Here is a 57,671-nt window from a genome sequence, read left to right as displayed (position 1 = left end):
AAGTGCACCGTGATCTGCTCGGGAAAAGCGGCCAACGCCGCCTGGCAGACCGATGGCGGCTGCACCCAGCCGCCGTTCGGGAACCACCAGCCGCCGTTGGCGACTGGCTGGCCGAGCAGACGGGAGGCTGCGTCGCGGTCGATGAATTGGAGCAGCTCGGGCGGCCAGCCGAGTTGTTCGACGGCGCGCCGCTGCTGTGCTTCATGCACCGCTTCGCGGGCCAGATGCAGCACGCCGCACGGTGACCAGCGAGCCGCGGGCAGATCGGCGAGCAGCGCCCGGCTGGCGAGAAAGCCGGCCCGGGTCAGCCGCGACAGGCGGTTGTCGTCGGCGCTGGGCAGCGGGCGCAACATGCCGGCCAGGTTGCTCGAGGCACCCTGGCCGGGGGCGGCCGCCTGTTCGAGGACGGTGACCTGCCAGCCAGCGGCGGCCAGCCGGTGGGCCGTGGTCGAACCGGCAATGCCGGCGCCGATGACGATGGCGCGGCGCTCGGACGGCTCGGGAAAACGGTCGGGGCGGCGCGAACGAAGGTGGCCGGCCAGCATCTGGCGCTTGCCGGCGAAACCGGGTCGTTTTTCGACGGTGAACTCGGCATCCTTCAGCGCCTGGCGGACGTGGCCGGCCACCGTCCAGGTCGCCAGCGTGGCGCCGGGGGCGGCCAGCCGGCTCAGCGCCTTGCAGAAGTGGGGCGACCACAGTTCGGGGTTCTTGACCGGCGAAAAGCCGTCGAGGAAAAAGGCATCGACCGAGGCGTCGACCGCCCGAATCTGCGTCGCCGCATCGCCGAAGACCAGGGTCAGGATGACCTGGCCGCCATTCAGGTAGAGGCGGTGCAGGCCCGGCGTCAGCGCCGGCCAGTGTCGTTGCAACTCGGCTGCCAGTTCGGCGAATTCCGGCCAGGCGGTTTGCGCACTGATGAGGTCGGCCAGCGCAAACGGGTGCTTCTCGAAGGAAATGAAATGCAGGCGCTGGCAGCGCTGCGGGTCGGCCCGCCAGGCCTGCCAGGCGGCGAGAAAACTCAGGCCGAGGCCGAAGCCGGTTTCGAGAATGACAAAGCGATGGCGGCCCTGCCAGCGTTGCGGCAGATCGTTGCCGGCCAGGAAAACATGCCGGGCCTGGGCCGGGCCGCCAAGTGCCGAGTGATAAACGTCGTCGTAAGTGGCCGAGTAGGGCGTGTCGTAGGCGACGAGTTCGAGGCGGGCGGGCTGCAGTTTTTCCACTAATGGAGCAGGGTTTTGCCGGTGGGCGGCTGTTGGCTGATCGGGGCCGGGCTGTCGTAGGCCAGCGTCAGATCCCAGCCGGCCTGGTCGTTGGCGGCGCGCAGCATGGCGCACAGCGCGTGCAGAATTTCGGCGGTGAGTTCGAGCGTAAAGCGCCGTTCGCGCCCTTCGCGCAGGATCAGCCGCGCCGTGCCGTCGCCGCTGGCTTCGAGGACGGCCTCGCTGGCCAGCAGCGGGGTGGCGCCGAGCGGGTAGCTCGGGTTGTCGTCGATGAAGGACTGTTCGAAAGTGGCTGCTTCGCCGGGGGCCGCCTCGGCCTCGACGACGGTGACCGGCTGGCCGCTCAGATGGCCGTTCAGCATTTCAACCAGGTGCGGCCAGATTTCGCGCAGGAAACGGCGGGTGAAATAGATCCGGTATTCCTCGTTGGCCTGGGTGCCGACGCGCAGCATCAGGCGATCCTGGACGCTGTCGTTGGCGATTTGTAATTGGCGGATTTGCATTTATTTTACGGTGGCCAGCACATCGACCAGGATCAGCACACGGCGGATGCCTTTTTTCGACCAGCGCTGAAACAGCCCGGCCAGCCCGGCCAGTTTTTTCAGCAAGGGCAGGGCGCGGCGGATGATCTGCTTGATTTCCGGGTCGAGATGGGCGGCGAAGTAGTCGTGGAGCAGTTGCGGCAGCAGTTCGCGCGATTCCATTTCACCGACCGGTCCAGCCAGCGAGATGGAATTCAGGAAAAGGACGAGGTCGGCGGTCTGGGCGACGGCCAGGGGCAGAAATTCGCCGAAATTCTCTTCGAAATCGATGCGGTAGCTCAGGCCGTCGAGCAGCGTGATGTTCTTGATCTGCGCCCCACCGTGCCACTGGCCGGCGTGGTGGAATTCGCCGAGTTCGCTGGCCAGGCGCGGCAGTTCGCGGCGCCAGATTTCCGGCGTCCATTTTTCGAGCAGCGTGGCGACGACGGTGCCGCAAAATTCAAGCACGAAGAATTCCGGCGTCACCAGCGCCACCCGCGGCACGCGAACACCAGCCGCGGCCAGCGCTTGCAGCCGCTTGGCCTCGAAATCCATGCTGCTGGCCGCTTGCGACAGGGCCAGCGTGCGCATTGGCAGCGGCTGCCCGGTCAGCCGCTTGACCAGCCAGCGCATGAACAGCGTCTGCGCCAATTTGCGCGGCTTTTCGGCCAGTTTCTTGACGACATAACGCCGACCCTCATGTTCGAACACGAGAGCCCGGCTGTGATGCGTCGTCAAAGCCGCCCGGGCGGCGGCTTCGAGAGATTGGAGGTTTTCGTTCACAGAGATCCGATGATCGAGCGAGCGCAGCCAGGACAAGGCGCAGGTGAGCGCCGCATAGCAGCGCTACGGGGTGGCCCGTAGAGGCCATGCAAGCTCGCCTGCAACGCGGTCATGGCAAGCGCAGCCGATCATCATTCGGGGCGCATGGAGGGGAAGAGAATTACATCCCTGATCGCGGCCGAGTCGGTCAGCAGCATAATCAGCCGATCAATGCCGATCCCACAGCCACCGGTCGGCGGCAGCCCGTATTCCAGCGCCCGAATGAAGTCAGCGTCGTAATACATCGCTTCTTCGTCGCCGGCGTCCTTCGCCTTCATCTGCTCGTGGAAGCGCGCCGCCTGGTCTTCGGCATCGTTCAGCTCGGAGAAGCCGTTGGCGATTTCGCGGCCGACGATGAACAGCTCGAAGCGCTCGGTGATTTCCGGGTTGGAATCGGAGGCGCGGGCCAGCGGCGAGACTTCGACCGGGTAGTCGATGATGAAGGTCGGTTCCCAGCACTGGGCTTCGGCGCAGGCTTCGAACAGTTGCAGTTGCAGGCTGCCCAGGCCGCCCGGCTTGATCGGCTCGCCGAAGGCCTTGATCTGGGCCTTGAGGAATTCGGGGTCGGCCAACTGGGCATCGGTGAAGCCCGGCTGTTCGCGCTGTATCGCCTGGCAGATGGTCAGGCGGTGGAAAGGCTTGGAGAGGTCGAGCTCGCGGCCCTGATAGATGAAGACTTCCTTGCCCAGCGCTTCGCGCGCAGCATGGCGGAGCAGGCCTTCGGTGAAGTCCATCAGCGTATGGTAGTTGGCGTACGCTTCGTAGAACTCCATCATGGTGAATTCTGGGTTATGGCGCGGGCTCAAACCTTCGTTACGGAAGTTGCGGTTGACCTCGAAAACCTTCTCGAAACCGCCGACGACCAGGCGCTTCAGGTACAGCTCGGGGGCGATGCGCAGGAACTGCTGCATGTCGAGCGCGTTGTGATGGGTGACGAAAGGCTTGGCCGAGGCGCCGCCCGGGATCGGGTGCATCATCGGCGTTTCGACTTCCATGAAGCCGTGGCCGCACATGTAGTTGCGGATCGACTGGACGATGGCCGAACGGGCGCGGAAGGTAAAGCGCGTTTCCTCGTTCATGATCAGGTCGACGTAGCGCTGGCGATACTTCATTTCCTGGTCGGCCAGGCCGTGAAACTTGTCCGGCAGCGGGCGGAGCGACTTGGTCAGCAGGCGGATCTCGGCGGCCTGGATGGACAGTTCGCCGGTCTTGGTCTTCATCAGGATGCCGGTGACGCCGATGATGTCGCCGAGGTCCCAGCCCTTGAAGGCGGTATAGACGTCTTCGCCGACGCGGTCGCGGGTGATGTAGATCTGGATGCGGCCGGAGAGATCCTGGATGGTGGCGAAGGAGGCCTTGCCCATGACGCGCTTCAGCATCATGCGGCCGGCAACCTTGACTTCGACCGGCATACCTTCGAGTTCTTCCGCCGATTTCTCGCCGTAGACTTCGAGGACCTTGGCGGCGGTGTTCTCGCGCTGGAAGTCGTTGGGGAAGGCTTGGCCGCTCTTGCGCCACTCGGCCAGTTTGGCGCGACGCTCGGCGATGAGCTGGTTTTCGTCTTGCTGGACCGGGGCTTGCTGTTCGGCGTTGGACATGAAAAATCCTTGGAAATTGAGGTTTGCTGCGGTCGACCGCTGTAGAACCCTGAATTTTCGCCGATTTGGCCCTTCAGGGAAAGCGCGATGCGTCAGTCCGCTGCGTAATGGATGGCCAGCCAGACCGTCGGCTGGTCCGGGTCCGTCCATTCGACGCGATGCCGACGGTGGGCGGCAATTTCGACGAAGTCGCCGACGGCCAGCGGCACGGGCTGCGGAGTATCTTCAAAACGCAGGGTGGCCTGCCCTTGCAGCAGCAGGACCCATTCGGCCTGCGCCTGGTCGTACCAGAAATCCGGCGGGCTGGTCTGGCCGGTCGACACGATGCGTTCGATGCGCAGGCCGGGCCGGCTCAGCAGTTCCGAAAATTGCTCTGCCGGCAAGGTCGACCGCGGCAGATCGGCAAAAATGTTGGCGGGCATCGGCGTCACGGGCGGTAAAGGGGGAGGGCGGCCAGGCGCTGTTCGATTTCCGCGTTCAGGCGCTGGTAGGCTGGGCTGCTCGGGGCGCCGAACTGGCGGCGGAAGTCGCGGGCGCTGAGGTATTCCGGCAGGCCGGCCAGCGACGGGATCAGGTCCGACTCGCGCAGCGTGCTGTGCAGCGCCGCCTGCAGTTTCGGGTCGTCGCGATTGAGCCCTTCGCCGAACCGGGTGCCGGCCCGGTCGGCGGCGAGGTCGGCGAACGAGAAGCCGCTGCCGTGCCGGGAATCGGCCAGTTCCTTGTAGACGCCGATGGCATCGGCCACCGGTTCGCCGGCCCAGGCGGCGAGCGCGGCGGAAATGACGAAATGCTGGGCGCTGTCGTAGCGCCCGGCCAGCATCAGCATGACCTGGCGCGGTCGCGGCCAGTCGCGGGCGTCGGGAATGATCGCGGCGAGGTCTTTTTCGGCCAGGTAGGCGGCCATCACCAGCAGCGCGGCGCGGCGCGCCTGGCGCTGATCGTCGCCAGCACCGGCGAGCATCGCCTGCAGCACGTCGGGCAGGGCGACCTTGGCGCCCCGCGCATGGTGGTCGAGTAGCGCGGCGAACTGCCGCTGGGCGCTGCGGATGCGCTCGAGGTCGGCCGGGTTGAGGGCGATGGAACGGGCCCGTTCAAGGATGGCCGGTTCCCAGACGTAGCTGACCAGGATGCGCTGGTTGGGCGCGTCGTAATTCAGTGCGCGGATGGCGCTACGCGCCAGTTGCCATTCGCGGCCGTAGCCGGCACCTTCGATGGCCGCGCTGAGCGCCAGTTCGAGCAGGCCGGCCGGCAGCGGCAGGGGGCCGAGGGCGGCGCTGGCCAGGCGCGGTTCGCCGGGGCCGGGCGGAATGCTGGCCCGCAGGTTCAGGTAGTGTTCGCCGGGCAGGCGCAGGCTGAGGCGGATTTCGGCCGCCTCGCCGTTGAGCAGCAGGCCGCCACGGCCGCGCAGACCACGGCTGGCGGCGTAGTTGATACCTTCGTCGAGGAGGGCGACCGGGATGGCGGTTTGCCGTGCTTCGCCTGGCCGCAGCCGGCGTGGGTCGTTGGTCTGGAACAGCCAGCGGGCCTGGGCGACGGCCAGTGGGGCGATGGTTGCGCTGCGGTTGACCAGCGGCTGGCGGTCGACCGCCGCCAGCAACAGGCCCCCGGCAGCCAGCACGAGCAGAAGCAGCGTGCCGGCCAGCCAGGCGAGGAGGCGAGTCATAGGGATTTTTCCAACCAACAAGCCATTTTTTCAATGCAAAGAGGCAATGCAAAAAACAAGGCAAATTGCTTATAAAGGGACTGCTGAATTTGCGAGTTCTACAACAGCTCGTTCAAGGTGTGCAAAATCGGAAGAACGGGCGCGTAACAACTCGAAATTGAGGTGCGCGGTGATTTTTGCTTGGTGAACGGTTTCCTTGTAGGCCGATCCCGACGACGGGCGCGCTTTGCTGAGCCATTCCTTGGCGCCTCGGATATTTTCAGGGTTTTCGGGGAAGGAGGTTTTTGCAGGAATATCCGGAAAGACTTTGCGGGTAGCAGTTTCGTCGATCAAGAACAGGGTTTCATATTCCTTGACAAGAAAAGCAATTTTTATCGGCCAGCCGGGGCGTAGTGATTCTGCTCTGGCCAACAGATTCTGCTCTTCCTTGACCGGACAGTCGTGGTCTTTCGAGTCGAAATCCATGACCCACAGAATAGGGGCATTCTCCTTGATGGCAGCCAGGAATATGCTGTCAAATTTCTTGGCGACACTTGGATATTCACCATGACGCCAAGCGGACAGAGGCTGCACATCGTGAATGCCTCGGGTGGCAAGGATGTTCCGAATGAGGATGGGAACAGCCGGGATTTCGCCATGCCCCTCTACGATTGGCAGCAGGCGTCTCATGCATCCTCCGGCAACAAGCCTTCAGAGGACATTATCTGCTCAAGACTCAAAAGGTGTTCCTTGACCGCTTCCCGCTGGCTTGCGCGGATTGGCGAGATGCGAGTTTCACCGTTTTGCATGGCGACAACTTGGATATTTTCCGGCTCGAAACAGTCGATGAGGTGCGGACTATGGCTTGTAATAAGCAGTTGCGTGCGTTCTGAGACCTCCCGGAAAGCGTCTGCCAGCAATGCAAGCAGGGCCGGGTTGACTGTTTGTTCGGGTTCTTCAATGATCATCAGCGAGGGATGCGGTGTCTGGTAGAGGGCGAGCAGGATGCCGAGGATTCGCAGGGTGCCGTCGGAAATCTGCGACGGGTCGAATAGGTGCGCCTCGCCGCTGGCTTCGCGCACTTTGAAGCGAGGCATGATGAAACCACCTACCGCTTGTGTGGTGATGTCTTCCAGTTGTGGCATGACAATCTCCATCATCTCCCTGATCTGCTCCCAAGCCTGTTTGCCGCGACTGGTCTTTTTTAGGGTGCGCAGGATGGAGGCCCAATTAGCGCCGTTTTCCTTGAGGATTGGGTCGGTGTCGGGTGGTGCTGGTTGGCGCAGAGTGTTGGGGTAGATCGCCGAGAATCGAAAATTAAGAACAGAGTCGCGTAATTTTTGAGGACCAAAATGTATATCAGCCATATCAAGCCAAGTTAGGCGGCTACCAAATGCTAAAGCGTCAGGCTGAAATAGACGCTCGTCGTCTAATGTGACTGAATTTCCAGCTACCTTGAGACTTACGAGACCCCGAGCATTTCGTTCGGCTTGCATTTCTTCGAAATCGCAGTCAACGATTTCTCCATCGTCAGCACTGAAGGAAATACCTGTTGGACCAAACCATTCACAACGCTCTCGCTCAACGCGAAAGTTACCTTCGCGCAAGCTGGTCAGTGTTAGTTGATAACGAGCGGTGTGTGACGGATTATTTTTTTCGGCAAAGCCAAAGTCGAATGAAATCTGAAATGGCTTGGTTGGCGAATACTGGCGAATCAGGCCAATGCCGCCGCGCGTGCTGACGGCATGATCTAGTCCCTGACTCATCGCATCGCGCAAAAAGCGCAGGGCATCTGCCACGTTGCTCTTGCCGACTCCGTTGCAGCCAACTAACACCGTTACCGGCTGAATGTCAGTTAACGCAATGTCTGACAGACTTTTATAGTGGCTTATTCTGAGGTCGACAAGTCGCATGGCTTTCTCCGGTGGAGGTTATACGCCCTGTTTCAGGCTGGCCTCGATGAAAGGGTCGAGGTCGCCGTCGAGCACGGCCTGGGTGTTGCCGGTTTCGTGGTTGGTCCGCAGATCCTTGATGCGGCTCTGGTCGAGCACGTAGGAACGGATCTGGTGGCCCCAGCCGATGTCGGACTTGGCATCTTCCAGCTTCTGCTGTTCGGCCTGCTGCTTGCGCAGTTCGAACTCGTAGATGCGGGCGCGCAGCATCTGCCAGGCTTCGTCGCGGTTGCGGTGCTGCGAACGGTCGTTCTGGCACTGGACGACGATGCCGGTCGGGACGTGGGTCAGGCGGACGGCGGAGTCGGTCTTGTTGATGTGCTGACCGCCGGCGCCGGAAGCGCGGTAGGTGTCGGTGCGGACATCGGCCGGATTGATGTTGATCTCGATCGAGTCATCGACTTCCGGAAAGACGAACACCGAGGTGAAGCTGGTGTGGCGGCGGGCGTTGGAGTCGAACGGCGACTTGCGGACCAGGCGGTGGATGCCGGTCTCGGTGCGCAGCGTGCCGTAGGCGTAGTCGCCGGTGAACTTGACGGTGGCGCTCTTCAGGCCGGCGACATCGCCTTCCGACTCTTCCATGACCTCGACGGTGAACCCCTTCTTTTCGCCATATTTCAGGTACATGCGCAACAGCATCGAAGCCCAGTCCTGGGCTTCGGTCCCACCGGCGCCGGCCTGGATTTCCAGGAAGCAGGGCATCGGGTCGGACGGGTTGTTGAACATGCGGCGGAATTCGAGGGCGGCGATCTTTTCCTCGAGCGGGGCGTTGTCGGCTTCGACCGAGAGCAGCGTGTCGTCGTCGCTTTCTTCCTTGCCCATGGCGAACAGTTCGCGGCCGTCCTCCAGCCCGGCCTGGACTTCTTCCAGCACCAGCACGATGTCTTCCAGCGATTTCTTTTCGCGGCCCAGTTCCTGGGCACGTTTGGCGTCATCCCAAATCTTGGGATCTTCCATCTCCAGATTGAGAAGGGTCAGGCGCTCGCGTTTCTGATCGTAGTCAAAGATACCTCCGCAGCTCGGCCGCGCGCTGCGCGATGTCGTCGAGCTTGTTGGCGATGCTGTTGATGTGTTCCGCGTCCATGATGTTCGTCTCGTTGCTTGGCAAAACCTCAATTATAGCCGCTGCGCCAAGCCGCATCGCGCTGCACTGTTCGGAGGCATCGCGGCGCCGGGGTAGGGGAAAGGCACGCACCTGAATGGTGCGCCGGCCCGCTGGACCGGGCTGCTCTTTAGCGGGGTGGGCGGCGCTTGCTCCGAATTGATGCAAAAAATGGCGTGTAAGTTTTTGATTTGCATTAAAAATGCCATATAAGTATAGCTTGGCAAGCGAATTGCTTTGGTTGTGACAGTTTTGTAAATATGTGTGCGAAATATATGACAAAGAGTGATTCAGCCCCGGCTTTGCACGCCAGCATGCGTTCTGTGCGCTGGCAACAACTGACGGTCTGCGCCTTGGCGTTCTCTGCCGCCGCTGCGCTGGCCTGGGCCGCCGCCGGTCAGGGTTCGGCGTTGCTGGCCGGGCTGGGGGCCGGTTTGCTGCTGCTCGCGCTGGTCCTCGGCTGGCATGTGCAGCAGGAACTGGAATCCGCCCTCGGCTTGATTGATCGCTTTGCCCAGGATCTGGCCGGCGGGGCGCTGGTCAGTCGGCTCGATGCGCCGCGCTGCGGCGCGCTGGCGCCGCTGGCCGAGCGCCTGAATGGCATGGCGCGTTCCTTGTCCGGGCTGATTCTGGCCTTTGCCCGGATGTCGCAGGAAATTTCCAGCGTCGCCGGCGAGAGTAGCGCCAACGCCAGCGGCGGCAACGACGGTGTGCGCCGTCAGCGCGACATCACCTTGTCGTCGGCGGCGACGCTGGAGCAGTTGACGGTCAGCCTCGGCCAGACCAGCGACAGTGCCGGCGGTGCCGCCGAGGTGGCCGAGGCTTCCGGCCAGATGGCGGAGGCCGGCGCCGAGCGGGTGAGCGGGCTGGCGAAAAGTCTTGAGAGCCTGGCGGCGACTGTGCGCCAGACTTCGGAGGGCGCCAGCCGGCTCGGTGCGCGCTCGCAGGAAATCGACATCATCGTCGAACTGATTGCCGAGATCGCGGCACAGACCAATCTGCTCGCCCTGAATGCCGCCATCGAAGCGGCACGGGCCGGCGAACAGGGACGGGGCTTCGCTGTGGTCGCCGACGAGGTGCGCAAGCTGGCCGAGCGGACGCGCAACGCCACCCACGACATCGGCGAGCGGATCGACGGCATGCGCCAGGAGGTCGGCAGCATGATCGAGGCGATGGCGGAAACGTCGGCCCGGGCCGCCGCCAGCCTGAACGATGCGGCGCTGGCGGTGGACGACCTGCAGCGGGTCGAAAGCAATGCCGGCCAGACGCTGGCGCTGATTCGCGATATCGCCGCCGCCAGCCGCGAGCAGAGCGAGGCGGGGCTGAGCATTGCCCGTGATATCGAGCAGGTCGCCCAGCTGGCCGATGCCAACGAACATCTGGTGCGCGAGAACAGCGAATTGTCCCGTTACCTGAGCGACTTGTCCGTTCAGCTCAACGGCACCCTTAAAAAATACCAATACGAGTGAGGTTGTCATGGACTGGATCATGATTCTGATGGGTCTGCTGGCCTTGTTTGTCGGGGCCAGCAGCTTCTGGCTCTATCGCCGCCGCAATCGGAGCGATGCCGGCCGCTCGCTGGACGAGACACTGGCCGCCTGCCGCGCCTTGCTGGCCCTGATTGCCCATTTCCAGCAGCATCGCGGCATGAGCTCGGCCTGGCTGGCCGGCGATCAGGGCTTCAAGCAGCGGCTCGAGGGCAAGGGGCGTGAAATCGAGGCCTGTATTCCGTCCTTGCGCGATATCGCCCGCCGCGAAGGCGAGCGGGTGCATCCCTGCCTGACGCTGAACGACCTCGACCTGTTCCGCTTCAACTGGGCGAATCTGCACGAGAAACTGCCCGGCCTGTCGGTCGAGCAGAGCATTGCCCAGCACAGTTTCCTGATCGAGCAATTGCTGCACTGGCTGGCCGCGCTCGGCGAATCGCGTGTCGAATTGCTGCTCGACGAGCCGGCGGCACGTGGCCTGGTGCGCAATTACGCCAGCCGCCTGCCGGCCCTGACTGAATGCCTCGGCCAGGCGCGCGCCCTCGGCATGAGCGTCGCCGCCCGCCATGGCTGTTCGGCCGTGGTCCGGGTCCGCCTGATGTTTCTCGTCGCCCGCGCCGAGGCCTTGCTCAAGCAGGCCAGCGAAGCCGGCGGCGAAGGAGTGGTGGCCGACAAGGCGGCGCGTGGCGTGCAGCAGATGGCGCGCGTCATCCGGACCCAGATGCTGCTCAGCTCGGGGATCACGGTGGCGGCCCAGGAGTATTTTGAAGTCGCCTCCGGCGCGATCGATCATGTCTTCGCCTGGATCGGCGACAGCGGCGTTCAGTTAAAACAGGCAGGTAGCGGTTATTCCCATGTTTCGCAATCACTTCATCCCCGGCGCGCCTGAGAGCCAGCATTTCGTGCAACCCGGAGGCAGCCCGGGCTGCGCTTTGCGCCAGGCTTATGTACAGCAGGCGCCGGCGATGGCGACGCTGTTTTCCAACCTTGACGGCATGCTGTTCCGCTGCCTGATCGACGAGTTCTGGACGCTGTTGTCGGTCAGCCCCGGCTGTTATGGCCTGACCGGCTATCGGGCCGAGGATCTGGTCGGCAACCGGCAGAATTCGCTGGAGTCGCTGACCCACCCGGAAGACCGGGCGGCGGTGCGCGGCACCATCCTGGCGGCACTGGATACCGGTTCGCGCTACAGCATCGAGTACCGCATCGTCTGCCGCGACGGCGAGGAGAAGTGGGTGCTCGAACGCGGCGTCGGCCTGCGCGACGAAGGCGGGCTGCGCCTGCTCGAAGCCTATCTCGAAGACATCACCGACCGCGTTCAGGCCCAGATCCAGCTGGCGGAAACCGAACTGCGCTATCGCAGCATTTTCGAAAGTGCGGTGGTCGGCATGTTCCAGAGCACCGAGAGCGGTCGTTATCTGGCCGCCAATCCGGCCCTGGCCCGGCTCTACGGCTACCCGTCGCCGGAGGCGCTGATCAGCAGCCTGGCCGACATTGCCAGCGGGCTTTACGTCGACCCGCAGCGGCGTGACGATTTCAAGGAATTGATCCAGCGCGACGGCCGGGTTACCGATTTCGAGTCGGAAATCATCTGCTGCGACGGCAGCCGGATCTGGATTGCCGAGCATGCCCATGCCGTGCGCTCGTCGGACGGCACGTTTCTCTATTACGAAGGTACGGTCGAGGACATCACCGAGCGTCATCGCCATCAGTCGGTGCTGCAGCACCAGGCGACGCACGATCCACTGACCGGCCTGCCCAACCGCAACCTGCTTGCCGACCGGCTGGCCCAGGCCGTGCAACTGGCCCGCCGCAAGAGCGGCAAGGTGGCGCTGGCCTTTGTCGATCTCGACAACTTCAAGGTGATCAACGACAGCCTTGGCCATGCCGCCGGCGACCAGTTGCTGATCGAAATCTCCAGCCGCCTGCGCACCGCGCTGCGCGGCCTCGATACTGTCGCCCGCTACGGTGGCGACGAGTTCGTGCTGATCCTCGGCGAGCAGGTCTCGCCGGATGACACCAAACACCTGCTGGAGCGTGTGCTGGCCACCGTCCAGGCGCCGCTCGAACTGGCCGGGCACGGCCTGCGCATCAACTGCAGCATCGGGGTCAGCGTTTTTCCCGACGACGCGCAGGATCTCGACGGCCTGTTGCGGGTGGCCGATGTCGCGATGTATCACGCCAAGGAAAGCGGCAAGGGGCAGTACTGTTTCTATACCCGCGACCTCAACCAGGCGGCGCAGGACCGTTTCGCGCTGGAAACGGCGCTCGGCAGCGCCATCGAAAACAACGAACTGACCGTCGTCTACCAGCCGAAAGTCGATGGCGGCGGCCGGGTCCGCGGTTTCGAGGCGCTGGTGCGCTGGAACAGCGCCGGCCAGGGCCTGGTGACGCCCGACCGTTTCATCCCGCTGGCCGAGGAAACCGGGCAGATTCTGGCGATCGGCGAGCAGGTGCTCTATGCCGCCTGCCGGGCTGCTGCCAGTTGGCCACTGGTCGATGGCCAGGCGCTGGGCGTCGCCGTCAACCTGTCGGCCCGGCAGTTGCGCGAACCCGGCTTGCTGGCGCTGGTCTCCGATGCGCTGGCCGTCTCCGGCTTGCCGCCGGAATGCCTGGAGCTGGAAATCACCGAGAGCATGATCATGGGCGACATGGAGCACACCATCCGCGTCCTCAAGTCGATCAAGGGGCTCGGCGTGCGTATCGCGGTCGATGACTTCGGCACCGGCTATTCGTCGCTCGCCTACCTGCAGCAGCTGCCGATCGACACGCTGAAGATCGACCGTTCCTTTGTCTCCGGCTGCAACCGCGGCGGCAAGGCGATGGCGATCCCGCATGCGATCATCTTCCTCGGCCGCAGCCTCGACCTGCACATCGTCGCCGAAGGCGTCGAAACCGAAGCCGAGCGCGAGATTCTCACCGTCTGCGGCTGCAACGAATTCCAGGGCTACCTGTTTTCCCGGCCGCTGCAGAGTGCTGCGGTCGACGCCTATTTGCAGGCAATAATCGCCTGACTTTCCCGGGCTGATCGGCGCCCGCTTGTACTTGGCATATTTTTGCCGGAAACGGGCGTAGAATCGACTTGCTGCTTTGCAGCAAGCGGCGGCGCCGGCCCGGCCGCCTTCACCCTGCGAGCCATCGCGTTCGCAGCGGGTATTGCCAGGGATTGTCATGAACAAGATGCTCACCATCGACGGCAACGAAGCCGTCGCCCACGTGGCTTACCGCGTGTCCGAAGTGATCGCGATCTATCCGATCACTCCCTCGTCCGGCATGGGCGAACTTTCCGATGAATGGGCGGCGCAGGGCAAAGCCAATATCTGGGGCAGCGTGCCGCGCGTCGTCGAACTGCAGTCCGAAGGCGGCGCCGCCGGCACGGTACACGGCGCGCTGCAGGCCGGCGCGCTGGCTACCACCTTCACCGCTTCGCAGGGCCTGCTGCTGATGATTCCCAATATGTACAAGATCGCCGGCGAATTGACGCCGACCGTCTTCCATGTCGCGGCCCGTGCCATCGCCACCCACGCGCTGTCGATCTTCGGCGACCATTCCGACGTGATGGCGACCCGCGCCACCGGCTTTGCGCTGCTCGCCTCCAACTCGGTACAGGAAGCGCACGATATGGCGGCGATTGCGACGGCGGCGACGCTGGCCGGGCGCATCCCGGTGCTGCATTTCTTCGACGGCTTCCGCACCTCGCACGAGGTGGCCAAGATCGCGCCGGTCGACGACGCCGTACTGCACAAAATGCTGCCGCCGGCCGACATCGTTGCCCTGCGCGGTCGCGCCTTGTCGCCGGAACACCCGGTATTGCGCGGCACCGCGCAGAACCCGGATGTCTTCTTCCAGGCCCGTGAAGCGCAGAACCCGTGGTTCGATGCCTTCCCCGGCATCGTCCAGCAGACGATGGACCAGTTCGGCCAGCTGACCGGTCGCCACTACCAGCTGTTCGATTACGTCGGCGCCGCCGATGCCGAGCGCGTCATCATCCTGATCGGCTCCGGGGCGGAAACGGTGCAGGAAACCGTCGAGCACCTCAATCGCCAGGGTGAAAAGGTCGGCTTGCTCAAGGTCCGGCTGTTCCGGCCGTGGGCGCCGGCCGCCTTGCTCGCCGCCTTGCCGACGACGACGCGCCGCATCGCCGTGCTCGACCGCTGCAAGGAGCCGGGCGCTGAGGGCGAGCCGCTCTACAAGGACGTGCTGGTCGCGCTGGCCGAGGATATGAGCAACCCGACCCCGCGCTTCGCCGCCTTGCCGACGGTGATCGGTGGCCGCTACGGCCTGGCCTCCAAGGAATTCACGCCGGCCATGGTTTTGGCCGTTTTTGCGGCGTTGGTCCCAGGGCCAGCCGTTGCTTCTATGGTCGCAGGCCTGCCGCGGCGCCGCTTTACGCTCGGCATCACCGACGATGTGACCGGCCTGTCGCTGCCTTTCGATCCGGCCTTCCGCACGCAGGCGGCGCGCGAAACCTTCGCCGCCGTCTTCTACGGCCTCGGCTCGGATGGCACCGTGTCCGCCAACAAGAACTCGATCAAGATCATCGGCGACGAAACCGCGCTCTACGCCCAGGGCTATTTTGTCTACGACTCGAAGAAGTCGGGGGCGATGACCATCTCGCACCTGCGCTTCGGGCCGCAGCCGATCCGTTCGGCCTACCTGACGGGCGAGGGCGATGCCAAGTTCGTCGCCTGCCACCAGCCGCTCTTCCTCGAAACACACGATCTGCTGGTGCATGCGGCGCCGGGTGCCGTCTTCCTGCTCAACACCCACCTGCCGGCCGACCGGGTCTGGGCGACGCTGCCGCCCGCCATGCAGCGCCAGATGCGGGACAAGGACATCCAGTTCTATGTCATCGACGCCTACCAGGTGGCGCTGGCCGCCGACATGGGGCGGCGCATCAATACCGTGATGCAGACCTGCTTCTTTGCCATTTCCGGCATCCTGCCGCCGGCCGACGCCATCGCCGCGATCAAGCATGCCGTCGAAAAGACCTACGGCCGCAAGGGGCGGCGCATTGCCGAACTGAATTACCGGGCCATCGACCAGACGCTGGCCTGCCTGCACAAGGTGGATTTTGCCCATCTGGCGGTGTCGACCGCAGCGCTCGCCGAGGGGGCGGTGCGCCAGGTCAGCGACTTCGTCCGTAAACTGACTTTGCCGATGATCGCCGGTCGGGGTGACAGTTTGCCGGTGTCGCTGTTCCCGGCCGACGGCACCTGGCCGACCGGCACCGCCAAGTACGAGAAGCGCAATCTGGCGCTGCAGATTCCGGTGCTTGAAACCGACTTGTGTACCCAGTGCGGCAAGTGCGTCTTCGTCTGCCCGCACGCCGCCATCCGGGCCAAGGTGTACCCGGCCGAACTGGCTGCGGCCGCGCCGGCCAGCTTCAAGCACATGCCGACGCGCAGCAAGGATTACCCGGCCGGCTGGCAGATGAGCTACCAGGTGGCGCCGGAGGATTGCACCGGCTGTACGCTGTGCGTCGATATCTGCCCGATCCGCGACAAGTCGAATGTTTCGCGCAAGGCGCTGAACATGGCCGAGCAGCCGCCGCTGCGCCGCCAGGAGGCGGAGAACTGGGAATTCTTCCTGAAGCTGCCCGATTACGACCGGCGCCTCGTCAAGCGCGGCACGGTGCCGGGCGCGGCGCTGCTCCAGCCTTTCTTCGAATTCTCCGGCGCCTGTGTCGGCTGCGGCGAAACGCCCTACATCCGGCTGGCGACGCAGTTGTTCGGCGACCGCATGCTGGTCGCCAATGCCACCGGCTGTTCGTCGATCTATGGCGGCAACCTGCCGACCACCCCGTACACGACCGATGCCGACGGACGCGGTCCGGCCTGGAACAATTCGCTGTTCGAGGACAACGCCGAGTTCGGCCTCGGCCTGCGGCTGGCGACCAACCAACTGTCGGCGGCGGCGCGCACCCAGTTGCGGGCGCTGGCGCGGGATATCGGCGAGGACCTGGTTGAGGCGCTGCTCGGTGCCGAGCAGAGCACGGAAGCCGGCATCCACGAACAGCGCGAACGCGTCGCCCAGTTGCAGGCCTGGCTCGGCCATCTGGCGACGCCCGAAGCGGCGGCGCTGGCCGCCATTGCCGATACCCTGATCCGCCGCAGCGTGTGGATCATCGGCGGCGACGGCTGGGCCTACGACATCGGTTTCGGCGGCCTTGACCATGTGCTGGCATCGGGCGAAAACGTCAATATCCTGGTCCTCGATACCGAGGTTTATTCCAATACCGGCGGCCAGAATTCGAAGGCGACGCCGCTCGGCGCCGTCGCCAAGTTCGCGGCCGGCGGCAAGCCGAATCGCAAGAAGGATCTGGCCCGGATCGCGATGGACTACGAAAACGTCTTCGTCGCCCAGGTCGCCTACGGCGCCAAGGATGGTCATACGCTGAAGGCCTTCCTCGATGCCGAGAGCTATCCCGGCGTCTCGATCATCATCGCCTACAGCCCGTGCATCGCGCATGGCGTCGATCTGTCGCACAACCATCGGCAGCAGGATCTGGCGGTCAAGGCCGGCCACTGGCCGCTGCTGCGTTACGACCCGCGCCGGCGTGAGGCGGGCGAGAATCCGCTGTCGGTCGATAGCGCGGCGCCGAGCGTGCCGTTCCGCGACTTTGCCGGCAACGAGGCGCGCTTCACCGTGCTTGAACGCCAGCAGCCGGAAGCGGCGGCGCGCTTCATGGCGCAGGCCGAAAAGAATGCCCGGCTGCGCCATCAGGAATATGTCGAACTGGCCGGGCTGGCCCTGCCGGAAACGGCCCTCGACCAGCCAGCGGCCGCCAGTGCCGAGGAAAAAGGGGAGCGCAATGCCTGATCTGTCCACCAACTATCTCGGCCTCCAGCTGAAGAACCCGCTGGTCCCGTCCTCGACGCCGCTCAGCCATAACCTGGACGCGGTGCTGCATCTGGAAGACGCCGGCGCCGCGGCCATCGTCATGCACTCGCTGTTCGAGGAGGATGTGCGCAACGACGAACGGATGATCGACCGCTTTCTGGTCAATCCCGATGCCTTCGATGAAGCCACCGGGCATCTGCCGTTCGCTGACGGCTACCAGAGCAAGCTCGACAGCTATCTCGAACAGATCAGCCTGCTCAAGCAGCGCCTGGCCATCCCGGTCGTCGCCAGCCTGAACGGTTCCTCACTCAGCGGCTGGGTCGAGCTGGGCAAGGAAGTGCAGGCGGCCGGGGCCGATGCCCTCGAACTGAACGCCTGGTACATGCCGGGCGACCCGAAGGTGTCCGGCGAAGCGCTGGAAGACCATTACCTGTCGCTGCTGCAGGAACTGACCGGGGCGGTGACGCTGCCGGTCAGCATGAAACTGTCGCCATTTTTCTCGTCGCTGCCGAATTTTGTCCGCCATGCCGAAAAATCCGGTGCGGCTGGCGTCTCGCTGTTCAACCGCTTCTTCCAGCCGGATATCGATTTGGACAATTTGACGGTGGTCGACCGCGTGCAATTGTCGAGTTCGGCCGATGTCCTGCTCACCATGCGCTGGATCGCCATCCTGCGCGGCCGTAGCGGCCTGACGCTGGCGGCGACCGGCGGCGTGCACACGGCGGCGGATGCGCTGAAAATGCTGCTCGCCGGCGCCGATGTCGTACATCTGGCGAGCGCCCTGTTGAGCGGCGGGCCGGCCGTGCTGAAAACGGTGCTGGCAGGCATCGAGCAGTGGCTGGAAGAACGCGATTACCGGTCAGTGGCGCAGATGAAAGGCTCGATGAGCCAGCAGAATCTGCCCGACCCGAGCGCCTTCGCCCGCGCCGCCTATCTGCACGCGCTGGACTCCTTCACGCCGCCGGCCGGCGTGCGTTACTGAAAGCCGCCCGCTCGGCGGCTTTCAGTCAGACTCCGGGCTATATTCTTGAGCCAAACGCCCGGGCCGGTGGCGCCTGACGATGGTCGGCCGGCGGGTAATTCCCGGCTTCGCCGCGCCTTGTGCCGGCAGTGCCCAGTCTGGCCAGATGCTGCTCGATGCCTGCTACGTCGAGCAGTTCGCGCACCATGCCTGTGGCACCAGCCAGGCGAAATTTCGTTTTTGCACCAAAATGTTCACCGATCAACAGCAGGCTGCCGAGGCCGGCGGTGTCGATCTGCCTGGTCTGCGAAAAGTCCAGACACAGTCTCTCCTGCGTCTGACCCGGGGCGAGTTCGCGGATTTGCCTGAGTAATTGACGCGCTGCAGCAAAATCGAGCACAGGCGGCAAGGCAAGTTGCCATTCATCTGCCGATTCTTTGATCTGGATAAATTTGCTGGCCATGTTGTTCTCCCTGGTTGATACCGGGATTCAGCAACATCCATGCCGAGCCGCTTTCCGGATGCCTGCGGTCGACACCGGAAAATGGCAGAAAATGTGCGCAGCCAGCGCTTGGTGATGCCTGGTTTATGCTGCCTGACTGCCCAAGCCGGGCCTCGGCTGCTAAGATCGCCGGATGTCTAAAGATTCGACTATTAGCCGGCGATGACCCTCCTGCGCGGAATTCCGGATTCGCAAAGCTTGCGTATCGGCAATGCGCAGGGGCCTGCTTGCGCACCGCGTGGGGCAGCTGTGAAATTCCAGCTGTCCGAAGTCAATGAATGGGGGCGTGCGGGCGGCGCGGACGTAGAACGACAAAAGCAAAATTGATTGAGAACAAACTCATGGCCAAGACCAAGAAACCGACTCATCAACCCGACTGGTCATTTTCGTCGGCTGCCGATGCACTTCATCAGGAGGGCAACTGGCTGTGGATTCCTCTGTGCAAGGAATGGCGAGACGTTATCTCCAAGCCAGAGGAGATCGTGCGCCAGAAGTTCATCCGCACGTTGGTGGAACATTACGGCTATGCGCCATTCACGGATGTCGAGGGGGCTACATTGTGACCCTTGACTTCGCCACCCTCGACACCTTGCGTACCCACCACCCCGCGTGGCGGTTGTTGCGTTCGGACCATGCGCCGTTGGTGGCGAGCTTTCTGCATCGGGTGTTCGTGCTACCTAATGTGCGGGTGATGGCGGCAGCGGATCTGGCTGAGGCGCTGGAAGACGAGCTATATGCCCTGCGTTTGCACTTGGGCGAAGCCGCTTTCCCGAAGCCGGCGCTCGATTACCTGAATGACTGGGCGGCGCCCGACAAGGGCTGGCTGCGCAAGTTCTACCGCCCGGGCACGGACGAGGCGCAGTTCGATTTGACGCCCGCCACCGAGAAGGCCATTGCCTGGCTGGCGCAATTGGCCGAGCGGCAGTTCATCGGCACCGAGTCGCGCTTGCTGACGCTGTTTGACCTGCTCAAACAGATGAGCGAAGGCAGCGAGGCCGACCCGGCCAAACGCATTGCTGAACTGCACAAGAAGCGCGATGACATCGATGCCGAGATCATGCGGGTGCTGTCGGGCGATGTGCCGCTACTGGACGATACGGCGCTGAAGGATCGCTTCCAGCAATTCATGCAGGGGGCGCGCGAGTTGCTCACTGACTTCCGCGAGGTGGAGCACAACTTCCGCCAGCTCGACCGGCGCGTGCGTGAGCGTATTGCGCTGTGGGAGGGCAGCAAGGGCGCGCTGCTGGAAGACATCATGGGCGAGCGCGATGCGATTGCCGATTCCGATCAGGGCAAAAGCTTCCGCGCCTTCTGGGATTTTCTGCTCTCCAGTCGTCGGCAGGAAGAATTGACCGAACTGCTGGATCGCGTGCTGGGACTGCCTGCAGTGACCGATCTGAAGCCCGACAGCCGGACACGCCGCGTGCACTACGACTGGATGGAGGCCGGCGAGCACACCCAGCGTACGGTCGCCGCTTTGTCGCAGCAGTTGCGCCGCTTTCTGGATGACCGGGCCTGGCTCGAAAACCGCCGCATCATGAACATCCTGCACGGCATCGAGAGCAAGGTGCTGGCCCTTCGTGATGCACAACCCACTGGCAACGTGATGGAAATGGCCGAGGCCTGCGCCGCTATCGAGTTGGCGATGGAGCGCCCCTTGTTCACCCCGGCCATCAAGCCGGTGATTGCCGACCTGGCCTTGCAGGCCGGTGATGAGGATATCGACCCTTCGGCGCTGTTCGATCAGGTGGTGGTGGACAAGGCACGGCTCACCCGCCACATCCGCCACGCCTTGCAGGACCGGGCGCAGATCACCTTGGGCGAGCTGGTGTCCAGCCAGCCCTTGCAACAGGGGCTGGCCGAGTTGGTGGCCTATCTGCAACTGGGCAGTGAGACCTTCAGCACCGTGGTGGATGAGGACACGCCCGAGCCGATTCGCTGGCCGACGGTGGCCGCGGACGGCCAAGCAATCACCCGTAGCGCACGCCTACCACGCGTGATTTTCATGCGTTGAACAAGAACTGAGGCCAGGGATGGAAGAAGAATTCTCGAACACAACACCCGCAGCACATTTGATGGTGACGCCGGCCGCAGATTTGTCGGTGTTGCTGATCAGCTTGCTCAAAAGCGTGCTGTACCGTGATGGTGACGAACGCCAATGGGCAGCACTGCTGAACCTGCAAGCGCGGGTGCGTGACTACGTCGCGGTACTGAATCTGGATCTGGTGCTGGATGAGGCAGAAGGCTATGCCTTCTTGAAAAGCCGCCCCGAGCCTGCCGACGACGATCCGGCTCCCCGCTTGCCCCGCTTGGTCGCCCGCCGGCCGTTGTCCTTCGCGGTGAGTTTGTTGCTGGCGTTGTTGCGGAAAAAGCTGGCCGAATTCGACGCGGGCGGTGGCGACACGCGGCTGGTGCTGAGCCGCGACAACATCGTGGAACTGGTCCGGGTGTTCCTGCCCGATGGCCCGAATGAAGCCAAGCTGATCGATCAGATTGAAACCACGATCAACAAGGTGGCCGAATTGGGATTTCTGCAGAAACTCAAACCTGCCGGCGGCGCTTCGGCCGGACTCGCCACTTACGAGGTGCGGCGCATCCTGAAGGCCTTTATTGATGCCCAATGGCTGGCCGAATTCGATACGCGCCTGGCCACTTACCAGTCGCAACTGGCAGGTGTGACCAATGCCAAGGAGGGCGCAGGCCATGAATGACCCGCAATCACTGGGCCTGGACTTCTGTGCCGATGACACGCTGTCCGGCTTTCGCCTGACCCGTCTGGAGGCATTCAACTGGGGTACCTTCGACAGCCGGGTGTGGACGCTACAGCTCGATGGCAAGAATGGCCTGCTCACGGGCGATATCGGCTCGGGCAAGTCCACGCTGGTGGACGCCATTACCACCTTGCTGGTGCCTGCCAACCGGATTGCCTATAACAAGGCTGCAGGCGCGGACAGCAAGGAACGAACGCTGCGTTCCTACGTGCTCGGGCATTACAAATCCGAGCGCAATGACGTCACGGGCGCGGCCAAGCCGGTTAGCTTACGCGACCAGAACAGCTACTCCGTCATTCTGGGGGTGTTCCACAACGCAGGTTACGACCAGACGGTGACGCTGGCCCAGGTGTTCTGGATGAAGGAAGTGCAAGGGCAGCCGGCACGCTTCTTTCTGGGGGCGGAGCGCGGGCTATCGATTGCCTCTGACTTCGCCCATTTCGGTTCGGACATTGCCCAACTGCGCAAGAAGCTGCGCGGGGTGGGGGCCGAACTGCACGATAGCTTCCCGCCCTATGCGGCCTGGTTCCGTCGGCGCTTTGGCATTGAGAACGATCAGGCACTGGAGCTGTTTCACCAGACGGTGTCGATGAAGTCGGTGGGCAACCTCACCGACTTCGTACGCAGTCATATGCTGGAACCTTTCGAGGTTGGCCCACGCCTGCAGGCCTTGATCGGCCACTTCGACGATCTCAATCGCGCCCATCAGGCGGTGCTGAAAACCCAGCAGCAGGTTGAATTGCTCACGCCCTTGATTGCTGACTGCGGACGCCATCGTGCGTTGGTGGCCGAGATCGAAAGTTTGCGCGGGTGCCGGGAAAATCTCCGGCCCCACTTCGCTGGCCTGAAACTCGGCCTGATCGACAAGCGACTGGGTTTGCTGGCGGAAGAGTGGGAGCGCGTCGATGCTCAGGTACAAAAGCTCGATGCTGTTCATGAGGAGCAACGCCAGCAAGTCGATGAGCTGAAGCAGGCCATCAATGACAACGGTGGCGACCGACTGGAACGCCTTGCCGCAGAGATTCACAAGAAAGAACAGTTGCGGGATGTGCGCAAAACCAAGGCCGGGCGTTACGGGGAGTTGGCAACCGTGCTGGGCGAGTCGGTGGCGGCAGATGCCTCCACCTTCGCCGCACAGCGTGGCAAATATCAAAGCTGGCGAGACGAGGCGCGCAACTGCGATGCCGATCTACAGAACGCACTGACTGAGCACGGCGTGACCTTGCGTCAGGGCAGGCAGGAACACGATCAGCAAACTGCTGAGATCGACAGCCTCAAGCGTCGTCGCAGCAACATCGATGACCAGCAGATCCAGATCCGCGCCGCGATGTGTGCTGCGCTGGAGCTGAACGTGGATGACATGCCCTTCGCCGGTGAGTTGATCCAGGTGCGCGACGATGAGCGTGATTGGGAAGGTGCTGCCGAACGATTGTTGCGAGGCTTCGGCTTGGCACTGTTGGTGCCCGATGCCCATTACAAGGCGGTGGCCGAATGGGTGGATGGAGCCCATCTGCGCGGCCGTTTGGTGTACTTCCATGTGCGGCCACGTAAGGCTGCAGAATTGCCAGATCTGCACCGCGATTCATTGGTCCGCAAGCTGGCCATCAAGCCCGATTCGCCACATTACGATTGGCTGGAGCGTGAGCTCGCCCACCGCTTTGACGTGGCCTGCTGCGCCACGCAAGAACAGTTCCGCCGTGAGACGCGTGCAATTACCCGCGCGGGCCAGATCAAAGACCCAAGCGGCAGACACGAAAAAGACGACCGCCACCGCATCGATGACCGCAGCCGGTATGTACTGGGCTGGAGCAACAGTGCCAAGATCGCGGCACTGGAAAGCAAGCGCTGCCAGCTTGAAACGCGGCTGGGTGAGCTCGGCAGCCAGATCGGTAAAGTTCAGAAGGAGCGCGATGGACTCACGAGCCGTCTCGATGCGCTGACCCGCCTTGAAGAGTTTACGGCGTTCGATGAATTGGATTGGGCCAGCGTCGCCACCGAGATTGCGCAACTGACAGACGAGCGCAGTCGGCTGGAGTCGGCATCGGATGTCCTCAAGCAGTTGAACGAAAACCTGCGCGCATTGCAGAAGGCGCAGAAGGAGACTGGCAGCGAGCTACAGAGCGCGCGCGAAAAGCGGGCCAAGGTGGAACAGCGACAGGCAGACGCGCTGGAGCTTCGTCAACAAACGGAGACGCTGCTGCAGGGAGCTGTCGTCGACGATGGTCTGGCATCAACGCTCGAATCCATGCGTGCGGAGGCGCTGGGCGAGCATCAACTAAGCGTGGAATCCTGCGACAACCGCGAGCAGGAAGTTCGCAAATGGCTACAAGACAAGATCGATGCAGAACAGAAGCGACTCGAACGCCTGGCCGAGAAGATCATCAAGGCCATGGCTTCGTTCAAGGAGGCTTTCAAGCTGGAGACGGCCGAGATGGATGCCAGCCTTGAGGCGGCGTTTGAGTACGAAAACCTGCTGACGCAGTTGAACCGCGACGACCTGCCGCGTTTTGTTGAGCGGTTCAAAGAACTGCTCAACGTCAACACGATCAACGAAATCGCCAACTTCAATGCCCAACTGGCACGCGAGCGCGAAACCATCAAGGAGCGTATCGCGCACATCAACAAATCCTTGGGCGAGATCGACTACAACCCCGGGCGCTATATCGTGCTGGAGTCGCAGATCAGCCCTGATGCCGAGATCCGCGACTTCCAGCAAGAATTGCGCGCTTGTACCGAAGGCGCTGTAACCGGTTCGGACGATACCCAGTACTCCGAAGCCAAGTTCTTGCAGGTCAAGGCCATCATCGACCGCTTCCGAGGGCGCGAGGGATTATCTGAACAGGATCGCCGCTGGACGACCAAGGTCACGGATGTGCGCAATTGGTTCTTGTTCGCCGCCAGTGAGCGCTGGCGAGAGGACAACAGCGAACACGAGCACTACTCGGACTCTGGCGGCAAATCGGGCGGGCAGAAAGAGAAGCTGGCCTACACCATTTTGGCGGCCAGCTTGGCCTATCAATTCGGCTTGGAGTGGGGCGCAGTGCGTTCGCGCTCATTCCGCTTCGTGGTCATCGACGAGGCGTTCGGGCGCGGCTCGGACGAGTCGGCACAATACGGTTTGAAGTTGTTCCGGCAACTCAACCTGCAGTTGCTCATCGTCACGCCGCTGCAGAAGATCCACATCATCGAACCCTACGTCTCCAGTGTGGGCTTCGTGCATAACGAGGGCGGGCGGGCCTCCAAGCTGCGCAATCTTTCCATCGAGGAATACCGGGCGCAGAAAGCGTTGATGCCGACCCAAGCTGCGCAGGAGTTGGCGCAGTGACGTGGACCGGTTCGAAGGAATTGAAAGCGCAATTGATGCGGTGGTGGGAGCGCGGTGAGTTCTTGCGAGACGTGGTGACGGGCAATTCACGTTTCCCTGTGCGCCTGTCGCTCAAGTCCCCAAGTTCAGCTGACATCACGGATCGCTTCAATGCTGTTCGCACTTGGGCCTCTGAATTGGCGGCTATGGATTCAGTCCGTGTGGAGTGGCAGGAGGTTCGACACCGCGTCCAGGGGACACAAAAACTGCCGACCAGTGTATGGATTGAGACCATTGATGATGCCTTGACCTGGCTGGGCAAGCGTCGAGACTGGGATCGTTTCTTGGCTCAGGTTTCCGCCACCCGGAAAACGCACCCCGCCTTACTGGCTTGGCTTGAAAAACGCCCCCTGCAGGCACTGGAACTGTCCGCCGAATGGCCACGCTTGCTGGCCGTCGTGACGTGGCTTGTCGAGCATCAACGCCCCGGTATTTACTTGCGACAGGTGGACTTGCCGGGCGTGCACAGCAAATTCATCGAGGCACATCGCAGCATATTGGCCGAGTTACTTGACCTGGCTCTGCCTGTTGACGCGGTGGACATCAGTAAAACCGGTATCAGCCAGTTTGCTGCCCGTTATGGCTTTCTGGAAAAACCGACGCGCATTCGCTTCCGTGTGCTTGACCCTGCGATTCGGGCAGTGCCTGGTTCGGCATGTCCCGACGTGACACTGAATGCCGACAGCTTCAGTCGCCTGGAACTCGCCGTGAAGCGCATATTCATCACCGAGAACGAAACCAACTTCCTGGCCTTCCCGCCGGTTCGTGATGCCCTCGTTATTTTTGGCGCGGGTTACGGTTGGGATGCACTGGCAAGAAGTCATTGGATGAAGAATTGCTCAATCCTTTACTGGGGCGATATCGATACCCATGGTTTTGGCATCCTGGATCAGCTGCGCGGCTACTTTGGTCACGTAGATTCGTTCTTGATGGACAGGGCCACCCTTGATGCGCATGCCGCCGTCTGGGGGGACGAGGGCAAACCCCTGTTGGCGGACTTGCACAGGCTGACGCCAGAAGAGAGAGCCCTCTACGACGACCTGCGCGACAACCGCATCCGCACGGGACTGCGGCTGGAGCAGGAACATATTGGGTTCCACTGGCTGGCCCATCGCCTTCAACAGCTCCTTGACGGCAGCACGGGCCTCAATTCAGTTACTTTGCCATGAGACTTTAAAAAGACTATATTCAGTCTTTGTGAAAATCAGGAGCACGACCATGCGCTACTCGTCTCAAGTCAAACCGATCAGCTACCTCAAGGCCAACGCTGCCGAGGTTCTGGCGCAGCTCGCTGAGCAGCGTGAGCCCTTGGTCATCACCCAGAACGGCGAGGCCAAGGCGGTCCTGCAGGACGTCGCTTCGTTTGAAGAGACGCAAGAAACCCTGGCCTTGCTGAAAATCCTCGCACTGGGTAACCAGGATGTGGCGGTTGGCAAGCTCAGACCTGTGGCCGACGTCGTTGCCCGCCTGCGCGCCAAGCGGGCCACTGCCTGATGGCTGGCACGCCTGCCCAGTTCGAAGTTCTGCTCACCGAGGGGGCAGAGCAGGACTTGGAAGCCATTCACGATTACATCTCCGAGTTCGACTGTGTGGCCAACGCCAACTATGTGCTGGATGGGTTGATGGAGGTTGTGGGGGGCTTGTCGAAGTTGCCAGAGCGCAGCAGCTACCCGAAGGAACTGGTCGGCCTGGGCATCAAAGAGTACCGCCAGACCTTCTTCAAGCCGTACCGCGTGATTTACCGGGTTACGGGCAGCCAAATTGTCATCTATCTGATTGCTGACGGGCGTCGTGATATGCAGTCAGTGCTGGCGAGGAGGCTGCTCGGCGCATAGTCCGTCAGCGGTGATGCTGGCTGCAATCCGAAACGCTTTGAACCGGTGCTCACCAGTCCGGCGTGCCGCTTTCCGGATGCCTGCGGTCGACGCCGGAAAAAGGCAGAAAATGCGCTCGCACAGCGATCGCCGATGCCTGATAGATCAGTTCTGGCTGCCCAAGCCGGGCCTCGGCTGTTAAGATCGCCGGATGTCCAAAAATTCGGCAATCAGCCGGCGATGACTCTCCAGCGCGGAATTTCGTCGGCACCTTATCTGCATGCGCTGGCCGCCGCCCTGACCTTGTTGGCCTTCGTAGCCATGCTCGGGCTGGAACTGGTTTCGTCGCGCCGCCACGAGATCGAGCGGGCCAAGCACGAAATTGCCACCCAGGCCGAACTGCTGGCGACCCATGTCGGCGATCGCCTCGGCAAGATCGATATCGTGCTCAGTACCGTGGCCCGCCAGTATCCGCTCTGGGCAGCCTGGCCGGCCGGGCAGGGGGACGACGAACTGGCAGCCCATTTGCGCGAAATCCCGGATTCGCAAAGCTTGCGCGTCGGCAATGCGCAGGGCTCGTTCATCTTCGATGCCAGCGGCAAGCTGTCCAGCGCCACCGTGTTCGACCGCGACTACTTTCAACGCCTGCGTGCCGATCCGGCTGCCGGCCTGGTGCTCTCCGAGCCGATCTTCGCCCGCATTACGAAAAACTGGGTAATCACCCTCAGTCGCCGGCTGGCCTCGCCGGATGGCGGGTTCGTCGGCCACGTGCAGGCGGCGATCAATGCCAGCCAGTTCGAGACCCTGTTTTCCCAGATGCTGAAAAACCAGGGCGACGTCGTCGCTCTTTACGACGATGGAATTCGCCTGGTGGCCCGCAAGCCGGCGGCCCCCGAGCAACTGGGCAAGAAACTTGCTGCGACCTATTTCGAAAGCGTGCTGGCCAGCGGCCAGACTGCGGCCGATTACCAGGCCGTGTCGCCGCTCGATGGCGTCGAACGCCATTTCGCGCTGCGTAAGGTCGAGGGCTTGCCGCTGAGCATTCTGGTCGGGCGCAGCGAGCCGGATATCCTGCAGGAGTGGTACGTCAAGGCGCAGGTCTATGGGGTCTCCACGCTGCTGCTCGGGCTGGTGCTCGCAGCCCTGCTCTGGGCCTGGCAGCGCAATTACCGGCTGGCCCTGCGTTTTGGCGATGCGATGGAAACCGCCTATCTCGATTCCGAGCGGCGGGCCCGCACGCTGCTCGACAGCATTCCCGATCCGGCCTGGCTGCGCGACTGTACTGGCCGTTTCCTGATGGTCAACGACGCTTACCTGGCCTTTTGCGGCCAATCACGCGCTGCAGTGATCGGCCGGCGGCTGGAAGAAGTCTGGCCGGCCGGCCATGCCGCCTTCTATCGCCGTCAGGACAGCGCAGTGATCGCCGCCAATGCCGAACATCAAGGCGTCGGCGAGCAGACTCACGCCGACGGCCGGCGCCGTACCTACGAATATGTCCACGCGCCGCTGCACGATGCCGCCGGGCAGGTGATCGGCGTTGCCGGCTTCGCCCGCGACGTGACGCCGCGCAAGGAAGCCGAAGCGCGTGCCGACTACCTGGCCGAGCACGATGCGCTGACCGACCTGCCGAATCGCCTGCTGCTCTCGGAAAATATCGCCCAGACGCTGGCCGGCGCGGCCGGCAGGGAAAACCGGATCGCCTTGCTGCTGCTCGACCTAGATCACTTCAAGCACATCAACGACACGCTGGGCCACGCGATTGGCGACCAACTGCTGCGCGAACTGGCCGGGCGGTTGAAGAAGACCGTATTCGACAAGGATTTGATCGCTCGCCAGGGTGGCGACGAGTTCGCCATCCTGGTCGTCGACTGGCACAGCGTCAATGCACTGGCGCAGATCGCGCAACGGGTGCTCGATGCCGTTCGGCAGCCGTTCATCATCGACGACCGGGAGTTGCTGGTAACCGCCAGTATCGGCATCAGTCTCTATCCCGACGATGGCAGCGATATCGACCACCTGCTGCGCAATGCCGACGTCGCGCTTTATGCCGCCAAGTCGGCCGGCCGCAACGCTTACTGTTTCTTCAAGCCGGAGATGAACGCCCGCGTCGCCGAACGCGTCACGCTCGAAAGCCGCCTGCGCAAGGCGATTGCCGAAGGGCGTTTGCTACTCCATTACCAGCCGCAATACGAACTGGCCTCGGGCCGGATGGTTGGCGTCGAGGCGCTGGTCCGCTGGCAGGATCCCATCGAAGGCCTCATTTCACCGGCCCGCTTCATCCCGCTGGCCGAGGAAACCGGCCTGATCAAGCCGCTCGGCGAATGGGTGCTCAACGAAGCCTGCCGCCAGGCCGTCGCCTGGCAGGGCGCCGGTTTGCCGCCCTTCATCGTCGCCGTCAATCTGTCGGCGGTGCAACTGGCCGATCCGGAGATCGTCGCCATCGTCCGCCAGGCCCTGGCCGATAGCGGGCTGCCCGCTGCCCGGCTCGAATTGGAAATCACCGAGAGCATGCTGTTGGCCGATGCCGAGCGGGCGATCGCCGTGCTGGAGGATTTTCGGGCGATGGGCGTCAAGCTGGCGATCGACGATTTCGGTACCGGCTATTCCAGCTTCTCTTATCTGAAGCGCTTGCCGCTCGACAAGCTCAAGGTCGACCAGAGCTTCGTCAGCGATCTGACGGTCGACGCCAATAACGCGGCGATTGTCGAAGCGATCATCGCCGTCGCCGGCAAGCTCGGTCTGCGCGTCATCGCCGAAGGCGCCGAAACTGCCGAGCAGGTCGAAATGCTGCGTCGCTTCGGCTGCGACGAGGTGCAGGGCTACTACTTCAGCCGCCCGTTGCCGCCGGCCGAGATCGCCGGTGCCCAGCAACGCGGCACGCCGGACTAAAGCACTTCCTCTACTCGAGGTATTCGATCATCAACTGCGGCGATTCGACGCCCATGTATTCGTTGATCGACAGCCGGTAGGCGGCGCGGGTGCGGTTGCCGGGCTGGCTGCTGAAATTGAACTGGATGGCGTCGATGCGGGCATTGCCTTTTTTCAGGCGCAGCTTGAGGTGCTTTTCCTTGAGGACGCGTTGTTGCTCGACGTCGAATTCGTCGACGAACAGCGGCGCCGGGAAGCCCTGGCCCCAGACCTCGTTTTCCAGCAGGCGGGCGATTTCGAGCGAAATGTAGCCGCCCTCCAGCGCACCGTCGGTTTCCAGCGTCCGGGTCAGATCGGCCGGGGCGAGCAGTTCACCGGCGATTTCGGCGAACAGGGCGGCGAAGCGCTCGAAGTTTTCTTCCTTCAGCGTCGCGCCGGCCGCCATGGCATGGCCGCCGAAGCGCAGCAGCAGGCCGGGGGCGCGCTTGGCGACGAGGTCGAGGGCGTCGCGCAGGTGCAGGCCGGGAATCGAACGGCCGGAACCCTTGACGATGCCGCCTTCGCTGCGGGCAAAGGCAAAGACCGGGCGGTGCAGCTTTTCCTTGATGCGCGAGGCGAGAATGCCGACGACGCCCTCGTGCCATTCCGGGTCGAACAGTGCGATGCCGGGGGCGGGGTCGTTGACGTCCATCGCTTCGAGCAGGATCAGCGCCTGGTCCTGCATGCCGGATTCGATTTCGCGGCGGGTGCGGTTCAGGGTGTCGAGTTCCTGGGCGATCTGCAGGGCGCGGCCGGCATCGTCGGTGATCAGGCACTCGATGCCGAGGCGCATGTCGGCCAGGCGGCCGGCAGCGTTCAGGCGGGGGCCGATCAGGAAACCGAGGTCGAAGGCCGAAGCACGTTTCGGGTCGCGGCTGGTCGCCTTGAAGAGGGCGGCGATGCCCGGTTGCAGGCGGCCGGCGCGCATGCGCTTGAGGCCCTGGCTGACCAGGATGCGGTTGTTGCGGTCGAGCTTGACGACGTCGGCGACGGTGCCCAGCGCGACGAGATCGAGCAGGTCGGCAAAATTGGGTTCCGGGTGGTCGGCAAAATAGCCGCGCTCGCGCAGTTCGGCGCGCAGGGCGAGGGCGACGTAGAACATGACGCCGACGCCGGCGATGCATTTGGACGGAAAGTCGCAGCCCGGCTGGTTCGGATTGACGATGCAGTCGGCGTCCGGCAGCGTTGCTGCCGGCAGGTGATGGTCGGTGATCAGCGTCGCGATGCCGAGTTCGCGGGCGCGGGCGACGCCTTCCAGGCTGGCGATGCCATTGTCGACGGTGATGATCAGGTCGGGCGATTGTTCGGCGGCCAGTTCGACGATTTCCGGCGACAGGCCGTAGCCGAACTTGAAACGGTCGGGAACCAGGAAGTTGACGTCGGCGCCGAGCGATTTCAGGGCGCGCATGCCGACGGCGGTGGCGGTGGCGCCGTCGCAGTCGTAATCGCCGATGATCAGCAGGCGGGCTTCGGCCTCGATGGCATCGGCCAGGATGTGCGCTGCCTGATCGGTATTGGTCAGCGCGGCGGGCGGCAGCAGCGACTTCAGTTCGTAGTCGAGTTCGGCCTTGTCGGTGACGCCGCGCGCCGCATAGAGGCGGGCGAGTAGCGGGTGCAAGCCTTGTTGTTCGAGTTGCCAGACGGTGCGCGGCGCGCTGCTGCGGGTGACGATGTTGGTCATTGGGTGGCTTGCTCGGCGAGGCGGTTGGCGAGGGCGGGGAGGGCCTCGGTTTTTTTCCAGAATTTCCAGCGTTCACCGCCGGTCAGGGTGCCGTGCAGTTCGCCATAGACGGTCGGCGCGATCAGGCTGATGCGGTCGACCTGGCTGCCGAGGGCTTTCCTGAGCGGTACGAACCAGTCGGCTTCGAGTTGTTCCAGGGCGCTGCGCCAGCCTTCGCCATCTTCGTAGAGGACGCGCGGCAGCAACTGGTCGAGGACGAGCAGCGGGGCCGGGCCGGCTTCCGGCAGCAAGGCGGCGAGGCTGGGCGGCCGGTCATGCAGCGGGATGTCGCTGGCCAGGGCCAGGCCGGCAGCCAGCGGGTTGTCACTCCACAGGCCGGAGAAGGCCGGTCGGGCCGGGCTGGGCAGGGCGCCGCCACCCCACAGCCATAGACTGTTGATGGCCGGCTTGCCTTCACGCTGGCGTTGTTCGTTGACCGGGTGGCCGTGCAGGAACATTTGCACTTCGTTCAGCCAGCGGGTCAGCGGCAGGGCATTGCCGTTCAGGTCGCCATCGACCCGGCGGCCGGCAACGGCGGAAATCGGTGCTACCGGGTGGTCGACCGCAGCATTCAGCTTGAGATACCAGCGGCGGGCGCTGATCACGTGAAATTCGCCGATATCGGCAAATTCGCCATTCAGCGAAGCGGCCAGGCTGCGCGCTTCTGCTTCGTCGAGATCGAAGGCGCCGGCGTCGGCCAGGATGATCCGTTCGTGGTGAAAGCGCAGATGCACCGGGTCGGCACAGAGCCAGTGGCCGGCGCGGGCGGCCGGGCTGCCTTCGCCGAGCAGGCGCAGGGCGCCGAAGGGAGCTGCATCGAGGCCGAAGCAGTCGGCCAGCACGTTTTCGAAGGGGCGGCGCGGCCGGCGTTGCAGGTTGCCGTGGGCGAGCAGCCATTCAAGGCCGGGGGCGCTGAGCTTGCCGAGGGTGAATTGGTCGGCGGGTTCGGGCCAGATCAGTTCTGGGACAAGCAGGGTGAGATGCACAGGAATCCAGGCCAGCGGGCGTCGGGGAAGCGCTTGAGTGTACCATAGCGACTTTTCACGAATCCCCGAGCCGCATGGCCCTGCCTTACGAACTGCTGATCGGTTTGCGCTACACCCGCGCCAAACGCCGAAATCACTTTATCTCCTTCATTTCATTGATTTCCATGCTCGGCATCGGGCTTGGCGTCGCGGCGCTGATCGTCGTCCTCTCGGTGATGAACGGTTTTCAAAAGGAGTTGCGGACGCGCATCCTCGGCGTTGCTTCCCATATCCAGATCACTGGTATCAACGGCGAGTTGGCCGACTGGCCATCGCTCGCCGAGCAAGCGATGTTGCATCCGGAAGTGCGGGCGGCGGCGCCTTTTGTCCAGTCGCAGGCGATGTTCACCGTCGATGGCGGGGTCAAGGGTTCGCTGGTGCGCGGCATCCTGCCCGAGCAGGAAGACCGCGTCGCCGATTTCCGGCAGACCATCAAGAGCGGCAGCCTCGACGATTTGCGGCCGGGCGAATTCGGTGTCGTGCTCGGCGCCGACCTGGCTCGCTCGCTGCGCGTTTTCACCGGCGACAAGGTGACGCTGATCGCGCCGCAGGGCACGGTGACGCCGGCCGGCGTCGTGCCGCGCCTGAAATCGTTCCGCGTTGTCGGTATTTTCGAGGTCGGCATGTACGAGTACGACAGCGGCCTGGCGCTGATCAATCTGCAGGACGCACAGAAGCTGTACCAGATGGAAGACCGGGTGACCGGCGTCCGCCTCAAGGTCGACGACCTGTTCCAGGCGCCGCGCATCGCCCGCGAACTGGCGCGCTACGTCAATGCCGATGCCTACCTGAACGATTGGACGAAAAGCCACGCCAATTTTTTCCGGGCGGTGCAAATTGAGAAAAATATGATGTTTATCATTCTGTCGCTGATTGTCGCGGTGGCAGCATTCAATCTCGTTTCGACGCTGGTCATGGCGGTGACCGACAAGCAGGCCGATATCGCCATCCTGCGCACGCTGGGCGCGCGACCGTTGTCGATCATGGCGATTTTCGTCGTGCAGGGCGCACTGGTCGGCTTCATCGGCCTCGGCCTCGGCATTGTCGGCGGTGTTGCGCTGGCGCTGAATATCGATGTCGTCGTGCCATTTATTGAAAGAATGTTGGGTGTCCATTTCCTGTCCAAAGAGGTTTATTACATTTCCGACCTGCCGTCCGACCTGCAGTGGAGCGATGTCTGGGGGGTCACGTTGATCGCCTTCGTGCTCGCCCTGCTGGCTACGCTCTATCCCAGTTGGCGCGCTTCGCGCGTCAATCCGGCGGAGGCGCTGCGCTATGAGTGAGCCGATTCTGCAGGCGAGCGGCCTGGGCAAGGTTTTTCGCGGCGATGGCCTGGACGTGGCGGTGTTGTCCGATGTCAGCCTGGCCATTCAGGCTGGTGAGACGGTGGCCGTGGTCGGTGCTTCCGGTTCGGGCAAAAGCACGCTGCTGCACTTGATGGGCGGACTGGATACGCCATCGTCCGGTAGCGTCAAACTGATGGGTCGGGATTTTTCGTCTTTGGGCGAGGTTGACCGCGGCGATTGGCGCAACCGGCATCTCGGTTTCGTCTATCAGTTCCACCATTTACTTCCCGAGTTCTCGGCGCTGGAAAATGTCGCCATGCCGCTGCTGATTCGCCGCGTCGAACGGCAGCAGGCGCTGGCCCAGGCGGCGGAAATGCTTGGCGCGGTCGGCCTCGGCCATCGCCTGGCGCATCGGCCGGGCGAACTGTCCGGCGGCGAGCGGCAGCGGGCGGCGATTGCCCGGGCGCTGGTCAGCGAACCCTCGTGTCTGCTGGCCGACGAACCAACCGGCAATCTGGATAGTCAGAGCGCATATGTCGTGTTCGACCTGCTGATCGAGCGGGTCCGCCTGCAGCAGGCCAGTCTGGTCATCGTCACCCATGACGAGCGCCTCGCCGCCAAGGCTGACCGGGTCCTGCGCCTGAACGACGGGATGCTTTCTGAATAAGTAAAGAGTAGATTGCAAATGCTTGTTGTCGGCGTTTGCTTGAGTTGAAACGAATTGCCAGATAGATCAGCCGAGAAAAATGGCTTGATGAGGAGAGAAGAAATGCAAGCACTATTTGCCCCGGCGGTCACCCTGATGAACCGCCTGCGTTACACCAGCAAGTTCCTGTTGCTGGGCACTGCCGTCGGGCTGGTGATGCTGGTTCTGCTCTTTACCGTGTATACCAACCTGAACCGCGACATCGAGACGGCGCAGCAGGAACTGGCCGGGCTGCAGATGCTGAAGCCGGTCAATCGCATGGCGCAGTACATGCAGCAACACCGTGGCCTGTCTTCTGGCGTGCTGAATGGCAACGAGGCGATGAAGCCGAAGCGGGCCGACAAGGAAAAAGAGGTGACCGACATGATCGCGGCGGCCGATGCGGTACTTTCGCCCAGCCTGCGTGAGTCCAGCGCCTGGAAGGCCATTCGCCAGGACTGGGAAACGATCCGTAGCCAGGGTCTGAGCTGGGCGCCGGCGGACAACATCAAGCACCATTCGGCGATGATCGCCAAGGTGCTGGTCTTCATGGTCGATGTTGCCGACGAGAGCCAATTGACGCTCGATCCGGTAATGGATACCTATTACTTCATGGACACCGTGGTCACCAAGATGCCGGCCATGCTTGAGCCGCTCGGCATTACCCGGGCCCGCGGCACCGGTGTGCTGGCCAGCAAGGAATTGACCCTGCAGAACCGACGCGACATTACTGCCCTGATCGCCCAGATGACGGGCACCCTGGGCTCACAGAACAAGAATATCGACAAGGTGATTCGTTATGCGCCGGCGTTGAAGGACGCGCTGAGCGGGCCGACCCGCGAGTTTTCGGCCGGCGTCGAGAAAGTATTCGCATTGGTCCAGGATGACATCCTCGGCGATAAATTCGCCACCCCCCCCCAGGAATACTTCGCAATGACCACCCAGATCATCGATCTTGGCTACAAGATGATGTTCGAGACCCTGATCCCGCAGTTCGAAAAACAGCTGGAGGAGCGCAAGGCCAGCGCGCAGCGGATTCTCAGCTTTCAGGTCGGCCTCGCCTTCATCGTCATGTCGATCGTCGGCTATCTGGGGATTGGCACCTATTACTCGGTGATCGGCAGCGTCGAGATCTTCTCGAAAGGCGCCCGTCGTCTGGCCGAGGGGGATCTGACCGTCGAGTTCATCAGCGAAGGAGCCGATGAACTGCATGCCGCCGGCAATGACTTCAACGATATGGCGCACGCTTTCCGCAAGCTGCTGGGCCGGATTCAGACCGATGTTCAGCGTTTGCGTCAGGCGGCCGAACAACTGGCTTCGTCGAGCCAGCAGATTTCCGCCAGTACCGGTTTGCAGAGCGATTCGGCGTCCAGCATGGCGGCCTCGGTCGAGGAAATGACGGTCGGCGTCGATCACATCGCCAAGAACGCGCAGGATGCGCAGGATTATTCGCGTGAATCGGACGAGGTGGCGGCGCAAGGCGGCAATATCGTGCAGAGCGTGGTCAGCGAAATCCGCGGCATTGCCGATACCGTCAACGAATCGGCTGCCGCCGTCGAGGCGCTGGGCCAGCAGTCCGACCAGATTTCGGCGATTGTCGGGACTATCAAGGACATTGCCGATCAGACCAATCTGCTGGCGCTGAACGCCGCCATCGAAGCGGCGCGGGCCGGCGAATCCGGGCGCGGTTTCGCCGTGGTCGCCGACGAGGTGCGCAAACTGGCCGAACGCACCGCCAAGTCAACGCAGGAAATTTCCGGCATGATCACTTCGATCCAATCCGGCACCGCCACCGCAGTCAGCAGCATGAAGCGCGGCGTCGAACGGGTGGCCAACGGCGTCGAACAGGCCCAGTTGGCCGGGACGGCGATCGGCCAGGTGCAGAGCCAGTCGCGCAATGTGCTGAATGCCGTTTCCGAAATCTCGGTCGCCTTGCGCGAGCAGGCGACGGCGAGTACCGAAATCGCCCAGAACGTCGAGCGGATTGCCCAGATGGCCGAAGAGAACAACGCGGCGGCCTACGGCAACGCGGAGACGGCCGGTGAATTGCGCCAGTTGGCCGAAACCCTGAGCAGCGAAGTCGCCCGCTTCAGGACCTGAGTTTGCGCCGCCGCCAGGCGGCCAGCAGGTAAATCCGCCAGGCCGCCTTGACGGCGAAGTAACCGGCCACCGCCAGGCCGGCGGCGAGAATGACCAGGCCGATGCCGAGCGGCTTGGCAACCAGCAGCATCCAGTTCTGCATGGCTTCGGTCCAGGCGACGAACTGGGTGGCGCTGAAGGCCGGCGGGGCGATGAAGCCGTTGCCATCGCCCAGCGCCAGCCGGCCGAGTTGATAGGCCAGCAGGTAGAGCGGCACGATGGTGAACGGGTTGGTATACAGCGTCACCAGCAGCGCCAGCGGCAGATTGACGCGAAAGAGCAGGGCGCAGGCGGCGGCGCCGATCATCTGCAAGGGCCCGGGAATCAGACCGCAGGCCAGCCCGGCCGCTACCGCGCCAGCCGCCGAATGGCGGTTCAGGTGCCACAGGCGCGGATGCAGCAGCGACGAGGCGAACGGCCGCAACCAGCGATTGCGGTGGATGCTGTCGTGACTGGGCAGGAATTTTTTCAGGTGCTTGCGCATGGTCTCGCCTCTATTATTGCAGGATGCGCCTGGATATTCTCGCCTTTGCCAGCGGAGTGCTCGGCCTGCAGATGCAGGCGAGTTTGCCCGTCTGGTGGCTCTGGGCGCTAGCCGGTGGCGTGCTGCTGCTACCCCGCCTGTTCAAATTACATGCGCTGACACGCTGGCTGGCGATCCTTGCCTGCTGCGCGCTCGGTGTCGCCTGGGCAAGCTGGCGGGCCGAGATCCGGCTGGCCGATCAGTTGGCGGTGGCCTGGGAGGGCCGGGATGTCGAGATCGTCGGCGTTGTCGCCGGCCTGCCGCAGGACTTCAGTCACGGCACGCGTTTTGAATTTGATCTGGAAAAGACGTTGACCGCAGGCATCGAGGTCCCGTCGCGCATCATGCTTTCCTACTATCAAGGCAGCCGCGATCAAGAAGGCTGGGCGCGCCTGCCAGTGCGGCCCGGCGAGCGCTGGCGGTTCACGGTGCGCCTGAAGCGGCCGCACGGCAACGCCAACCCCGGCGCTTTCGATTACGAAGCCTGGTTGCTCGAACGCAATATCCGGGCGACCGGCTATGTCCGGCCAAATCTGCCGGAGCTCCTGAGTGCGATGACCTGGCAGCCGGGCTATCTCATCGAACGCTTGCGTTACGCGGTCCGCGCCTCCTTTAGCGAGATGCTGCCGGCCGAAGCCTATCCGTGGACAGGCATCCTGGTGGCGCTGGCCGTCGGCGACCAAAAGGCGATCCAGGGCGACCTGTGGCCGACCTTCAATCGAACCGGTGTCACTCATGCTTTAAGCATTTCCGGGTTGCACGTGACGATGGTGGCAGCGCTATTCGGCTGGCTGGTCAATGTCGGCTGGCGCCGGGTGCCCTGGCTGGCCTTGCGGCTGCCCGCGCAAAAGGCGGGTGTGCTGGCGGCCTGCCTGGCGGCGCTGTTCTATGCTGCGCTGGCCGGCTTCGCGGTGCCCGCCCAGCGCACCCTGTACATGCTGCTGGTCGCCGCGCTGGCCATGCTTTCCGGGCGCATTGTGGCGCCCAGTCGGACGCTGGCGCTGGCCCTGCTGGTCGTCCTTGTCGTCGATCCATGGAGTGTTCTGGCGGCTGGTTTCTGGCTCTCCTTCGGCGCCGTCGGTGCCTTGCTTTATGTCGGCTCGGCCGAGGTCGGGGCCGGCCGGGGCTGGCGCCAGCGGCTGCGGGCCTGGGGTGTCGTGCAATGGGCGGCGACGCTGGCTTCGCTGCCGATCCTGCTGCTGCTCTTCCAGCAACTGTCGCTGGTGTCGCCGCTGGCCAACGCCGTGGCGATTCCTGTGATCAGCTTCATCCTGACGCCGCTGGCCCTGCTTGCCGCGCTGATTCCGTGGTGGCCGATTCTCTGGCTGGCCCATACGGTGCTCGACTGGTTGATGGTCTTTCTTTTTTGGTGCGCCGCCTGGCCGGTCTGGCAGGCCCCAGCCCCGCCCTTGTGGGCGGCGCTGGCGGCGGCCGGCGGGGTCGCCATCTGCCTGTTGCCGCGCGGCATGCCGGGGCGTTCACTCGGCTTCGTGTTGCTGCTGCCGGCCATGTTCTGGTCGCAGGCGAGGCCGCCGGCCGGCGAAGCGTGGATCGACGTGCTCGATGTCGGCCAGGGCCTGGCCAGCGTGGTGCGGACCCGCGAACACACGCTGATCTACGACCCGGGGCCGTTATACAGCGCCGAGTCGGATGCCGGGCAGCGGGTGGTTGTGCCTTACCTGCGCACGCTGGGCATCAATCGGGTCGATATGCTGATGGTGACCCATCGCGACAGCGACCACTCGGGCGGCACGGCATCGGTGCTGGCGGCGCTGGCCGTTGATGAAGTCCGCTCGTCGCTGCCGGAAAATGGCGGCGTGCGCTGCCTGGCCGGGCAGCGCTGGGTGTGGGATGGCGTCGCCTTCGAAGTGTTGCATCCGGTTGCCGAAAACTACGCGGCCGATGGCAAGAGCAACCATGTCTCCTGCGTGCTGCGCGTCGAGACCGGCGGCCGCAGCGTTCTGCTGACCTCCGATATCGAGGCTCCTGACGAGGCAGCATTGCTCGCCCGCGCGCCGGACAAGCTGGCGGCCGATGTCCTGCTGGTACCGCATCATGGTTCGAAAACCTCATCCACCGCCGCCTTCATCGCTGCGGTCGACGCGCGCGATGTGGTGATTCCGGTCGGTTATCGCAGCCGCTTCGGGCATCCGAAAGCCGAGGTGCTGGCCCGTTACTCTGCCGCCGGCAGTTCGGTGTGGCGCACCGACCGCGACGGCGCCGTGCAGGTCGTGCTGAAGCCGGGCGGGGCCGAACTGGCCGCCTGGCGCGACGTGCATCGCCGCTACTGGCATGGCCGGTGATACATTGGCGGCGGAGGAGATGAACATGGAATTTACGCAAAATACCGTGCAATGCGCCAGCCCGTCCGGCCTGCACCGGATGGCCTATACCGAGTGGGGCGCCCGCGACAATCCGCGCGTGCTGCTCTGCGTGCATGGCCTGACCCGCAATGCCCGCGACTTTGACGCACTGGCCCGGGCGATGGCCAGCCATTACCGGGTGATCTGCCCGGACGTCGTCGGTCGCGGCCAGAGCAGTCGGCTGCGCAACCCGGCGGGCTACGGCATTCCGCAATACGTCGGCGACATGGTGACACTGATCGCCCGACTCGGCGTCGATAGCGTGCATTGGGTCGGCACCTCGATGGGCGGACTGATCGGCATGGCGCTGGCCAGCCTGGAGAGCACGCCGATTCAAAAGTTGCTGCTCAACGACGTCGGGCCGCTGATTACCGTCGATGCCCTGCAGCGCATCGCCACCTATGTCGGCGCCGATCCAACCTGGGCCAGTTTCGACGAGGCGCTGGCCTACATCAAGCTGATCAGCGCGCCGTTCGGCAATCTCGATGAAACGCAGTGGCGCCATCTGACCGAGCACAGCATTGCCCAGCGCAGCGACGGGCGCTGGGGCTTTCGCTACGACCCGCTGATCGCGGCGCCGTTCAAGGCGGCTTTCGCCGATCAGGATGTCGATCTGTGGCCGCTCTACGAGCAGATCAAGTGCCCGACGCTGGTCCTGCGCGGCGCCGAATCCGATCTGTTGAGCCGGCCGACCTGGGAGGCGATGGGTTCCCGCGGTCCACGGGCCAAATTGGCCGAAATTCAAGGGGTCGGCCACGCGCCGATGTTCATGACTGACGAGCAGATTTCGATTGCTCGCGATTTTCTGTTGAGCGCATGAAACACATCACCGTAAATGGTTTGCGGCTTGAATACCGCGATTACCCGGCAGCCGGCGAAGGGCGGCCGACCCTGTTGCTACTGCACGAAGGCCTCGGCTGCGTCAGCATGTGGCGGCATTTCCCGGAAAAACTGGCAGCGGCCTCCGGTTGTCGGCTGATCGTCTGGTCACGGGCCGGTTACGGCGGCTCGCAACCGTGGCCGGAGGCGCGCACGCCGCGCTACATGCATCGTGAAGCAGAAGAGGCGCTGCCGGCGTTGCTCGACGCCTTGCATATCGAACGGCCGATCCTGATCGGCCACAGCGACGGCGGTAGCATCGCGCTGATCTTCGCCGGCGCCTTTCCCGAAGTGCCGCGCAGCATTGCCGTGCTGGCGCCGCACGAATTCGTCGAGGCAGAAACCCTGGCCGGTATCCGCGCCGCCCGCGACGTCTGGGCGACGACCGACATGCCGCACAAGCTGGGCCGCTATCACGCCGATGTCCAGCGGGTGTTCAGCGACTGGAACGATACCTGGCTGTCGCCGGCCTTCCGCGACTGGAACATCGAGGAGTATTTGCCAAAGATCCGTTGCCCGGTACTGGCGCTGCAGGGCGAGGACGACGAGTACGCGACGATGCGCCAGATTGAGACGATCGCCGAGCAGGTGCCGGGGACGGAACTGCGCAAGCTGGCGCAGTGCGGCCACTCGCCGCACAAGGATCAGGAGGCGGCGGTGTTGGCGGCGTTGGCCGCGTTCGTCGACCGGGTCAGCGGGTCCTGCCGGTAATAGCGTTTGAGCAGTTCGTAAACGGCCGGGTATTCCCCTGCAATGACCTCGGGGATCTCGAAAAAGCTCTCCGACAGCACGGCGAAAAACTCGGCCGGATCGTCGCTGCCGTAAGGGTCGATGATGGTTTCCTCGCCGTCGTCGACGCGCCGGCAGAAGTCGTCGTAGGCGGCGAGGAAAGTGGCCTGCCATTCTTCTTCGTCGAGGCCGGAGTGCAGGGCCGGCATGCCGTCGGCCTCGCCATTGAGCATGTCGAGCTTGTGGGCGAACTCGTGGATGACCACGTTGTAGCCGTCGCCGGCCTGCTGCACGTCGCGCCAGGAAACGATCAGCGGGCCGCCTTCCCAGGCTTCGCCGGAAAGCACGTCGTCGAATTCGTGAATGACGCCGTTTTCATCTTCGATGCGGCGGGCGACAACGAATTCGTCGGGATAGACGATGATGCCGACCCAGTCGCGGTAGGCGGCGAGGCCGAGATTCAGGATGGGCAGGCAGGCCTGGGCGGCGATCGCGACGCAGATCTCATCGCTCAGCGGCAGACCGCCGGCGGTGCTGAATTCCTTTTCGGCGAGAAAGCCTTCGGCCAGCGTTTTTAGTCTTTTTTGCTCGTCGACCGCCAGACTGGCCAGAAAAGGCAGTCCGGCCAGCGTTTTCGCCCACAGCGCCGGGTCGATTTGCGGCTGACGCTTGCTCTTGAACCAGTCGAACAGGCCCATCACTTCTTCATGGTCAGCCAGATGCCGGAGAAGATCAGGCCGATACCGAGGTAGTGGTACCAGAACGGAATTTCACCGAGAAAGATGGCCGAGAGCAGGGTGCCGAATACCGGCATCAGGTGGATGAACAGGCTGGCCTTGTTGGCGCCGACTTCGGCGACGCCGCGGTTGTAGAAGATGTAGCCGAGGAAGCTGGGAAAAATGCCGACGTAGGCCAGCGAGGCGAGCGAACCGAGGTGCACGTTGATCTGCCTGCCCTGGGCTATTTCCCAGGCATAGGCCGGGGCCAGCGCGGCGAGGCCGACGCCGGTCATCGCCGCCAGCATCAGCATCGGGTGCACGCCGGCCGGGCGCCAGGCGAGACCGACGGTGTAGATCGCCCAGACCAGCACGGCGAGCAGCATCCAGGCGTCGCCCCGGTTGAGGTTGAGGTGGGCGAGCACGTCGAGGTCGCCGCGGGCGACGATGGTCAGCGCGCCGAGCAGCGAAATGACGACGCCGATCGCCTGCGGGCGGCTCAGATGCTTGCCGAGAAAGGCCCAGGAGATGGCGATGGTGACGATCGGAATGAAGGAATTGAGCAGTACCGCATTGGTCGCCGAGGTGTGTTGCAGCGCCAGATAGGCGAAAGTGTTGTAGCCGCCGACGCCGATCAGGCCGAGGATCAGGATCGGTCGCCAGCCTTTTTTCAGCAGCGGCCACTGGCTTTTCAGGTGGGGCAGGGCGAGCGGCAGGACCAGCAGCAAGGCAATGGCCCAGCGCCAGAAGGCCAGGGTCAGCGGCGGCACGTCGGCCCGGATGCCCCGGCCGAGCACCATGTTGCCCGACCAGAAGAGGGCGGTCAGGGTCAGCAGCAGGTAGGGATTGGTCAGCAGTTTCGGCATGGTCGGCGGATTATGCCTGAAGCGGTGAGCGGCGCTTGTTGCGGTTTACCCGGAAAGCGCAGCCCGGCGAACAGCCTTATAATTACCCCCATGGTATCCGTCGTCCACTCCGTCGCCGCCCAGAGCGACTTCGATCAGTTTCTCGTCACCCTTGCCGAGGGTTTGACGCCTGCCGAGGCGGACAACCTGAAGCGGGCCGTCGAGTACGCCTGGGAATGTTACGGGGACAAGACCCTGGGCAGCGGCGAGCGCATCTGGTCGCACGCGCTGGGCATGGCGGTGATCATCGCCGGTCTCAAGCTCGATGCCGAATCGCGCGTCGCCGCCGTGCTCTTTGCCATTCCGTCGCATGACGAACACGGCATCGCCCGCATCGAGGAACGCTTCGGCAAGCCGGCGGCGCATCTGGTCAACGGCATTTCGCGCCTCAACAAGCTGCGCCCGATCACCAAGGGTTTCCTGGCCGCCAATGTCGAAGCCGGCGAGGCCAACCCGGCCGAAATGAAGGCGCAGATCGAAGTGCTGCGCAAGATGCTGCTCGCCATGGTCGAGGACATCCGTGTCGTGCTGCTGCGCCTGGCCAGCCGGACGCAGACCCTGCGCTTCTACGCTGCACAGCCGGACGAGTTGCGCGTTCAGGTCGCCCGCGAGACGCTGGAACTCTATTCGCCGCTGGCCAACCGGCTGGGCGTCTGGGAACTGAAGTGGGAACTGGAGGATCTGTCCTTCCGCTTCCTGCACCCGGACGTCTACAAAAAAATCGCCAAGATGCTCGACGAGAAGCGCAGCGAGCGCGAGCAGTTCATCACCGACGCAGTGAAGAATGTGCGCGAGGAACTGGAAGCGGCGGGCGTCAAAAAGGCCGAAATCTATGGTCGGCCGAAGCACATCTACAGCATCTGGAACAAGATGCGGAAGAAGGGCGTCGAGTTCTCCGAGGTGTACGACATCCGTGCCCTGCGCATCATCGTCGACGACCTGAAGGACTGCTACACCGCGCTCGGCATCGTGCACAACCTGTGGTCGCCGATTTCCAAAGAGTTCGACGACTACATCTCGAATCCCAAGGGCAACTATTACCGCTCGCTGCATACGGCGGTGCGCTGCCCGGACGGGCGCAGCCTGGAAATCCAGATCCGCACCTGGGAAATGCACCGCCATGCCGAACTCGGCGTTGCCGCCCACTGGCGCTACAAGGAGGGCAGCAAGCGCTCGCACGAGGACGACTACGACGAGAAGATCGCCTGGCTGCGCCAGCTGCTGACCTGGAAGGACGAAGTCGCCGACAGTTCGGACTGGATCAACCATTACAAGCAGGCGGCGCTCGACGAGACACTCTACGTCATCACGCCGCAGGGCAAGGTGGTCGATCTGCCGCAGGGTTCGACGCCGGTCGATTTCGCCTATCGCGTCCATACCGATCTCGGCCATCGCTGTCGCGGCGCCAAGGTCAATGGTCATCTGGTGCCGCTCAATACGCCGCTGGAAACCGGGCAGCAGGTCGAGATCGTCACCGCCAAGCTCGGTGGCCCGTCGCGCGACTGGCTGAATCCGGCGCTCGGCTACATCCATACCAAGAGCGCCCGGGTCAAGGTGCGCGGCTGGTTCTCCAACCTGGCGCTGGAAGAAACCCTGTCCGAAGGGCGCGGCATCGTCGGTAAGGAATTGCAGCGGGCTGGGCAGACCAGCGCCAATATCGACGAACTGGCCCACAAGCTCGGTTTCTCGCGGGCTGACGACCTTTACATTGCCGCCGCCCGCGGCGAAATGAACCAGCGCCAGTTTCAGGCGGTGGCACGCGGCGGCGACCTGCTGGCCGAAACCCAGCTACCGGATGCCGTGCAGACCAAGCCGAGCAAGCCGGTCGAAGGCAATCAGGGCATCCTGATCGTCGGTGTCGACAAGCTGCTGACCCAGTTGGCGCGTTGCTGCAAGCCGGCACCGCCGGACGAGATTCAGGGCTTCATCACGCGCGGCAAGGGCATCTCGATCCATCGCATGGATTGCCCGAATTTCGCCAACCTGGCGGCGCTGCACCCGGAGCGGGTCATCGAAACCGACTGGGGCGTGCAGACGACCGGCGTCTTCGCAACCGACATCGTGGTCGATGCGCATGACCGCCAGGGCTTGCTGCGCGATATTTCGGAAATCTTCACCCGCGAAAAACTCAATGTCGTCGGCGTCAATACGCAGTCCAAGCAAGGCAAGGCGCACATGAGCTTCACGGTCGAGATTACCAACCTGCAGCAGGTGACGCGGACCATGACGCTGATCCATGATGTCGAGGGCGTGGTCGGCGTCCGCCGCGCCTGATTTTTGTGACCGGGATAGTTCCGGCGGTCGACTGCCCAAAATGAGGAAAAACCGTGAAAGGTAATTTTGTCTCCGTCGCCCTGGTCGTCATCGGCGCCCTGGCGCTGGCCGTCAACCTTGAATGGCTGGAATTCGACCTCGTCGCGCTGTTGCGCAAATGGTGGCCGCTGGCCCTGATCGGGCTGGGCCTGGCTCTTTTCCTGACGCCGGACGGCGCCGCCCCGAAACGCGACTGAGCCTCCTGTTTGGCTCAGTGCTGCAGCGTTTCGATCAGCACGAACAGGCGGTGGTAGAAGCCGGCGTCGCTGATCGTTTCCTCGCCGACCTTGACCAGCGAGCCTTTGTCGGTCGGCCAGGGGACCGAGATCGAGCCGATGCCGGTGACACTGAGGCCGGTACTGCTGCCGCTCGATTTCAGTTCGTAGCGCGTCTGCAGGGCGTTGGCATATACCGTCGAGTCCTTGCCGGTCGGCACGCAGACCAGCGTGATGCGGAGCTGGACCTGCAACTCGGCCTGCGGCTGGAAAAATTTCGAGCCGCGAATATTGAGCGGCGACGAGGCATCCACTTCATAGCCCTGGCTGAGCAGGGCGCGCTTGCCGTTCTCGCAGAGCAGCAGGGGCGGCAATTCGCTGTGGAACTGGAAAGGGGTGTCCGCTTCGAAGGATTCGGCCCGGTAGGCCGGGGCCGGCGAGGAACTGCAGGCGCCCAGTGCGATGCTCAGGGCCAGGCCGGAAAGAAGCGGGTTGTACTGCGGTCGAAACATGCGGCTGCTGCTGTCTGTAATTGCCGAGGCGAAATATCTTACCGCATGGCTGTGTCACTGCCGTTAAATGTAGCTGAATCACGAGGTTCTATTTTTGGCGATACTGGAAGCGAATGCAAAGCAGGCAGATAATCGACACTGAGCCGGACCGTGCGTCAATGTTCCTTTCCCAATGCCCGGCGCGCCATGCGCCAAATGAGTCATTGTGACCTTCGACAACCAGATTCCATCCTCATCCAAAAGACTGGCGCTGACCGCCTGCCTGTTGCTGCTGCTGGTGGTCGTCTTCGCCATTTATATCCGGGCCGAAAAGGACATCGACCGCGCCAACGAGCAGCGCCATCTTTCGCTACGACTGGCGCATGAATTGCGCCAGTCGTCCGACGACCTGACGCGGATGGCGCGGACCTACGTGCTGACCGGCGATCCGGCCTACAAGAAGCATTACCAGAGCATCCTCGATATCCGTGACGGTCGGCAAGCGCGGCCGGCGCAATACGAGGACATCTACTGGGATCTGGTTTTCCCTGGCCAGGCGCCGCCGCGCCCGGCCAGCGGGCAGTACGTTCCGCTGCTCGAACTGATGCGCCAGGCCGGTTTTGCCGAGGCCGAATTTCTCAAACTGGCCGAGTCGAAGCGAAATTCCGACCGCCTGACGAGTACTGAATTCACCGCCATGGCGATGGCCGAATCAACGGCGACCGATGCCGAGTCGAGCCGCGAGCAGGCCCGCCAAATGCTACATGATGCGCCTTACCATCAGGCCAAGGCCGGCATCATGCTGCCGCTCTACGAGTTCAACCGGCTGGTCAACCGGCGCACCGAAGCCGCCGTCCGGGCGGCGGAATCGCGGGCCAGCATGTTGCGGATCATCTTCATCCTGCTCGGCGGCGGCGCTCTTTTTGTGCTTTGGCGCAGCTACGCCGCATCGCGCCAGATGCTTGGCGGATCGGTCGATGAAGTGCACGCGCAGATCGTTCGCCTCGGGCAGGGCGATTTCTCGGCGACCAGCCGGCCGGCGGGCAGCAAGGACAGCGTGATCGGCTGGCTGGCTGAAACGCGGCAACGGCTGAGCGATGCCGACGCCGCCCGCCGGGTGGCCGAAGGCGAACTGGCCCAGCGTGGCCATGAGGTGCTGCTGCATAACCGGATTCTCCAGGAAATCAGCCAGGGCCTGCCGCTGAGCGAGGTGCTGGAGCATCTGACCCGGCATGTCGAGGAACTGCACCCGGGCATGCTCTGTTCCATCCTGCTGCTCGACGAGGATGGCCGACACCTGCGCCACGGTGCGGCGCCCAGCCTGCCCGAGGCCTATAACCGGGCGATCGACGGTGCGGTGATCGGTGAGGCGGTTGGCTCCTGCGGGACGGCGGCCTATCTTGGCGAACGGGTCATCGTCGAGGATATCCAGGTCCACCCGTATTGGCAGGATTATCGCGAACTGGCCCGCCTGGCCGACGTGGGCGCCTGCTGGTCGCAGCCCTTCAAGGACCGCGACGGGCGGGTGCTCGGCACCTTCGCCATTTATCACCGGCATCCGAGCCAGCCCTCGGCCACCGAGATTTCACTGATCGAGGACTATGCCAGCCTGGCCCGCATTGCCGTCGAGCGGGCCCGGACGGAAGCGGCGCTGCACCGCAGCCAGGAGCTTTACCGGCTGATTACCGAAAACAGCAACGACGTCATCTGGCTGATGGACCTGCCCAGCCTGCAATTCACCTACATCAGCCCGTCCGTTTATCGTCTGCGCGGCTGGACCGCCGAGGAAATCATGGCCCAGCCGCTGGCCGCGGCGATGACCCCGGAGTCGGCCCAGCGGGTGCAGGACGCCCTGGCGGCCAGCCTGGCCGGTCTGGTCGGTGGCGACCAGGGCAGCCGCTTCGCGCTGACCGAAATCGATCAGCCGTGCAAGGATGGGCACATCATTTCGACCGAGGTGGTGACCACCATCCTGCTCGATGCTGCCGGTCAGCCGCGGCAGATCCTCGGCATCACGCGCGACATCAGCGAGCGCAAGCAGAACGAGGCGGAGCTCGAACAGCATCGCCATCATCTGGAAAAAATGGTCGAAGAGCGCACGGCGGCGCTGATGATCGCCAAGGAGGCGGCCGAGGCGGCGAACCGGGCAAAGAGCACTTTCCTGGCCAACATGAGCCATGAACTGCGGACGCCGATGAACGCCATCATGGGGATGACCGAACTGGCCCTGCGGCGGGCGACCGACCCCAAGCAGGAAGCCCAGTTGAGCAAAGTGGCGCTGGCGTCGCAACATTTGCTGGCGGTGATCAACGACATCCTCGATATTTCAAAGATCGAGGCCGGGCGGCTCCAGCTGGAAATCATTCCCTTCAAGCTGGGCAGTGTGCTGGAAAATCTGGGCAGCATGATCAATCAGAAGGCCCACGACAAAGGCCTGGCCTTGCGCACCGAGATAGCACCGGAACTGGCCGGCCTGGCACTGCAGGGCGACCCGCTACGGATCGGCCAGATCCTGCTCAACCTGACCGGTAATGCGCTTAAATTCACCGAGCAGGGCGGCATCACGATCCGCATCACGCTGGCCGAACAATCGGCGAATGACGTGTTGGTGCATTTCGAGGTTCAGGACACCGGCATCGGTATTGCTCGCGACGACCAGCAGCGCCTGTTTGCCGCCTTCGAACAGGCCGATGGTTCGCTGACCCGGCGTTATGGCGGCACTGGTCTTGGCCTGGCGATCAGTAAGCGGATGGCCGCGATGATGGGCGGCAGCATCGGCGTCGACAGCCAGCCCGGGGTGGGCAGCCGTTTCTGGTTTACCGCCCGCCTGGTGCGCAGCCAGCCACTGCCGGTGGTGGTGGCGCAGGCCCCGACCCATGGTGCCGATGCGCAATTGCAGGCCGCCTATGCCGGCCGACGCATTCTGCTGGTCGAGGACGAGCCGATCAATCAGGAAGTGTCGCGGGAATTGCTGCAGGCGGTCGGCCTGCAGGTCGATCTGGCGGAGGATGGCGAGCAGGCGGTGGCCCTGGTTGCCGAGCACGATTACGACCTGATACTGATGGACATGCAGATGCCGAAAATGAACGGCATCGATGCGACGCGGGCGATTAGGGCCTTGCCCGGGCGGGGGCAGATTCCAATCCTGGCGCTGACCGCCAATGCCTTCGACGAGGATCGCCAGCGTTGCCTGGCGGCGGGCATGAATGACCACATCGGCAAGCCGGTCGATCCGGCCGCCTTGTTCGCCACCTTGCTCAAGTGGCTGGCCCGGGGCGGCTGAGCGGCTACGCTGCCAGCCAAAGAAAATGCGGCGTTGCCGCCGCATTTTTGCCTTTTTCAGCCGTCGACCGCAGGCCTGGCCGGTTTAGCCGCCGCCCAGCGTCAGCATCAGTTCGCCCTGCGCATTGTGCGGCTTGGCGCGGCTTGAGCGACGGCGCTGGTAGACGCCCTGGCTGTTCATGTCCCAGCCTTGCTGGTTATCGGCCAGGTAGAACTTGAGGCCTTCGGTGATGACCCGTTTCTTCAGTTTCGGGTCGAGGATCGGGAAGGCCAGTTCGATGCGCTTGAAGAAATTGCGCTCCATCCAGTCGGCGCTGGACAGATAGACGTTTTCCTTGCCGCCGGCGTAGAAGTAGAAGATCCGGTGGTGTTCGAGGAAGCGGCCGATAATCGAGCGGACGCGAATTTTTTCGGACAGGCCGGGGACGCCCGGGCGCAGCATGCAGACGCCGCGCACGAGGAGTTCGATATCGACGCCGGCCTGCGAGGCTTCGTAGAGCGCGTTGATGACCTCCGGTTCGACCAGCGAGTTCATCTTGGCGACGATGCGCCCCTTGCCGCCGGCGCGGGCTGCCGCTGCCTCGGCCTGGATGCCGGCAACGACATTGGGCTGCAGCGTGAACGGGGCCTGCCAGAGGTGCTTCAGGGTCCGTGCCTGACCCAGCCCGGTCAGTTGCTTGAAAACTTCGCTGACGTCGCGGGTCACTTCGTCGTTCGCCGTCATCAGGCCAAAGTCGGAATAGAGGCGGGCGGTGCGCGGGTGATAGTTGCCGGTGCCGAGGTGGGCGTAGCGCTTGAGGCCGCCTTCCTCGCGGCGGACGATGAGCAGCGCCTTGGCGTGTGTCTTGTAGCCGACGACGCCGTATACGACATGGGCGCCGACCTCTTCCAGCTTGGTCGCCCAGCTGATGTTGGCTTCTTCGTCGAAGCGCGCCATCAGTTCGACGACGACGGTGACTTCCTTGCCGTTCTGCGCGGCGCGGATCAGCGACTGCATCAGCACCGAGTCGGTCCCGGTACGATAGACCGTCATCTTGATGGCGACGACATTGGGATCGCTGGCCGCCTGGTTGAGCAGTTCGATGACCGGTGCGAACGACTGGTAGGGGTGATGGAGCAGGATGTCGGCGCGGCGGATGCTCTCGAAGATGTTGGCGCCCTTGCCGACCGCCTTGGGCAGGCCGGGCGTGAATGGAGGAAATTTCATGTCCGGGCGGTCCACCCAGTCCGGCACTTGCATCAGGCGAACCAGGTTGACCGGGCCGTGCACGCGATAGAGATCGGCTGCCTTGAGGCCGAACTGGGCGAGCAGGAATTCGGTCATCGCCGGTGAGCAGTTGTCGGCCACTTCGAGACGCACGGCATCGCCGAAATGGCGGTGCGGCAGCTCGCCCTGCAGCTTGGTGCGCAGGTTGGTGACTTCTTCTTCATCGACGAAGAGGTCGGAATTGCGCGTCGCGCGGAACTGGTAGCAGCCGAGCACGGTCATGCCGGTGAACAGTTCGCCGACGAATTCATGCAGGATCGAGGACAGGAAGACGAAGCCGTGGGCGCAGCCGGCCAGTTCTTCCGGCAACTGGATGACGCGCGGCAGGACGCGCGGCGCCTGGACGATGGCGGCGTTGGAACTGCGCCCGAAGGCATCCTTGCCTTCCAGTTCGACGGCGAAATTCAGGCTCTTGTTGAGCACTTTCGGGAAGGGGTGCGACGGGTCGAGCCCGATCGGCGTCAGCACCGGCACCATTTCGCGGATGAAGTAATTGCGGATCCACTCGCGCTGCCCCTCGTTCCACGTCGACCGGCGCAGGAAGCGGATGCCCTGCTCGGACAGCGCCGGCAAAATGACGTCGTTGAGGTGCAGGTATTGCTCGGTGACGATGGCGTGGGCTTCGGCCGAAACCAGCCGGAAGGCTTCCTGGGCCGTCTTGCCGTCGGTGGTGGTGATCCGGGTATTGGCCTTGACCTGCTCCTTCAGCCCGGCCATCCGGATCTCGAAAAATTCGTCCATGTTGCTCGAAACGATGCACAGGAAGCGCAGGCGCTCCAGCAGCGGCACCCGTTCGTCCTGTGCCTGGGCCAGCACGCGGCGGTTGAAGGCGAGCAGGCCGAGTTCGCGGTTCAGGTAGTTTTCGGTCGGGAAGCGTGGGGTCAGGTAAGTGTGGTTCATCGCGCGCAGTCCATGTGTTGTCTCAAGTATATTCCCCAAGCCCATCATTTTGTTGCATAAATGTTTCAGTTAAATGACAGCGAGGCATTCCGGGATGGCGCTGAACAAAGGCCGGCGGTCGACGGTCGAAAAAGGCCATTTTTCAAGCCGCTGCCTTATAGTCTGCAGTTCAATTTCGCCAAAGGAAAAACCATGTTTAACGGAATCCTGATCAACAAGGACGAGGCCGGCTACCGCGCCAGCCTGCAACAGATCGACGAAGCGCAATTGCCGGAAGGCGATGTCACCGTTCGCGTCGACTGGTCTACGCTCAATTACAAGGACGGCCTGGCCATCACCGGCAAGTCGCCGGTCGTCCGCCGCTTCCCGATGGTGCCCGGTATCGACTTCGCCGGTATCGTGACGGCGAGCAGCCATGCCGGCTGGCAGGTCGGCGACAAGGTCATCCTCAACGGTTGGGGTGTCGGCGAAACGCATTGGGGCGGTTTGGCCCAGGTCGCCCGCGTTCGCGGCGACTGGCTGGTGCCGCAGCCGAAGGCCTTCAGCGCCCGGCAGGCGATGGCGATCGGCACCGCCGGTTATACCGCGATGCTCTGCGTGCTGGCCCTGGAAAAGCACGGCATCAAGCCGGCCGACGGTGAAATCCTGGTCACCGGCGCCAACGGCGGTGTCGGCAGCGTCGCCATCGCGCTGCTCGCCAAGCTCGGCTACACGGTCGTCGCCTCGACCGGCCGCGCTGCCGAAGAAGCACACCTGAAGGCGCTCGGTGCCAGCGCCATCATCGACCGCAACGAACTCTCCGCCCCCGGCAAGCCGATCGGCAAGGAACGCTGGGCCGGCGTCGTCGATGCGGTCGGCAGCCACACCCTGGCCAATGCCTGCGCCACCACCAAGTACCGGGGTGCCGTCGCCGCCTGCGGCCTGGCCCAGGGCATGGATTTCCCGGCCAGCGTCGCCCCCTTCATCCTGCGCGGCGTGACGCTCTACGGCATCGATAGCGTGATGGCGCCGCTGGCCGTCCGCCTCGAAGCCTGGGAACGTCTCGGTCGTGATCTGGAAATTGCCAAACTCGATGCGATCACCCGCGAAATCGGCTTGGCCGAGGCGTTGACCGTCGGCGCCGAGCTGCTCGAAGGCAAGGTGCGCGGTCGGGTCGTCGTCGACGTCAATCGTTAGAGAGCCGACGCCCTTTCGCTGAAGGGAGAGCCGTCATCCCCGCGTCCCACGGGGACTTCCTTTGATCGTAGGCGGGGATCCAGAGCGCGACTGGACTGGATTCCCGCCTTCGCGGGAATGACTGCGGAGTTTTCAGTCGCGGGTGCCGTTCCGGTCGAGTTCGCCGGCCGGGCCGAGGGCGGTGAGCAGGGTGCCGAGCTTGGCTTCGGTTTCGGCTAGTTCCTGCTGCGGGTCGGAGCCGGCGACGATGCCGGCGCCGGCCTGCAGTTCGGCCTGTCGGCCATTGAGCAGGGCGCAGCGCAGGGCGACCGAAAGTTCGCCGTCGCCGGCTGCCGTGAAAATTCCGAAACCGCCGCTGTACCAGCCATTGCGCTGCTCGCCGTGGGCCGCCAGCCAATCCTGGGCAAGCCCGCTCGGGTAGCCGCCGACGGCCGGCGTCGGGTGCAGGGCGCGGACCAGATCGAACAGCGTCGTGCCGCTTGCGACCCGGCCGCAGATCCGGCTGCGCAGGTGGGTCAGGTGGCCGGCCGGATGTTCGGTGGCCGGGCTGGCCTGCGGCGGCGCGGCGCAGAGTGGGGCGAGGGCATCGACCACGGCTTGCACGACCAGCGACTGTTCGTGCTGGTTTTTCTGTTCGGCCAGCGATAGCGAGCCGGACCAGGCGGTGCCGGCCAGCGCATCGGCTTCGGCCAAACCGTTATCGAGCCGGACCAGGCGCTCCGGCGTCGCCCCGAGAAAACACAGTTCGCCCTGGCCATGGGCGTAGAGCAGGCTGTCCGGCTGCTGTTCGGCCAGTTGGCCGAGGATCAGCGCCGGCGAGAAGGGGCCGGCCGCTTCGACCCGGCGACTGCGGCTGAGCACCAGCTTGTCGAGCTTGCCGCCGGCAATGTCGCGCAGCGCCGCGTTGACACGGGCGGTCCACGCCCGCTCGGTCAGCGCCTGCGGGGCGGCCGGCAGCAGCAGGGTGTGGCTGGGCCGGGCCGGCTGGGCGAGCAGTTGCCGCCATTCATCGGCCGCCTGGGCAATGCGCCCGGCCGGCACGGTGAGCACGGCGCGGCATCGGCCGCCAAGGTTTTCGAGCAGGATGGCCGGCACGGCGAGCAGCGCGTTGGGCAGCGGATTTTGGTTCGCCGCATCGAAGGCGAAGCCGGCGAAAGCGAGCGGTGGTGGCTCTCCGGCGGTATGGCGCCAGTCGCTGCACAGGCCGCTGAAAGCGTTGTCGAGGGCGGCGAACCGGTTGCCGCCGCTGCTGCTGACCTGCAGGGCATGGCCGATGCCGAGCCGGAATTCGCCGCGCTGCGGCCGGGCGCGATACCAGAAAGGAGCTTTGGCCGGCAACTGGTGCAGCCAGTCGCTATCCAGCTTGCCGAGGTCCAATGTCAGGCTGACCGGGGCGGCGGCCGGGGCGCCGGCGGCCAGTTGCCGGAGCCGGTCGGGCAGGTCGGCGGCGGCGAGTTGTTGGCGCAGGCGGTCGATCATGCCGCAGCCTCGGCGGCGATCCGGCGCAGTGTGGTCCGTTCCAGCTTGCCGGACGGGTTGCGCGGTAGACGGTCGAGAAAGACCATTTTTCGCGGCAGCGCGGCTGATGGCAAGTGCAGGCGGGCATGTGCCAGCAAGGCCTCGGCCGAGACCGCACCGACCACCAGCGCGACGATCCGGTCGCCCCACAGCGGGTCGGGGAGACCGGTGACGGCAACATCGCTGACCCCGGGAAAGGCGGCCAGGCAGGCTTCGACATCGAGCGGATGGACATTGCGACCACCGCTGATCAGCATGTCGTCGGCGCGGCCGATGACAGTCAGCCGGCCTTCGTCATCGAGATGGCCGAGGTCGCCGGTAGTCAGCCAGCCGTCGGCATCGGGGCCGCCACCGTTGAGGTAGCCGAGCATGACCTGTGGTCCGCGCAGGCGGATACGGCCGTCGCTGGTGATGCCGATTTCGCTGCCCGCAAGCGCCCGCCCGACCTGACCCTGCTGCCACGGCCCGTCGGCCGGTTGCCAGCTGGCGATCTGCGCCGCCGTCTCGCTCATGCCGTAGCTCGGCGTCAGCGGCCAGCCGGCAGCCGTCGCCCGCGCGTACAGGGTTTGTGACAGCGCGGCACCGCCGATCAGGACGTGGCGCAAGGTGGCGGGGGGGCGGGCGCCGCTGTCGAGCAACAAGGCGAGCATGGACGGAACCAGCGACAGGTGGCTGACCGGGTAGCGCGCCAGATCGGCGGCGACCTGCTCGGCGGCAAAGCCTTCGTGGAGCAGGACGCCGGCCGCGGCCCGGGTGCAGCGCCAGAGGATGGACTGGCCGCCGATATGGTAGAGCGGCAGGCAGTTCAGCCAGAGATCGCCGGGGCCGAGCGGCAGGCGCTGGTTGGAGGCGGCGGCGGCGGCATCAAGATTGGCGGCGCTCAACAGGACGGCGCGCGGCCGGCCTTCGCTGCCGCTGGTCGAAATGATCAGCGCGGTGGCGGCGGGCAGGGCCGTAGTCGGCGGGTTGTCGCGAGGGCTGCGGTCGACCGGCCAGAAAGGACGATTTTGCAGGCTGGCGGCACAGGCCAGTCTGGCCAGTTGGCGGCTGCTGCCGGTGGCACGGAGCGGCTGGCCGGTATGCTGCTGGTCGGCGGCGAGGGCTGTGCAGTTGGCCAGCCAGGCGGCGAAAGACCAGTGCTGGTCGCCAGCGATCAGCGCCGTGGCTTCCGGCGTCTGGCTGGCCGCATGGCGAAGGTGGTCGGCGAGCGTGGCGGCAGTCTTCATAAGCGGCTGATTATAGGTTGCGCCCAGGGCGCTTCAGGTGAGGTAGATCAAGAAATTTCCGGGCTGGGGGGCAAACCAGCAGCAGATTTAACATTGTCATTTCGTCCGCCTCGCTATGATCAACGAAAAGCCTCTGTCACAATGCTTTTCGCGCTGATCGTGGCGAGTGCCGCGTGGTGTGTTCTGCCATTTGTCGTAATGCTTAAAGTGGTAAAAACATTCATTTGTGGTAATTTTGACAGCGATTTTAGCGACCTTCTTTTTCCACCGGCCTGGCTGCAGGGCATCGATCAGGTAGACGCATGAAAAGAATAATCACGATGCCGGCGAGCGGCGATGCACTGGGCAAGGGCAGCCCGAGCCTGGTCGTGCGCGGGAGATTCTGACCGCGCCCCATGCTTTGCCGGCAACTGCTCCTCCTGCTGCGTTTCCCGGTCGCCTTCGCCCTGCTGGCGCTGGCCGGGGTACCGAGCTTTGGCCAGGCGACGTCGGAGGCGCAGTTGAAGGCGGCCTATCTGGTCAATTTCCTGAAGTATGTCGAGTGGCCGGGCAGCCATCCGACGCTGACCATTTGCCTGTTCGGCCGCGACAGCCTCGGCCCCTATCTGGCCAGCTACGAAGGGCGGCAGGTCGCCGGTCGCGAACTGCGCGTGCGCCGGGTGAGCAACGCCGAGCAATTGGCCGACTGCCAGGAACTGTTCGTCCCGGAAAACGAAGAGGCACGTTTCGCCGCAGTGCTGCACTGGGCCGACAAGTTGCCTATCCTGACCGTCAGCGATGACGAAGGTTTTCTTCGGGATGGCGGGGCGATCGCGCTGATCCGTGGTGAGGGGCGCCTGCAATTCGATATCAACACCGATGCCGTCAATCGCGCCGGGCTCAAGGCCAGTTCGCCGATGTTGCGACTGGCCCGCCAGGTGAGCGGAGGATCACGATGAAACAGAACCAGCCGATCCGCCGCAAGCTGGCGCAGATCCTGGCCATTTCGGTCGGCGTCAGCCTGCTGCTGGTGTTTGTGCTGTTTGCCTGGCGCCAGGTTGAGCACCGGCGCGAAGGCAAGCTGACCGAATTGCAGTCGATGGCCGAGGTGATTGCCTTCAACGCCTCGGCGGTGGTCGAGTTTCAGGACACCCCCGGGGCCGAGCGGCTGTTCAGCACCCTGGCCAGCCACCCCGACATTGTCGCCGCGCGCCTGCTCGGCGGCGAGAGCGGCTTCAGCTTCAGCCACGACCGGCCGGGCGCGGTCCTGCCGCTCCAGGTCCGCGAGGGGGAGCGCCTGCACCGGAATCTGTTCAGGGTGGCCGACTTTTCCCACGTCACGGTCAGCGTTCCCATCCAGTTGCACGATGCCGTGATCGGTTCGGTGGCCTTGACGGCCAGTCTCGACAGCGTCTGGCGCGAGGTTCTCCGGGATTCGGCGCTGTTCCTGTTCGCCGCCCTGATTGCCTTTGCCGTCGCCTTGCTGATTGCCGGCAAATTGCAGCAGGGCATTTTGGCCGCTCTGGCGGCGTTGACCGCAACCGCCCGCAAGGTGGCCGAATCGAAGGACTTTTCGCAGCGCGCGACGCGCCTGGCCGATGACGAAATCGGTCAACTGGCCGATGCCTTCAACCTGATGCTGGGCGAGGTGGCCGAGCGCGACCGAGAGCTGGAAAAGCATCGCTTGCATCTCGAAGAAATGGTCGAGGCACGAACGCAGGAGCTGCGCCTGGCCAAGGAGGCAGCCGAGGGAGCGAATCGCGCCAAGAGCCAGTTCCTGGCCAACATGAGCCACGAAATCCGGACCCCGATGAATGGCATCATCGGCGTCGCCGACCTGCTGGCGGCCGGCCAGCTGACTGCCCGGCAGCGCAGCCAGTTGGCGACCCTGAACACCTCGGCCGACACCTTGCTGCACCTGCTCAACGACATTCTCGATTTTTCGCGGATCGAGGCCGGTGCCCTGCAAATGGAATGCCTGCCGTTCAATGTGCGCGAGGTTGTCGAACAGGTCGTCGCCGTCTTTGCCCAGGCCGCCCGCAAAAAAGGGCTGAGCCTGTGGTTCGAGGTGGGCGGCGACGTGCCCGGCTACATCTTCGGCGATGTGCACCGGCTGCGCCAGGTGCTGTCCAATCTGGTCAGCAACGCCATCAAATTTACCGAAAGCGGCAGCATTGCCATCAGCTGCCGCTTGGCCGACAAGTCGCTGCCGGCGCTGCAATTTGCCATCCGCGACAGCGGCATCGGCATTCAGCCGAAGGCGCTCGAGGAAATATTCTCGCCCTTCAGGCAGGCCGATAACAGCATGAGCCGCCGTTTCGGCGGCACCGGCCTCGGCCTGGCCATTGTCCGCGACCTGGTCGGCCTGATGGGCGGACGGGTCAGCGCGCAGAGCACGGTCGGCGAAGGCTCCACCTTCATCATTGATCTGCCGGTCGACATCGCCCAGTCGTCGCGCAAGCTGCCGAGCTGGTTGCCGATGCTGCGCAACTGTTACGTGCTGATCGCCGCCCCAGCCGGGCCGCGCTGCGACAGCTGGCTGGCCATGCTGCGTTGGGTCGGCCTGGAGGCCGAACGGGTGTCGGGCCGTGACGAGGTCATCCAGGCGATCGCCCAATGCATGCCGGATGCTTTGCTGGTGGCCCAGGGCGATCCCTTCGTGACCGCCCTGACCGATGCCTCGGGCGACTTCGAGCCGCCGATCCTGTTCGTCCGCGATTTTGCCGGCGAGGGCAGCCAGCCGGCCCGGCGCCCGGCCTGGGCCAGGGGCGAATTGCGCGAGCCGTTCAGCGACCTGATGCTGTGGCGGGAGTTGGCCGTTCTCTGGG

46 protein-coding genes (1 of these 46 running past the window's edge) are annotated in these 57,671 nt (G+C 63.8%); 26 read left to right on the top strand and 20 right to left on the bottom strand.

Annotated features, from left to right (window positions below; all coding sequences use genetic code 11):
• From mnmC to AT959_RS21415, 10 genes are all read right to left on the bottom strand, one after another.
• A protein-coding gene (gene mnmC, locus AT959_RS18570; RefSeq protein WP_066886634.1) for a bifunctional tRNA (5-methylaminomethyl-2-thiouridine)(34)-methyltransferase MnmC2/FAD-dependent 5-carboxymethylaminomethyl-2-thiouridine(34) oxidoreductase MnmC1 crosses the window boundary here: on the bottom strand, window positions 1-1,220 show its 5' portion. The gene continues 694 nt to the left of window position 1, outside the view; the window shows 1,220 of its 1,914 coding nt (coding positions 1-1,220); the start codon lies at window positions 1,218-1,220; its stop codon lies beyond the left edge, outside the window.
• Window positions 1,220-1,723: a hypothetical protein gene (locus tag AT959_RS18565; RefSeq protein ID WP_066886632.1), complete on the bottom strand. Its 504-nt coding sequence runs from the start codon at window positions 1,721-1,723 to the stop codon at window positions 1,220-1,222. Before AT959_RS18565 ends, mnmC begins: the two co-directional genes overlap by 1 nt.
• A complete protein-coding gene (locus AT959_RS18560; protein ID WP_157651361.1) occupies window positions 1,724-2,452 on the bottom strand; it encodes a BUD32 family EKC/KEOPS complex subunit in 729 nt (242 codons plus the stop codon). It lies immediately after the preceding gene.
• A 203-nt stretch (window positions 2,453-2,655) separates the two neighbouring features.
• On the bottom strand, window positions 2,656-4,161 hold the full coding sequence (lysS, locus tag AT959_RS18555; protein WP_066886627.1) for a lysine--tRNA ligase: 1,506 nt from the start codon (window positions 4,159-4,161) through the stop codon (window positions 2,656-2,658).
• Window positions 4,162-4,253: 92 nt separating this feature from the next.
• The gene (locus tag AT959_RS18550) at window positions 4,254-4,583 is read right to left on the bottom strand and encodes a cupin domain-containing protein (RefSeq protein ID WP_066886624.1); all 330 of its coding nucleotides are present in this window, start codon (window positions 4,581-4,583) and stop codon (window positions 4,254-4,256) included.
• Between the two features lie 5 nt (window positions 4,584-4,588).
• Window positions 4,589-5,824 (bottom strand): YfiM family lipoprotein, encoded by a 1,236-nt coding sequence (locus tag AT959_RS18545; RefSeq protein WP_066886621.1) that lies wholly within the window; start codon window positions 5,822-5,824, stop codon window positions 4,589-4,591.
• A 69-nt stretch (window positions 5,825-5,893) separates the two neighbouring features.
• Entirely contained in the window at window positions 5,894-6,493 is a 600-nt protein-coding gene (locus tag AT959_RS18540; RefSeq protein ID WP_066886618.1) for a DUF4276 family protein, read from the bottom strand.
• Complete coding sequence (locus AT959_RS18535) at window positions 6,490-7,716, bottom strand: AAA family ATPase (RefSeq protein ID WP_066886615.1); 1,227 nt, start codon at window positions 7,714-7,716, stop codon at window positions 6,490-6,492. Before AT959_RS18535 ends, AT959_RS18540 begins: the two co-directional genes overlap by 4 nt.
• An 18-nt stretch (window positions 7,717-7,734) precedes the next feature.
• A protein-coding gene (gene prfB, locus AT959_RS18530; RefSeq protein ID WP_157651360.1) for a peptide chain release factor 2 occupies window positions 7,735-8,839 on the bottom strand; the annotation gives its coding sequence in 2 pieces (ribosomal slippage) (window positions 7,735-8,757 and window positions 8,759-8,839; 1,104 coding nt in all).
• Complete coding sequence (locus AT959_RS21415) at window positions 8,756-9,139, bottom strand: hypothetical protein (protein ID WP_169795485.1); 384 nt, start codon at window positions 9,137-9,139, stop codon at window positions 8,756-8,758. The genes prfB and AT959_RS21415 overlap by 84 nt, the downstream gene beginning before the upstream one ends.
• A gap of 32 nt (window positions 9,140-9,171) precedes the next feature.
• Between AT959_RS21415 and AT959_RS18525 the strand changes: the two genes are divergently transcribed.
• From AT959_RS18525 to AT959_RS18505, 5 genes are all read left to right on the top strand, one after another.
• Complete coding sequence (locus tag AT959_RS18525) at window positions 9,172-10,326, top strand: methyl-accepting chemotaxis protein (protein ID WP_157651359.1); 1,155 nt, start codon at window positions 9,172-9,174, stop codon at window positions 10,324-10,326.
• A 7-nt stretch (window positions 10,327-10,333) separates the two neighbouring features.
• The gene (locus AT959_RS18520) at window positions 10,334-11,233 is read left to right on the top strand and encodes a nitrate- and nitrite sensing domain-containing protein (protein WP_066886609.1); all 900 of its coding nucleotides are present in this window, start codon (window positions 10,334-10,336) and stop codon (window positions 11,231-11,233) included.
• Entirely contained in the window at window positions 11,199-13,358 is a 2,160-nt protein-coding gene (locus AT959_RS18515) for a putative bifunctional diguanylate cyclase/phosphodiesterase (protein ID WP_066886606.1), read from the top strand. The genes AT959_RS18520 and AT959_RS18515 overlap by 35 nt, the downstream gene beginning before the upstream one ends.
• Before the next feature lie 157 nt (window positions 13,359-13,515).
• Window positions 13,516-17,166 carry a pyruvate:ferredoxin (flavodoxin) oxidoreductase gene (gene nifJ / locus AT959_RS18510; RefSeq protein ID WP_066886603.1) on the top strand — a complete coding sequence of 1,217 codons (3,651 nt, stop codon included), beginning with the start codon at window positions 13,516-13,518 and terminating at the stop codon, window positions 17,164-17,166.
• Window positions 17,159-18,169, top strand: coding sequence for a dihydroorotate dehydrogenase-like protein (locus AT959_RS18505; RefSeq protein WP_066886600.1), 1,011 nt, complete (start codon window positions 17,159-17,161; stop codon window positions 18,167-18,169). Before nifJ ends, AT959_RS18505 begins: the two co-directional genes overlap by 8 nt.
• A 37-nt stretch (window positions 18,170-18,206) precedes the next feature.
• On the opposite strand, the gene AT959_RS18500 is transcribed toward AT959_RS18505, so the two are convergent.
• Window positions 18,207-18,611, bottom strand: coding sequence for an STAS domain-containing protein (locus AT959_RS18500; protein ID WP_066886597.1), 405 nt, complete (start codon window positions 18,609-18,611; stop codon window positions 18,207-18,209).
• A gap of 380 nt (window positions 18,612-18,991) precedes the next feature.
• On the opposite strand from AT959_RS18500, the gene AT959_RS18495 reads away from it, so the two are divergent.
• The 8 genes from AT959_RS18495 to AT959_RS18460 all read left to right on the top strand — a co-directional run bounded on the left by AT959_RS18495 (window position 18,992) and on the right by AT959_RS18460 (window position 29,488).
• Window positions 18,992-19,213: a hypothetical protein gene (locus AT959_RS18495; protein ID WP_157651358.1), complete on the top strand. Its 222-nt coding sequence runs from the start codon at window positions 18,992-18,994 to the stop codon at window positions 19,211-19,213.
• Entirely contained in the window at window positions 19,210-20,664 is a 1,455-nt protein-coding gene (locus AT959_RS18490) for a DUF3375 domain-containing protein (RefSeq protein ID WP_066886591.1), read from the top strand. The genes AT959_RS18495 and AT959_RS18490 overlap by 4 nt, the downstream gene beginning before the upstream one ends.
• Before the next feature lie 19 nt (window positions 20,665-20,683).
• The gene (locus AT959_RS18485; RefSeq protein WP_066886588.1) at window positions 20,684-21,361 is read left to right on the top strand and encodes a DUF4194 domain-containing protein; all 678 of its coding nucleotides are present in this window, start codon (window positions 20,684-20,686) and stop codon (window positions 21,359-21,361) included.
• Window positions 21,354-24,746, top strand: a complete 3,393-nt coding sequence (locus AT959_RS18480) for an ATP-binding protein (protein WP_066886585.1) — start codon at window positions 21,354-21,356, stop codon at window positions 24,744-24,746. Before AT959_RS18485 ends, AT959_RS18480 begins: the two co-directional genes overlap by 8 nt.
• Complete coding sequence (locus AT959_RS18475) at window positions 24,743-25,954, top strand: DUF3322 domain-containing protein (protein WP_066886582.1); 1,212 nt, start codon at window positions 24,743-24,745, stop codon at window positions 25,952-25,954. The genes AT959_RS18480 and AT959_RS18475 overlap by 4 nt, the downstream gene beginning before the upstream one ends.
• 49 nt (window positions 25,955-26,003) lie before the next feature.
• Window positions 26,004-26,279 (top strand): type II toxin-antitoxin system Phd/YefM family antitoxin, encoded by a 276-nt coding sequence (locus AT959_RS18470; protein WP_066886579.1) that lies wholly within the window; start codon window positions 26,004-26,006, stop codon window positions 26,277-26,279.
• The gene (locus AT959_RS18465) at window positions 26,279-26,620 is read left to right on the top strand and encodes a type II toxin-antitoxin system RelE/ParE family toxin (protein ID WP_066886577.1); all 342 of its coding nucleotides are present in this window, start codon (window positions 26,279-26,281) and stop codon (window positions 26,618-26,620) included. Before AT959_RS18470 ends, AT959_RS18465 begins: the two co-directional genes overlap by 1 nt.
• A 219-nt stretch (window positions 26,621-26,839) precedes the next feature.
• Window positions 26,840-29,488, top strand: coding sequence for a bifunctional diguanylate cyclase/phosphodiesterase (locus AT959_RS18460; RefSeq protein ID WP_066886574.1), 2,649 nt, complete (start codon window positions 26,840-26,842; stop codon window positions 29,486-29,488).
• A gap of 10 nt (window positions 29,489-29,498) precedes the next feature.
• Here the strand turns inward: AT959_RS18460 and recJ are convergent, their stop codons facing one another.
• Both recJ and AT959_RS18450 read right to left on the bottom strand, forming a co-directional pair.
• Complete coding sequence (gene recJ / locus AT959_RS18455) at window positions 29,499-31,187, bottom strand: single-stranded-DNA-specific exonuclease RecJ (RefSeq protein ID WP_066886572.1); 1,689 nt, start codon at window positions 31,185-31,187, stop codon at window positions 29,499-29,501.
• The gene (locus tag AT959_RS18450; protein WP_066886569.1) at window positions 31,184-32,212 is read right to left on the bottom strand and encodes a hypothetical protein; all 1,029 of its coding nucleotides are present in this window, start codon (window positions 32,210-32,212) and stop codon (window positions 31,184-31,186) included. The genes recJ and AT959_RS18450 overlap by 4 nt, the downstream gene beginning before the upstream one ends.
• A 74-nt stretch (window positions 32,213-32,286) precedes the next feature.
• On the opposite strand from AT959_RS18450, the gene AT959_RS18445 reads away from it, so the two are divergent.
• The 3 genes from AT959_RS18445 (at window position 32,287) to AT959_RS18435 (ending at window position 36,322) form a co-directional block, all read left to right on the top strand.
• Entirely contained in the window at window positions 32,287-33,534 is a 1,248-nt protein-coding gene (locus AT959_RS18445; RefSeq protein ID WP_066886566.1) for a lipoprotein-releasing ABC transporter permease subunit, read from the top strand.
• Entirely contained in the window at window positions 33,527-34,204 is a 678-nt protein-coding gene (gene lolD, locus AT959_RS18440) for a lipoprotein-releasing ABC transporter ATP-binding protein LolD (RefSeq protein ID WP_066886563.1), read from the top strand. The genes AT959_RS18445 and lolD overlap by 8 nt, the downstream gene beginning before the upstream one ends.
• 102 nt (window positions 34,205-34,306) lie before the next feature.
• Window positions 34,307-36,322, top strand: coding sequence for a methyl-accepting chemotaxis protein (locus AT959_RS18435; protein ID WP_066886560.1), 2,016 nt, complete (start codon window positions 34,307-34,309; stop codon window positions 36,320-36,322).
• Here the strand turns inward: AT959_RS18435 and AT959_RS18430 are convergent.
• Window positions 36,312-36,845, bottom strand: coding sequence for a DUF2062 domain-containing protein (locus tag AT959_RS18430; protein WP_066886557.1), 534 nt, complete (start codon window positions 36,843-36,845; stop codon window positions 36,312-36,314). The two genes, AT959_RS18435 and AT959_RS18430, sit on opposite strands and share 11 nt — an antisense overlap.
• A 23-nt stretch (window positions 36,846-36,868) precedes the next feature.
• On the opposite strand from AT959_RS18430, the gene AT959_RS18425 reads away from it, so the two are divergent.
• The 3 genes from AT959_RS18425 to AT959_RS18415 are packed head-to-tail and all read left to right on the top strand — an operon-like array spanning window position 36,869 to window position 40,837.
• The gene (locus AT959_RS18425) at window positions 36,869-39,187 is read left to right on the top strand and encodes a DNA internalization-related competence protein ComEC/Rec2 (RefSeq protein ID WP_066886555.1); all 2,319 of its coding nucleotides are present in this window, start codon (window positions 36,869-36,871) and stop codon (window positions 39,185-39,187) included.
• Between the two features lie 25 nt (window positions 39,188-39,212).
• Window positions 39,213-40,067, top strand: coding sequence for an alpha/beta fold hydrolase (locus AT959_RS18420; RefSeq protein WP_066886552.1), 855 nt, complete (start codon window positions 39,213-39,215; stop codon window positions 40,065-40,067).
• Window positions 40,064-40,837 carry an alpha/beta fold hydrolase gene (locus AT959_RS18415; RefSeq protein ID WP_066886549.1) on the top strand — a complete coding sequence of 258 codons (774 nt, stop codon included), beginning with the start codon at window positions 40,064-40,066 and terminating at the stop codon, window positions 40,835-40,837. The genes AT959_RS18420 and AT959_RS18415 overlap by 4 nt, the downstream gene beginning before the upstream one ends.
• Here the strand turns inward: AT959_RS18415 and AT959_RS18410 are convergent.
• Together AT959_RS18410 and AT959_RS18405 are read right to left on the bottom strand one after the other, a co-directional pair.
• The gene (locus tag AT959_RS18410) at window positions 40,771-41,553 is read right to left on the bottom strand and encodes a M90 family metallopeptidase (RefSeq protein WP_066886546.1); all 783 of its coding nucleotides are present in this window, start codon (window positions 41,551-41,553) and stop codon (window positions 40,771-40,773) included. The two genes, AT959_RS18415 and AT959_RS18410, sit on opposite strands and share 67 nt — an antisense overlap.
• On the bottom strand, window positions 41,553-42,437 hold the full coding sequence (locus AT959_RS18405) for a DMT family transporter (RefSeq protein ID WP_066886543.1): 885 nt from the start codon (window positions 42,435-42,437) through the stop codon (window positions 41,553-41,555). The genes AT959_RS18410 and AT959_RS18405 overlap by 1 nt, the downstream gene beginning before the upstream one ends.
• A 90-nt stretch (window positions 42,438-42,527) precedes the next feature.
• On the opposite strand from AT959_RS18405, the gene AT959_RS18400 reads away from it, so the two are divergent.
• Both AT959_RS18400 and AT959_RS18395 read left to right on the top strand, forming a co-directional pair.
• Window positions 42,528-44,750: a RelA/SpoT family protein gene (locus AT959_RS18400; protein ID WP_066886540.1), complete on the top strand. Its 2,223-nt coding sequence runs from the start codon at window positions 42,528-42,530 to the stop codon at window positions 44,748-44,750.
• A 53-nt stretch (window positions 44,751-44,803) separates the two neighbouring features.
• Window positions 44,804-44,986, top strand: a complete 183-nt coding sequence (locus AT959_RS18395) for a LiaI-LiaF-like domain-containing protein (protein ID WP_066886537.1) — start codon at window positions 44,804-44,806, stop codon at window positions 44,984-44,986.
• 14 nt (window positions 44,987-45,000) lie between these two features.
• Here AT959_RS18395 and AT959_RS18390 read toward each other — a convergent pair whose 3' ends face one another.
• Complete coding sequence (locus AT959_RS18390; RefSeq protein WP_066886535.1) at window positions 45,001-45,516, bottom strand: DUF2242 domain-containing protein; 516 nt, start codon at window positions 45,514-45,516, stop codon at window positions 45,001-45,003.
• Between the two features lie 205 nt (window positions 45,517-45,721).
• Here AT959_RS18390 and AT959_RS18385 point away from each other — a divergent pair, with 205 nt between their 5' ends.
• Complete coding sequence (locus tag AT959_RS18385) at window positions 45,722-48,778, top strand: response regulator (protein ID WP_066886534.1); 3,057 nt, start codon at window positions 45,722-45,724, stop codon at window positions 48,776-48,778.
• Window positions 48,779-48,862: 84 nt separating this feature from the next.
• On the opposite strand, the gene ppk1 is transcribed toward AT959_RS18385, so the two are convergent.
• A complete protein-coding gene (gene ppk1, locus AT959_RS18380; RefSeq protein ID WP_066886532.1) occupies window positions 48,863-50,944 on the bottom strand; it encodes a polyphosphate kinase 1 in 2,082 nt (693 codons plus the stop codon).
• Between the two features lie 192 nt (window positions 50,945-51,136).
• Between ppk1 and acuI the strand changes: the two genes are divergently transcribed.
• Window positions 51,137-52,120, top strand: coding sequence for an acrylyl-CoA reductase (NADPH) (acuI, locus tag AT959_RS18375; RefSeq protein ID WP_066886528.1), 984 nt, complete (start codon window positions 51,137-51,139; stop codon window positions 52,118-52,120).
• A 132-nt stretch (window positions 52,121-52,252) separates the two neighbouring features.
• Here the strand turns inward: acuI and AT959_RS18370 are convergent, their stop codons facing one another.
• Both AT959_RS18370 and AT959_RS18365 read right to left on the bottom strand, forming a co-directional pair.
• Window positions 52,253-53,599, bottom strand: a complete 1,347-nt coding sequence (locus AT959_RS18370) for an isochorismate synthase (RefSeq protein WP_066886525.1) — start codon at window positions 53,597-53,599, stop codon at window positions 52,253-52,255.
• The gene (locus tag AT959_RS18365) at window positions 53,596-54,864 is read right to left on the bottom strand and encodes a class I adenylate-forming enzyme family protein (protein WP_066886523.1); all 1,269 of its coding nucleotides are present in this window, start codon (window positions 54,862-54,864) and stop codon (window positions 53,596-53,598) included. Before AT959_RS18365 ends, AT959_RS18370 begins: the two co-directional genes overlap by 4 nt.
• On the opposite strand from AT959_RS18365, the gene AT959_RS21295 reads away from it, so the two are divergent.
• From AT959_RS21295 to AT959_RS18355, 3 genes are all read left to right on the top strand, one after another.
• Window positions 54,826-55,170, top strand: a complete 345-nt coding sequence (locus AT959_RS21295; RefSeq protein ID WP_157651357.1) for a hypothetical protein — start codon at window positions 54,826-54,828, stop codon at window positions 55,168-55,170. The two genes, AT959_RS18365 and AT959_RS21295, sit on opposite strands and share 39 nt — an antisense overlap.
• An 89-nt stretch (window positions 55,171-55,259) precedes the next feature.
• Window positions 55,260-55,802, top strand: coding sequence for a YfiR family protein (locus tag AT959_RS18360; RefSeq protein WP_066886520.1), 543 nt, complete (start codon window positions 55,260-55,262; stop codon window positions 55,800-55,802).
• Window positions 55,799-57,671: ATP-binding protein (locus tag AT959_RS18355; protein WP_157651356.1), on the top strand; the 1,873-nt coding region annotated here is incomplete at its 3' end. The genes AT959_RS18360 and AT959_RS18355, both read left to right, overlap by 4 nt.

It is taken from the genome of Dechloromonas denitrificans (assembly GCF_001551835.1).
Lineage (GTDB): Bacteria > Pseudomonadota > Gammaproteobacteria > Burkholderiales > Rhodocyclaceae > Azonexus > Azonexus denitrificans.
This window is presented reverse-complemented; position numbering and strand designations above follow the sequence as displayed.

Bases quoted from the DNA above. Each gene is read 5' to 3' on its own strand.
- AT959_RS18565 (WP_066886632.1), bottom strand. From the start codon at position 1,723: ATGCAAATCCGCCAATTACAAATCGCCAACGACAGCGTCCAGGATCGC.
- lysS (WP_066886627.1), bottom strand. From the start codon at position 4,161: ATGTCCAACGCCGAACAGCAAGCCCCGGTCCAGCAAGACGAAAACCAG.
- AT959_RS18550 (WP_066886624.1), bottom strand. From the start codon at position 4,583: ATGCCCGCCAACATTTTTGCCGATCTGCCGCGGTCGACCTTGCCGGCA.
- AT959_RS18545 (WP_066886621.1), bottom strand. From the start codon at position 5,824: ATGACTCGCCTCCTCGCCTGGCTGGCCGGCACGCTGCTTCTGCTCGTG.
- AT959_RS18540 (WP_066886618.1), bottom strand. From the start codon at position 6,493: ATGAGACGCCTGCTGCCAATCGTAGAGGGGCATGGCGAAATCCCGGCT.
- AT959_RS18535 (WP_066886615.1), bottom strand. From the start codon at position 7,716: ATGCGACTTGTCGACCTCAGAATAAGCCACTATAAAAGTCTGTCAGAC.
- AT959_RS18525 (WP_157651359.1), top strand. From the start codon at position 9,172: ATGCGTTCTGTGCGCTGGCAACAACTGACGGTCTGCGCCTTGGCGTTC.
- AT959_RS18520 (WP_066886609.1), top strand. From the start codon at position 10,334: ATGGACTGGATCATGATTCTGATGGGTCTGCTGGCCTTGTTTGTCGGG.
- AT959_RS18515 (WP_066886606.1), top strand. From the start codon at position 11,199: ATGTTTCGCAATCACTTCATCCCCGGCGCGCCTGAGAGCCAGCATTTC.
- nifJ (WP_066886603.1), top strand. From the start codon at position 13,516: ATGAACAAGATGCTCACCATCGACGGCAACGAAGCCGTCGCCCACGTG.
- AT959_RS18505 (WP_066886600.1), top strand. From the start codon at position 17,159: ATGCCTGATCTGTCCACCAACTATCTCGGCCTCCAGCTGAAGAACCCG.
- AT959_RS18500 (WP_066886597.1), bottom strand. From the start codon at position 18,611: ATGGCCAGCAAATTTATCCAGATCAAAGAATCGGCAGATGAATGGCAA.
- AT959_RS18495 (WP_157651358.1), top strand. From the start codon at position 18,992: ATGGCCAAGACCAAGAAACCGACTCATCAACCCGACTGGTCATTTTCG.
- AT959_RS18485 (WP_066886588.1), top strand. From the start codon at position 20,684: ATGGAAGAAGAATTCTCGAACACAACACCCGCAGCACATTTGATGGTG.
- AT959_RS18480 (WP_066886585.1), top strand. From the start codon at position 21,354: ATGAATGACCCGCAATCACTGGGCCTGGACTTCTGTGCCGATGACACG.
- AT959_RS18470 (WP_066886579.1), top strand. From the start codon at position 26,004: ATGCGCTACTCGTCTCAAGTCAAACCGATCAGCTACCTCAAGGCCAAC.
- AT959_RS18465 (WP_066886577.1), top strand. From the start codon at position 26,279: ATGGCTGGCACGCCTGCCCAGTTCGAAGTTCTGCTCACCGAGGGGGCA.
- AT959_RS18460 (WP_066886574.1), top strand. From the start codon at position 26,840: ATGACTCTCCAGCGCGGAATTTCGTCGGCACCTTATCTGCATGCGCTG.
- recJ (WP_066886572.1), bottom strand. From the start codon at position 31,187: ATGACCAACATCGTCACCCGCAGCAGCGCGCCGCGCACCGTCTGGCAA.
- AT959_RS18445 (WP_066886566.1), top strand. From the start codon at position 32,287: ATGGCCCTGCCTTACGAACTGCTGATCGGTTTGCGCTACACCCGCGCC.
- lolD (WP_066886563.1), top strand. From the start codon at position 33,527: ATGAGTGAGCCGATTCTGCAGGCGAGCGGCCTGGGCAAGGTTTTTCGC.
- AT959_RS18435 (WP_066886560.1), top strand. From the start codon at position 34,307: ATGCAAGCACTATTTGCCCCGGCGGTCACCCTGATGAACCGCCTGCGT.
- AT959_RS18430 (WP_066886557.1), bottom strand. From the start codon at position 36,845: ATGCGCAAGCACCTGAAAAAATTCCTGCCCAGTCACGACAGCATCCAC.
- AT959_RS18425 (WP_066886555.1), top strand. From the start codon at position 36,869: ATGCGCCTGGATATTCTCGCCTTTGCCAGCGGAGTGCTCGGCCTGCAG.
- AT959_RS18420 (WP_066886552.1), top strand. From the start codon at position 39,213: ATGGAATTTACGCAAAATACCGTGCAATGCGCCAGCCCGTCCGGCCTG.
- AT959_RS18415 (WP_066886549.1), top strand. From the start codon at position 40,064: ATGAAACACATCACCGTAAATGGTTTGCGGCTTGAATACCGCGATTAC.
- AT959_RS18410 (WP_066886546.1), bottom strand. From the start codon at position 41,553: ATGGGCCTGTTCGACTGGTTCAAGAGCAAGCGTCAGCCGCAAATCGAC.
- AT959_RS18405 (WP_066886543.1), bottom strand. From the start codon at position 42,437: ATGCCGAAACTGCTGACCAATCCCTACCTGCTGCTGACCCTGACCGCC.
- AT959_RS18400 (WP_066886540.1), top strand. From the start codon at position 42,528: ATGGTATCCGTCGTCCACTCCGTCGCCGCCCAGAGCGACTTCGATCAG.
- AT959_RS18390 (WP_066886535.1), bottom strand. From the start codon at position 45,516: ATGTTTCGACCGCAGTACAACCCGCTTCTTTCCGGCCTGGCCCTGAGC.
- ppk1 (WP_066886532.1), bottom strand. From the start codon at position 50,944: ATGAACCACACTTACCTGACCCCACGCTTCCCGACCGAAAACTACCTG.
- acuI (WP_066886528.1), top strand. From the start codon at position 51,137: ATGTTTAACGGAATCCTGATCAACAAGGACGAGGCCGGCTACCGCGCC.
- AT959_RS18370 (WP_066886525.1), bottom strand. From the start codon at position 53,599: ATGATCGACCGCCTGCGCCAACAACTCGCCGCCGCCGACCTGCCCGAC.
- AT959_RS21295 (WP_157651357.1), top strand. From the start codon at position 54,826: ATGGCGAAGGTGGTCGGCGAGCGTGGCGGCAGTCTTCATAAGCGGCTG.
- AT959_RS18365 (WP_066886523.1), bottom strand. From the start codon at position 54,864: ATGAAGACTGCCGCCACGCTCGCCGACCACCTTCGCCATGCGGCCAGC.
- AT959_RS18360 (WP_066886520.1), top strand. From the start codon at position 55,260: ATGCTTTGCCGGCAACTGCTCCTCCTGCTGCGTTTCCCGGTCGCCTTC.